At 64.5% G+C, this 57,057-nt stretch carries 47 protein-coding genes, 1 other RNA gene and 7 pseudogenes (1 of these 55 only partly in view); 26 read left to right on the top strand and 29 right to left on the bottom strand.

The genetic code is table 11. The features are described from left to right. Positions 1–199, bottom strand: the start of a protein-coding gene (locus tag AC066S_RS07600) for an SDR family NAD(P)-dependent oxidoreductase (protein WP_126259775.1). 581 nt of this gene lie to the left of the window's left edge; 199 of the gene's 780 nt are visible here — the first part of the coding sequence; the start codon lies at positions 197–199; its stop codon lies beyond the left edge, outside the window. Between the two features lie 98 nt (positions 200–297). Between AC066S_RS07600 and AC066S_RS07595 the strand changes: the two genes are divergently transcribed. Together AC066S_RS07595 and AC066S_RS07590 are read left to right on the top strand one after the other, a co-directional pair. After that, a complete protein-coding gene (locus AC066S_RS07595; protein WP_135171507.1) occupies positions 298–1,035 on the top strand; it encodes an SDR family NAD(P)-dependent oxidoreductase in 738 nt (245 codons plus the stop codon). Positions 1,036–1,118: 83 nt separating this feature from the next. After that, positions 1,119–1,490, top strand: a complete 372-nt coding sequence (locus AC066S_RS07590) for a CsbD family protein (RefSeq protein WP_126259777.1) — start codon at positions 1,119–1,121, stop codon at positions 1,488–1,490. A gap of 162 nt (positions 1,491–1,652) precedes the next feature. On the opposite strand, the gene AC066S_RS07585 is transcribed toward AC066S_RS07590, so the two are convergent. Together AC066S_RS07585 and AC066S_RS07580 are read right to left on the bottom strand one after the other, a co-directional pair. After that, on the bottom strand, positions 1,653–3,359 hold the full coding sequence (locus tag AC066S_RS07585) for an SGNH/GDSL hydrolase family protein (protein WP_478269346.1): 1,707 nt from the start codon (positions 3,357–3,359) through the stop codon (positions 1,653–1,655). A 170-nt stretch (positions 3,360–3,529) separates the two neighbouring features. Next, positions 3,530–4,912: a lytic murein transglycosylase gene (locus tag AC066S_RS07580; protein ID WP_478269593.1), complete on the bottom strand. Its 1,383-nt coding sequence runs from the start codon at positions 4,910–4,912 to the stop codon at positions 3,530–3,532. Between the two features lie 210 nt (positions 4,913–5,122). Here AC066S_RS07580 and AC066S_RS07575 point away from each other — a divergent pair, with 210 nt between their 5' ends. Next, positions 5,123–5,998, top strand: coding sequence for a UTP--glucose-1-phosphate uridylyltransferase (locus tag AC066S_RS07575; protein WP_126259780.1), 876 nt, complete (start codon positions 5,123–5,125; stop codon positions 5,996–5,998). 107 nt (positions 5,999–6,105) lie between these two features. Here AC066S_RS07575 and AC066S_RS07570 read toward each other — a convergent pair whose 3' ends face one another. Next, a complete protein-coding gene (locus tag AC066S_RS07570) occupies positions 6,106–7,602 on the bottom strand; it encodes a sensor domain-containing diguanylate cyclase (RefSeq protein ID WP_126259782.1) in 1,497 nt (498 codons plus the stop codon). A gap of 154 nt (positions 7,603–7,756) precedes the next feature. Here AC066S_RS07570 and AC066S_RS07565 point away from each other — a divergent pair, with 154 nt between their 5' ends. Next, positions 7,757–8,020 carry a DUF7662 domain-containing protein gene (locus tag AC066S_RS07565; protein WP_478269345.1) on the top strand — a complete coding sequence of 88 codons (264 nt, stop codon included), beginning with the start codon at positions 7,757–7,759 and terminating at the stop codon, positions 8,018–8,020. Positions 8,021–8,204: 184 nt separating this feature from the next. Here AC066S_RS07565 and AC066S_RS07560 read toward each other — a convergent pair whose 3' ends face one another. Then, a complete protein-coding gene (locus AC066S_RS07560) occupies positions 8,205–11,081 on the bottom strand; it encodes an EAL domain-containing protein (protein ID WP_478269344.1) in 2,877 nt (958 codons plus the stop codon). A 139-nt stretch (positions 11,082–11,220) separates the two neighbouring features. Beyond that, entirely contained in the window at positions 11,221–12,219 is a 999-nt protein-coding gene (locus AC066S_RS07555) for an NAD(P)H-quinone oxidoreductase (protein WP_135171509.1), read from the bottom strand. A gap of 115 nt (positions 12,220–12,334) precedes the next feature. Between AC066S_RS07555 and AC066S_RS07550 the strand changes: the two genes are divergently transcribed. Then, positions 12,335–12,526 (top strand): DUF1192 domain-containing protein, encoded by a 192-nt coding sequence (locus AC066S_RS07550; RefSeq protein ID WP_028138474.1) that lies wholly within the window; start codon positions 12,335–12,337, stop codon positions 12,524–12,526. A gap of 545 nt (positions 12,527–13,071) precedes the next feature. Then, positions 13,072–13,581 (top strand): protease adaptor protein RcdA, encoded by a 510-nt coding sequence (gene rcdA, locus AC066S_RS07545; protein WP_126259787.1) that lies wholly within the window; start codon positions 13,072–13,074, stop codon positions 13,579–13,581. A gap of 537 nt (positions 13,582–14,118) precedes the next feature. On the opposite strand, the gene rpmE is transcribed toward rcdA, so the two are convergent. After that, positions 14,119–14,346: a 50S ribosomal protein L31 gene (rpmE, locus tag AC066S_RS07540; RefSeq protein ID WP_011084323.1), complete on the bottom strand. Its 228-nt coding sequence runs from the start codon at positions 14,344–14,346 to the stop codon at positions 14,119–14,121. Positions 14,347–14,543: 197 nt separating this feature from the next. On the opposite strand from rpmE, the gene AC066S_RS07535 reads away from it, so the two are divergent. Then, positions 14,544–16,394: an ABC transporter ATP-binding protein/permease gene (locus tag AC066S_RS07535; protein ID WP_126259789.1), complete on the top strand. Its 1,851-nt coding sequence runs from the start codon at positions 14,544–14,546 to the stop codon at positions 16,392–16,394. 309 nt (positions 16,395–16,703) lie between these two features. On the opposite strand, the gene AC066S_RS07530 is transcribed toward AC066S_RS07535, so the two are convergent. From AC066S_RS07530 to AC066S_RS07515, 4 genes are all read right to left on the bottom strand, one after another. Then, positions 16,704–16,907 carry a hypothetical protein gene (locus AC066S_RS07530; protein WP_126261916.1) on the bottom strand — a complete coding sequence of 68 codons (204 nt, stop codon included), beginning with the start codon at positions 16,905–16,907 and terminating at the stop codon, positions 16,704–16,706. Between the two features lie 79 nt (positions 16,908–16,986). Continuing rightward, positions 16,987–17,427, bottom strand: a complete 441-nt coding sequence (locus AC066S_RS07525; RefSeq protein ID WP_126261915.1) for a GNAT family N-acetyltransferase — start codon at positions 17,425–17,427, stop codon at positions 16,987–16,989. A 160-nt stretch (positions 17,428–17,587) separates the two neighbouring features. Beyond that, positions 17,588–18,616, bottom strand: a complete 1,029-nt coding sequence (locus AC066S_RS07520) for a peptidoglycan -binding protein (protein WP_126261914.1) — start codon at positions 18,614–18,616, stop codon at positions 17,588–17,590. 160 nt (positions 18,617–18,776) lie between these two features. Continuing rightward, positions 18,777–19,793, bottom strand: a complete 1,017-nt coding sequence (locus AC066S_RS07515; protein ID WP_164719119.1) for a flagellar motor protein MotA — start codon at positions 19,791–19,793, stop codon at positions 18,777–18,779. A gap of 166 nt (positions 19,794–19,959) precedes the next feature. Here AC066S_RS07515 and AC066S_RS07510 point away from each other — a divergent pair, with 166 nt between their 5' ends. The 3 genes from AC066S_RS07510 to AC066S_RS07500 all read left to right on the top strand — a co-directional run bounded on the left by AC066S_RS07510 (position 19,960) and on the right by AC066S_RS07500 (position 25,571). After that, positions 19,960–20,979, top strand: a complete 1,020-nt coding sequence (locus tag AC066S_RS07510; protein ID WP_135171510.1) for an SAM-dependent methyltransferase — start codon at positions 19,960–19,962, stop codon at positions 20,977–20,979. A 233-nt stretch (positions 20,980–21,212) separates the two neighbouring features. Further along, positions 21,213–22,406, top strand: a complete 1,194-nt coding sequence (locus AC066S_RS07505) for an efflux RND transporter periplasmic adaptor subunit (protein WP_126261911.1) — start codon at positions 21,213–21,215, stop codon at positions 22,404–22,406. 6 nt (positions 22,407–22,412) lie between these two features. Then, positions 22,413–25,571 (top strand): multidrug efflux RND transporter permease subunit, encoded by a 3,159-nt coding sequence (locus tag AC066S_RS07500; RefSeq protein WP_126261910.1) that lies wholly within the window; start codon positions 22,413–22,415, stop codon positions 25,569–25,571. Positions 25,572–25,735: 164 nt separating this feature from the next. Here the strand turns inward: AC066S_RS07500 and AC066S_RS07495 are convergent, their stop codons facing one another. The 8 genes from AC066S_RS07495 to tkt all read right to left on the bottom strand — a co-directional run bounded on the left by AC066S_RS07495 (position 25,736) and on the right by tkt (position 35,282). Then, complete coding sequence (locus AC066S_RS07495; RefSeq protein ID WP_126261909.1) at positions 25,736–26,527, bottom strand: inositol monophosphatase family protein; 792 nt, start codon at positions 26,525–26,527, stop codon at positions 25,736–25,738. 100 nt (positions 26,528–26,627) lie between these two features. Next, on the bottom strand, positions 26,628–27,704 hold the full coding sequence (locus AC066S_RS07490; protein ID WP_126261908.1) for a tetratricopeptide repeat protein: 1,077 nt from the start codon (positions 27,702–27,704) through the stop codon (positions 26,628–26,630). Between the two features lie 8 nt (positions 27,705–27,712). Further along, positions 27,713–28,396 (bottom strand): thiamine phosphate synthase, encoded by a 684-nt coding sequence (locus AC066S_RS07485; protein WP_478269343.1) that lies wholly within the window; start codon positions 28,394–28,396, stop codon positions 27,713–27,715. A gap of 3 nt (positions 28,397–28,399) precedes the next feature. Continuing rightward, positions 28,400–29,425: a class I fructose-bisphosphate aldolase gene (locus AC066S_RS07480; RefSeq protein ID WP_478269342.1), complete on the bottom strand. Its 1,026-nt coding sequence runs from the start codon at positions 29,423–29,425 to the stop codon at positions 28,400–28,402. A gap of 260 nt (positions 29,426–29,685) precedes the next feature. Next, entirely contained in the window at positions 29,686–30,753 is a 1,068-nt protein-coding gene (gene fba / locus AC066S_RS07475; protein ID WP_126261906.1) for a class II fructose-bisphosphate aldolase, read from the bottom strand. Between the two features lie 54 nt (positions 30,754–30,807). Further along, positions 30,808–32,004 carry a phosphoglycerate kinase gene (locus tag AC066S_RS07470; protein ID WP_478269341.1) on the bottom strand — a complete coding sequence of 399 codons (1,197 nt, stop codon included), beginning with the start codon at positions 32,002–32,004 and terminating at the stop codon, positions 30,808–30,810. 135 nt (positions 32,005–32,139) lie between these two features. Continuing rightward, positions 32,140–33,147, bottom strand: a complete 1,008-nt coding sequence (gene gap, locus AC066S_RS07465; protein WP_126261904.1) for a type I glyceraldehyde-3-phosphate dehydrogenase — start codon at positions 33,145–33,147, stop codon at positions 32,140–32,142. A gap of 149 nt (positions 33,148–33,296) precedes the next feature. Further along, positions 33,297–35,282, bottom strand: a complete 1,986-nt coding sequence (gene tkt / locus AC066S_RS07460; protein ID WP_478269340.1) for a transketolase — start codon at positions 35,280–35,282, stop codon at positions 33,297–33,299. A 373-nt stretch (positions 35,283–35,655) separates the two neighbouring features. On the opposite strand from tkt, the gene AC066S_RS07455 reads away from it, so the two are divergent. The 5 genes from AC066S_RS07455 (at position 35,656) to AC066S_RS07435 (ending at position 38,374) form a co-directional block, all read left to right on the top strand. After that, the gene (locus AC066S_RS07455) at positions 35,656–35,976 is read left to right on the top strand and encodes a DUF4164 domain-containing protein (RefSeq protein WP_018318703.1); all 321 of its coding nucleotides are present in this window, start codon (positions 35,656–35,658) and stop codon (positions 35,974–35,976) included. Next, entirely contained in the window at positions 35,973–36,356 is a 384-nt protein-coding gene (locus AC066S_RS07450; protein WP_028138455.1) for a cell division protein ZapA, read from the top strand. Before AC066S_RS07455 ends, AC066S_RS07450 begins: the two co-directional genes overlap by 4 nt. A 253-nt stretch (positions 36,357–36,609) precedes the next feature. After that, a non-coding RNA gene (ssrS, locus tag AC066S_RS07445) (6S RNA) lies at positions 36,610–36,770 on the top strand. Between the two features lie 205 nt (positions 36,771–36,975). Continuing rightward, positions 36,976–37,572 (top strand): 5-formyltetrahydrofolate cyclo-ligase, encoded by a 597-nt coding sequence (locus tag AC066S_RS07440; RefSeq protein WP_478269339.1) that lies wholly within the window; start codon positions 36,976–36,978, stop codon positions 37,570–37,572. Further along, positions 37,550–38,374, top strand: a complete 825-nt coding sequence (locus AC066S_RS07435; RefSeq protein ID WP_167767784.1) for a TIGR00282 family metallophosphoesterase — start codon at positions 37,550–37,552, stop codon at positions 38,372–38,374. Before AC066S_RS07440 ends, AC066S_RS07435 begins: the two co-directional genes overlap by 23 nt. A 268-nt stretch (positions 38,375–38,642) precedes the next feature. On the opposite strand, the gene AC066S_RS07430 is transcribed toward AC066S_RS07435, so the two are convergent. Together AC066S_RS07430 and AC066S_RS07425 are read right to left on the bottom strand one after the other, a co-directional pair. Beyond that, entirely contained in the window at positions 38,643–40,067 is a 1,425-nt protein-coding gene (locus AC066S_RS07430; RefSeq protein ID WP_135171515.1) for a methyl-accepting chemotaxis protein, read from the bottom strand. 108 nt (positions 40,068–40,175) lie between these two features. After that, positions 40,176–41,924 (bottom strand): methyl-accepting chemotaxis protein, encoded by a 1,749-nt coding sequence (locus tag AC066S_RS07425; RefSeq protein WP_478269338.1) that lies wholly within the window; start codon positions 41,922–41,924, stop codon positions 40,176–40,178. A 218-nt stretch (positions 41,925–42,142) separates the two neighbouring features. On the opposite strand from AC066S_RS07425, the gene AC066S_RS07420 reads away from it, so the two are divergent. The 6 genes and pseudogenes from AC066S_RS07420 to AC066S_RS07395 all read left to right on the top strand — a co-directional run. After that, positions 42,143–42,889: a YebC/PmpR family DNA-binding transcriptional regulator gene (locus AC066S_RS07420; protein ID WP_126261898.1), complete on the top strand. Its 747-nt coding sequence runs from the start codon at positions 42,143–42,145 to the stop codon at positions 42,887–42,889. A 209-nt stretch (positions 42,890–43,098) separates the two neighbouring features. Next, positions 43,099–43,626, top strand: a complete 528-nt coding sequence (gene ruvC, locus AC066S_RS07415) for a crossover junction endodeoxyribonuclease RuvC (protein ID WP_126261897.1) — start codon at positions 43,099–43,101, stop codon at positions 43,624–43,626. A gap of 142 nt (positions 43,627–43,768) precedes the next feature. Beyond that, complete coding sequence (gene ruvA / locus AC066S_RS07410; protein ID WP_126261896.1) at positions 43,769–44,386, top strand: Holliday junction branch migration protein RuvA; 618 nt, start codon at positions 43,769–43,771, stop codon at positions 44,384–44,386. Beyond that, positions 44,383–45,441 carry a Holliday junction branch migration DNA helicase RuvB gene (gene ruvB / locus AC066S_RS07405; RefSeq protein WP_478269337.1) on the top strand — a complete coding sequence of 353 codons (1,059 nt, stop codon included), beginning with the start codon at positions 44,383–44,385 and terminating at the stop codon, positions 45,439–45,441. Before ruvA ends, ruvB begins: the two co-directional genes overlap by 4 nt. Before the next feature lie 125 nt (positions 45,442–45,566). After that, entirely contained in the window at positions 45,567–46,487 is a 921-nt protein-coding gene (locus AC066S_RS07400; RefSeq protein ID WP_126261894.1) for a metallophosphoesterase, read from the top strand. 70 nt (positions 46,488–46,557) lie between these two features. Continuing rightward, positions 46,558–46,638 (top strand): annotated as a pseudogene (locus AC066S_RS07395) (acyl-CoA thioester hydrolase); the annotation flags it as partial. Here the strand turns inward: AC066S_RS07395 and AC066S_RS07390 are convergent. The 3 genes and pseudogenes from AC066S_RS07390 to AC066S_RS07380 form a co-directional block, all read right to left on the bottom strand. Further along, the gene (locus tag AC066S_RS07390; RefSeq protein ID WP_126261893.1) at positions 46,620–48,323 is read right to left on the bottom strand and encodes a recombinase family protein; all 1,704 of its coding nucleotides are present in this window, start codon (positions 48,321–48,323) and stop codon (positions 46,620–46,622) included. The pseudogene AC066S_RS07395 and the gene AC066S_RS07390 sit on opposite strands and share 19 nt — an antisense overlap. An 810-nt stretch (positions 48,324–49,133) precedes the next feature. After that, positions 49,134–50,110 (bottom strand): annotated as a pseudogene (locus AC066S_RS07385) (nucleotidyl transferase AbiEii/AbiGii toxin family protein). After that, positions 50,091–51,017 (bottom strand): DUF6088 family protein, encoded by a 927-nt coding sequence (locus AC066S_RS07380; RefSeq protein WP_235885232.1) that lies wholly within the window; start codon positions 51,015–51,017, stop codon positions 50,091–50,093. Before AC066S_RS07380 ends, AC066S_RS07385 begins: the two are co-directional and overlap by 20 nt. A gap of 154 nt (positions 51,018–51,171) precedes the next feature. On the opposite strand from AC066S_RS07380, the pseudogene AC066S_RS07375 reads away from it, so the two are divergent. The 4 genes and pseudogenes from AC066S_RS07375 to AC066S_RS07360 all read left to right on the top strand — a co-directional run bounded on the left by AC066S_RS07375 (position 51,172) and on the right by AC066S_RS07360 (position 54,268). Beyond that, positions 51,172–52,352 (top strand): annotated as a pseudogene (locus AC066S_RS07375) (DUF932 domain-containing protein). Positions 52,353–52,525: 173 nt separating this feature from the next. Further along, positions 52,526–53,107 (top strand): annotated as a pseudogene (locus tag AC066S_RS07370) (ParB/RepB/Spo0J family partition protein); the annotation flags it as partial. Then, on the top strand, positions 53,100–53,255 hold the full coding sequence (locus tag AC066S_RS07365; RefSeq protein ID WP_126261892.1) for an adenylate/guanylate cyclase domain-containing protein: 156 nt from the start codon (positions 53,100–53,102) through the stop codon (positions 53,253–53,255). The pseudogene AC066S_RS07370 and the gene AC066S_RS07365, both read left to right, overlap by 8 nt. 431 nt (positions 53,256–53,686) lie before the next feature. Continuing rightward, positions 53,687–54,268, top strand: coding sequence for a helix-turn-helix domain-containing protein (locus tag AC066S_RS07360; protein ID WP_430642534.1), 582 nt, complete (start codon positions 53,687–53,689; stop codon positions 54,266–54,268). Here AC066S_RS07360 and AC066S_RS07355 read toward each other — a convergent pair. The 4 genes and pseudogenes from AC066S_RS07355 to AC066S_RS07340 all read right to left on the bottom strand — a co-directional run. Then, a pseudogene (locus AC066S_RS07355) lies at positions 54,262–54,804 on the bottom strand (transposase); the annotation flags it as partial. The gene AC066S_RS07360 and the pseudogene AC066S_RS07355 overlap by 7 nt on opposite strands. Before the next feature lie 16 nt (positions 54,805–54,820). Then, positions 54,821–55,006, bottom strand: a pseudogene (locus AC066S_RS07350) (IS256 family transposase); the annotation flags it as partial. 75 nt (positions 55,007–55,081) lie between these two features. Continuing rightward, on the bottom strand, positions 55,082–55,729 hold the full coding sequence (locus AC066S_RS07345) for a hypothetical protein (RefSeq protein ID WP_126261891.1): 648 nt from the start codon (positions 55,727–55,729) through the stop codon (positions 55,082–55,084). 30 nt (positions 55,730–55,759) lie between these two features. Beyond that, positions 55,760–56,128: an antibiotic biosynthesis monooxygenase family protein gene (locus AC066S_RS07340; protein WP_235884807.1), complete on the bottom strand. Its 369-nt coding sequence runs from the start codon at positions 56,126–56,128 to the stop codon at positions 55,760–55,762. Between the two features lie 96 nt (positions 56,129–56,224). On the opposite strand from AC066S_RS07340, the pseudogene AC066S_RS07335 reads away from it, so the two are divergent. After that, a pseudogene (locus AC066S_RS07335) lies at positions 56,225–56,697 on the top strand (MarR family winged helix-turn-helix transcriptional regulator). A gap of 149 nt (positions 56,698–56,846) precedes the next feature. On the opposite strand, the gene AC066S_RS07330 reads toward AC066S_RS07335, so the two are convergent. After that, positions 56,847–57,057: IS3 family transposase (locus AC066S_RS07330; protein ID WP_478269336.1), on the bottom strand; the 211-nt coding region annotated here is incomplete at its 5' end.

Genomic DNA, 57,057 nt, shown 5'->3' with positions numbered 1-57,057 from the left:
ACGCTTTTCCTGCGCCACCGCTCGCGGCAATCTCCTCGGCCACCGCCTGCGCGCCCTGCGCGTCGTAATCGGTTACGGCGACGTTGGCGCCTTCGCTTGCGAACACGTGCGCGGTCGCGCGCCCCATGCCGCTGGCCGCGCCGGTGACGAGAACGGTCAGGCCCTTGACGGACCGGCTGAGCTCTTTGAACCCGGACATGTTTGTTTCCTCGGAACGCTGCTTGTTCTTGTTATGATTGACAAGGCTGGCATCGATCCGCAGACAGGTCAAACAAGCAAGACAAAAGGGAGGCCGCGATGGCGAACGAGCTCGATTTCTCAGGCAAGCAGGTGCTGGTCGTCGGCGGCTCGAGCGGGATCGGCAACGGCATCGCGCAGGCTTTTCGCACGCGGGGCGCGCAGGTCGCGGTGTGCGGCACGCGGGCTCGCGCAACGGAATATTCAGCCGAAGAAGGCTCCGATCTCACGGGTCTTTCCTACGCGCAGCTCGACGTCAGCAACCCCGGTGCGATCGAGGCGTTCAAGCCATCCTTCGACCGGCTCGACGTGCTCGTGCTGGCGCAAGGCGCGGTGCTCTATCGCCGCGGCGAATTCGAGATGAGCGGCTTCCGCAAGGTGGTCGAAGTCAACCTGATGAGCCTGATGGCCTGTGCGACGCGGTTTCATTCCATGTTGCGGGATGCCAAGGGCGCGCTGATCATGGTGTCATCGACTGCGGCCTATCATTCCACCATGGGAAATCCCGCCTATAACGCGTCGAAGACCGGCGCGGTCGGATTGACGCGAACGCTGGGCGAGGCCTGGGCCGAAGACGGCATCCGCGTCAACGGCATCGCACCCGGGCTCGTCGACACCAAGATGACGAAGGTGACGACCGACAATCCGAAGCGGCTCGAAGGCGCGCTCGCGCGCATCCCGCTGCGGCGATTGGGCACGCCGGCCGATATGGCAGGCGCGGCGCTGTTCCTGGCCTCGCCGTTGTCGTCCTACATCATCGGCCAGACTTTGGTCGTCGATGGCGGGTTGATTTTATAGCCATCCGGGCAACACTTTCGTCATCGCTTGGAACTGCGCTGCTCCTGATCGGTTACTTGGGCTGACCCCCGAGGAGGAGCATCATGGACACGGATCGGATTGTTGGATCGGCCAAGGAATATGCCGGACGCGCGGAAGGCGCGATCGGAGACATGGCAGGCGATGCCAAGACGCAGGCATCGGGCAAGGCGCGCGAGGCTGCGGGCACGGTGCAGAATCTCTACGGCCAGGCCAAGGATGCCGTGCGCGATGCCGCGGACACCGCGACCAGCTACGCCAAGGACGCCTATGAGAACAGCGGCGACACCTTCCGCGACGGCACGCAGGCGCTGTCGAAGAAGGTGCAGGACAATCCGCTCGGCGCCCTGATGGTGGCCGGCGGCATCGGCTTTGCGCTCGCGCTGCTGATGTCGCGCCCCGCCCGCCGTCCGCCGCCGCCGCGCTGGCGCTATTAACGGCTGAGCACAAACACGCACTCGCGCCCCGGACGCAGCGCAGCACGTAGTGTTGCGCTGCTGAGCCGGGGCCCATTCTTTGTGAATGTCGCCGGGCTGGGTCCCGGCTCTGCGTCGCATCACCCCAGGGGGTGCTGCGCCGCGTCCGGGACACGACAGTAATTACCGGAACATCTCGGCGGAGCGACCGACGTTGCCCGGCGGACGCGGGATCCCCGGATTGGGATTCGGATTGCGCGGCCCGGGCGCCGGCGCCAGTTGACGCGGCGGCGCTGGCTGCGGCGAGCCGAAGCCGAAGAAATCGCGGAACGTGGGCGTCGCCTGTGCCGGCTGCTGCGATGGCAGCGGCGGCTTCTTCGGCGCTAGTTTCGGCGGCGCGATCGCGGCGGCGGCTCCCGGCGCGTTGGGATTGGCGGCGTTGCCCTCAGGCGTCGTCGCGGCCATCGGCGTATCGCCCTTGGCCTGCTCGCGGCCGACTTCGCGGCGCGGCCAAGCATAATCGTCGGCGCGGCCGGCCGGCGCCGCCAACGGCTCGCCCTTCACCATCGTCCTGGCAGCCAGCGCATCGACGGCGGCGGGACGCGAGCCCGGCCCGCCCAGCAATTGATCGGTCGAGATCGAGGCCGCGACCAGCGGCACGATCGGCCCGGCCAGCGGCCGCGGCGCGGGCTTGCCGGGCTCGGCGCTGGTGTCGGGAGTCGCCGGCTCGCTCGGCAGCGCGATCGGGCCGGAGCGTCCTGCCAACAGGCGCGTGATCTCGCGCTCGACATAATGCGCGAGCTTGCGCGCGCCGGCCTTGGTGAAATAGACGCCGTCAGAGCTGCGCAGCTGGCGGATCTGGCCTTCGAAGTCCGGGCCCTTCTGCAGGAAGCGGCCGGCTTCGTCGACGAAACCGTCCCAGACGTCGACATAGGTGATGCCGGCCTTGGCCGCGCCCTCGCGATAGAGCGAATCCAGGAACAGCGTATCCGCGGTGCCCTTGGGTCCGCGAACCGCGGGCAGGCCGACCCACAGCACCGGCACGCCCTTGGATTTGAGGACGCCCGCGAGCTCCTCGATCTTCTTGCTGTAGAGCTCGATCCAGCGCTCGTCGCGGAATTCGTAGAGGCCGTTCGGATTGCGCGCCGTCTTTTCCGGCGCGGCCGCAGGCGTGTCGGCGTTGTCGGCGTCGTCCTGCGGCAGGTCGGCATCGGCAGGCTTGTCGTCGGGTTTGGCAGCCGTGTCGCTGCCGGGCTTGGTCTCGCCGGGCTTTGCCGGCGGCTTGCCGCGCGCGCCCTTGTCGTTCTTCTTGTCCTTATCCTTGTCCTTATCGGTAGCCTTCTCCGCCGCAGGTTCGCGGATCGCGGCGCGGTCGTTGAGGCCGAGCATGACGACGATCACATCGGGCTTTTCGGTCTCGAGGATGCTTCTTGCCGCCGCCGCCCAGTCCGAGGGCTCACCCTTCGGCTGGTACTTGATCAGTCCGGAAACGGTCTTGTGCTTGCGGATCACGCCCATGTCGGGCTGCTCGGTATAGGCGTCTTCCAGGCCGTAAGCGAGCCAGTCGGCCATGGCATCGCCGAGCACCAGCACGTTCTTCTCGGGAATGGTGTCGCGCTTGGCCGGCGCCGGGGCGCGCGAAAAATCCTGCCGTGGCGCCTGCTGCTGTTGCTGCTGGAACGGTGTAAAGAAGTCGCCGCCAAACCAGCCGCCGCCTCCACCCCGTTGTGGTGGCGGCGCCGAACGCTGCGGGGGGCCGCCGAAGCCGGGGAAGTTGAAGAACTGCGCCGAGGCAGGCCCCGCGACCGTCGCCAGGATCGCAAGCGCCGTCCCCAGCGCGATCAACGGGCCGGTCTCGGTCAGTGCCTTGAACAGGGACTTCTTGGACATGCGATCTCGGGCACGCGCAACGGGTATCGGGAGTGACTTAATATAGTAACGGAATCGGGCGCCAAACGGGCAAATTCCGTTGCAGATTCTTGCCCCATACATCGGGGAACAGCCGCCTGCGTCAAGCGCGGCGGGCGAAATCCCTGTTCAGGGTTACTTTCGGGGCGATTTTACCGTCCGCGCAGCCGATCCAGCACGTCGGAGGAGGCAAATCCGTCGGCGGGCACCCCGATCGAAGCCTGGAAGTTGCGCAGCGCCTCCCTTGTCTGGCCGCCGAACTGGCCGTCCGGGGCGCCCTTGTACAGGCCGCGCTGGGCCAGCAGCTGCTGCAGCTCCAGCCGCTCGGTGCGCGACAGTTCGCGCTCCTGCCGCGGCCAGGGCTGCACGAAGGGCTGCCCGCCACGCAGGCGGTCGGCGAAATGGCCGATCGCCAGCGCATAGGCCTCGGCCGGGTTGTACTTCATGATGACGCGGAAATTCTGCAGCATCAGGAAGCCGGGCCCCTGCGCGCCCGCCGGCGCCAGCAGATAGGCCTTCTCGCCCGGATTCGGGAACGGCTGGCCCGTCGCCCGCTTCAGCCCGAGCTTCTCCCATTGCGCGATCGGCATCGCCTTGGCGCGGTCGGCCAGCATGTAGTTGAAGCCTTGGGGCACCACGACCTCGAAGCCCCAGGTCTGGCCGGCCTGCCAGCCGTCCTTCTTCAGATTGTTGGCCGTCGAGGCGATCAGATCGGTGGGATTGTCGACGACGTCGCGCCGTCCGTCACCGTCGCCATCGATGGCAAAGCGCTTGAACGCGGTCGGCATGAACTGGGTCGGACCGAAGGCGCCGGCCCAGGAGCCGCGCATCTGCTCCGGCCTGAGATCGCCGCGGTTGAGGATCTCCAGCGCCGACAGGAATTCGTCCTTGAAATAGGCCTGACGGCGGCCGATGCAGGCGAGCGTCGCGGTCGATTGCAGCACGCTGCGGTCGCCCATCTGCGTCGAGTAGTTGGACTCGATGCCCCAGATCGAGGCGATGGTGTAGCGATCGACGCCGGTCGCCTTCTCGGTGGCGTCGAACTGTGCCTTGTATTTGGCGAGGATCTCGCGGCCTTTGGCGAGGCGGTTGTCGTTCACGAGGATGTCGAGATAGTCCCAGATCGATTTGGTGAACTCGGGCTGCGAATCCATGAGGTCCATGATGCGCAGATCGGGGCTGAGGCCAGCCGTGAAGCGCTGGAAGTTTTCCTGCGTCACGCCGCGCCGTGCGGCATCGGGCCACATGCCGGCGACGCAATTGGTGAAGTTGCCGGCGGCCTCGCGGATCGCCGCGGCCGTCATCAAGGGATGGCCGGAGGCGCCGTCCTCGCCGCTCCAGGGCAGGGGGCCGCCGGATCCCGGCGGGGCTTGCGATGGCGCCGCGTTGGGGCCCGAGAAGATGCCGCCGAACAGGTTGGAGAGGCCGTTCTGCGCCTGCGCCTGCGCGCCGGCAGGCAGCAGCAAAGCAGCCGCAACCATCGTCGCGCCGGTCGCGGATACCGTCCGTCTTGCCTGCCCTGCCACCGATCGCATCATGTCCCACCCGTCGGGCTTTCAAAAATCCGCCATCAGGAGGCCTGGTTACGGTTGCCAATAGCTTAACAAAGGTGAAATTTTGGTGGCGGCCTTTTTCTTAACTCTGACCGGGCGAGGCCCCACATCCGCCTTTGTTGGCGGCTGCAAACAGGCTAGCAAGAAGCCATTGCTCCCGTCACATGTGCCCCCAGGTATTCGATCAATCACATGAGAATTCGCAAAGCTGTATTCCCCGTTGCCGGCCTCGGCACCCGCGTCCTGCCTGCCACCAAGGCGATGCCGAAGGAAATGCTGACCATCGTCGACAAGCCGCTGATCCAGTACGTGTATGACGAGGCGAGGGAGGCCGGCATCGAGCACTTCGTCTTCGTCACCGGCCGCAACAAGAACGTCATCGAAGATCATTTCGACCGGATGTACGAGCTCGACGCGACGCTTGCGGCGCGCGGCAAGAAGACCGAGCAGGACATCCTGGCGCAGAACCAGCCCGAAGCGGGCGCCGTCAGCTTCACCCGCCAGCAGGCGCCGCTCGGCCTCGGTCACGCGGTCTGGTGCGCGCGCGACATCGTCGGCAACGAGCCGTTCGCCGTCGTGCTGCCCGACGAACTCGTGCTCAACACGCCCGGCTGCCTGAAGCAGATGATCGAGATGGCATCATCGCTCGGCGAGAAATCCAATCTGGTCGCGGTCGAGGCGGTGCCGGACCATCTCACGCATCAATACGGCATCTGCGGCGTCGGAAAACGCAATGGCAAGATGTTCGAGGTCGATGGCATGGTCGAGAAGCCGGCCAAGGGCACCGCGCCCTCCAACCTCTCCATCACCGGCCGCTACATCCTGCAGCCGGAGATCTTCAAGATCCTGGAGACGCAGGAGCGCGGCGCCGGCGGCGAGATCCAGCTCACCGACGCCATGATCGGCCTTGCCAGATCGCAGAAGTTCTACGGCGTCGAGTTCGAGGGCGAGCGCCACGATTGCGGCTCCAAGCCCGGCTTCCTGCGCGCCAACATCGCCTACGGCCTGAAGCGCCCGGAGCTGCGTGACGGCTTGATCGCGGAGATGAAGAAGTATCTGGGGCAGTAGCGCGCCTCGTCATTGCGAGCGAAGCGAAGCAATCCAGAATTTTTCCACGGAGACAGCCTGGATTGCTTCGTCGCAAGAGCTCCTCGCAATGACGAGGAGAGAGCTCGTCACGCCACCAGCGACAGCTGCGGCAGGCTCGCAATGACCGACTGGTTGCGGCCGCCAGCTTTCGCGGCGTAGAGCGCCTTGTCGGCGGCGGCGACCAGGACCGACCAGTCCATGCCGGCGGTGGGAACCAGGCTGGCGACGCCGCAGGACGCTGTCAAAATCACCTGCTCATCGGACCAGCCCTGCACCTTGGTCCGGATCGCCTCGGCGACCTTGAAGGCGTCGGTGGCCGATGTGTTCGGCAGCAGCACGGCGAATTCCTCGCCGCCGTAGCGCGCGGCACAGTCGCCGGCCCGGCTCACCGAATCGGAAATGCAAATGGCGATGCCGACCAGCACCTGGTCCCCTGCCTGATGACCGAACGTGTCGTTGTAGGCCTTGAAGTGATCGGCATCGATCATCACCAGCGCGATCGGCGTCTTCTGGCGCATGGCGCGCCGCCATTCGACGTCGATGACGGAATCGAACTTGCGGCGGTTCTTCAGGCCGGTGAGCGCGTCGGTCGTCGCCATCTCCTCCAGCTTGCTCTCGGCCTCGGCGCGCCGGACGATCTCGCGCGCCAGCACGAGCGTCGATCCCAGCACGAACAGCGCGAGCGCCAGCACCACGGCGCCGATGCGGAACGCCTCCTTCTGCCAGAGCGCGAATACGGCGGCCAAGGGTTTGCCCGCCACCACGAACAGCGGTCCGCTGTCGCCGCTGCGGACATAGAGCCGCGGCGTCGGGTCGACCGGGCCCTGTCCCGAATAGGCGGCGCCGATTCGGAGATTGTCGGCCTTCCAGCTCCGGCGATCGTTCAGGTTGGTGCCGATGATGTCGAGATCGAACGGCCGCCGCATCATGATGGTGCGATCGCGCTTGAGGATGGTGATGGTGTCTTCGGGATCGAGTTTCAGCTGATCGAAGAATTCGTGGAAATAGCTGAAGCGGATCGAGCCGGCGACGACGCCGAGGAATCCGCCGTCGGTGTCGCTGATGCGCCGGCTCAGCACGATCGCGTAAGCGCCGCGAAACAGCATGGGGCGGCTGATGAACAGCCCGATGTCGGGCTTGTCGCGATGAACCCTGAAGTAATCCTCCTCGCTCCGGTTCTCGGGAAGGGGATCGAGCGTGGAGGCGTCGATGGTCAGCCGGCCCTCGGCATCGAACACCTGGATGGCGCCGAAATGCCTGGCCGTCGTCGCGTGGTCGAACAGGATCAGGTGACGGATCGACTTCGACACCGTCGCGAGCTCGGGCAGCAGCATGTTGCTGGCGACCGCCTTCAGCGACAAATCGTAGATCTCGACGTTGCGGCTGACGTCGGACTGGATGGTGGTCGCGAGGTTCTCCAGCGTCTGGCGGGCGAGCGCCTCCTCGCCCCGGCGCATGTCGAGCATCACGTTGACGCAAATGGCGGAAAAGCCGATCACCGTCACTACGGACGAGATGATCAGCAGTTTCGCCGAAATCCGCCACGGCCGGCGGCCCATGGCGTCGCGCCATCCAGATAGCATCGCTTGCTCCCGACATTATTGGATGCGCCCGAAAGCTTGCGCGATGTTTAAGGCGGGACGGCGCTGCCGTAGTGAGTTAAGAATCGGTTTACGCAGCTCACGGTTTTGTGCAGACCCCATGTGAGCGGACCCGCTTTGCGACGAGAGGACAATTGTGAACGACTACGACGCGTTGCGCGACTATCTGATGCGGCAGAAGCAGGACGAGCTGGTGCTGAGCTTCGAGCAGATCGAGGAGATCATCGGCGCGGCCCTGCCGCGCGCGGCCAATCGTGCCTCGTGGTGGGACAGCCTGCGCAGCCCCGACATCCAGATGCCGCAGCGCGAAGCCTGCCTCGCCGCGGGCTTCGTCGCGACACGGATGCCTGATGGTGCGAGCGTGCGGTTCAGGAAGCAGAGAAGCGATCGACGGCGGTGACGTCGACGAGGCGCGCTCTTCCCCTCTCCCCTTGTGGGAGAGGGTGGCTCGCCGCGAAGCGGCGAGACGGGTGAGGGGTTCTCTCCGCGCTCTAGTCTCGCGCATTTGAATTCGCGGAACGAACCCCTCATCCGGCGCTTCGCGCCACCTTCTCCCACAAGGGGAGAAGGAAAGACGAGAGCCGTCAGCTCGCCGCTTCGAGCCGCACTTCCGTCAGCAGCCGCATCGCAGCGTCGGCGTCCATCGGCTCGCCGAAGGCGAAGCCCTGGGCGTATTCGCAGCCCATCTGGTAGAGCTCGACCGCGTCCGAATCGGTCTCGGCGCCCTCGGCCACCACGTCCATGCCGAGGTCGTGCGCGAGCGCGATGATCGACTTCAGGATCACCGGTCGGGTGCCGCGGTTGGTGGTGCGCACGAAGGACTGGTCGATCTTGATGGTGTCGAACGGGAAGCGCTGCAGATAGGCCAGCGAGGAATGGCCGGTGCCGAAATCGTCGAGCGAGAGCCCGGTGCCGAGCTCGCGGATCCGCGTCAGCATCTGCGCGGCGTGCTCCGGGTTCTCCATCACCAGCGATTCCGTCAACTCGAGCTTGAGCGTGCCGCGCGCCACCGAGGAGCGCGACAGCACGGTGCGGATGTCGTGGATCAGATCATGGCGCAGCAATTGCCGTGACGAGACGTTGACGGAGGCGAAGATCGGCTCGCGCGAGCGCATCGCGCGCTGCCACACCGAAAGCTGCTTGGCGGTCTGGTCGAGCACGAACATGCCGAGGTCGACGATCAGGCCGGTCTCTTCCGCGATGGAGATGAATTCCGACGGCGCCATGCGTCCGAGCTTCGGGTGATCCCAGCGCACCAGCGCTTCGAAGCCGGCGACGGAGCGATCCTCCAGCCGCACGATCGGCTGGTACAGGATCGTCAGCTCCTGCCGCTCGATGGCGCGGCGCAGCTCGCTCTCCAGCGTCAGGCGATCGGTCTTCCGCGCCCGCATCGCCGGCTTGTAGACGTCGATGCGGTCGCCGCCGATGCGCTTGGAATGATACATCGCAAGCTCGGCGTCCTTGATGATCTCGTCGGTGAGCTGGGTTTGCGGATCGGAGAGCGCAAGGCCGATCGACGCCGTGAGGAAGATCTCGCGGTCGTTGAAGGCGATCGGCGCGCGGATGGTCTTGCGGATGGTCTCGGCGAAGGCGGTGATGCGGGCCGGGTCCTGCTCCGACAGCAGGATCAGGCCGAACTGATCGCCGGCCATGCGGGCCAGCGTGTCCTGCGGCTTCAGGATGCGGGTGAGGCGGCGGGCGAGGGTGAGCAGGATGGAATCGCCGACCGCGATGCCGACGGAATCGTTGACCTGCTTGAAGCGGTCGAGGTCGATCACCATCAGCGTCGGCCGCAGCGTCGGCATGGTCTTGGCGAAATTCGCGACGGCGCCCAGCCGGTCCATGAACAGTTTGCGGTTGGGCAGGCCGGTGAGGTTGTCATGCACGGAATCGTGCAGCAGGCGCTCCTCGGCGTTGCGCAGTTCGGTGACGTCGGTGAGCGTGCCGACGACGCGCGAGACCTCGCCGTCCGAGCCGACCACCGGGCGCGCTTTCAGCGCGAACCACATGAAATGGCCGTCCGGGGTACGCAGGCGGAAATCCTGCACCAGGCGGCCGCGGCGCTGGTCGAGCACGCTGTCGAGCGCGGCGCGGAAACGGTCCTGATCGAGCGGATGCAGCACTTCGAGCCACGAGGCCGCGGGCCCTTCCAGCGTGCCGCGCTTGAGGCCGAGCAGGGCCTCGGTCTCGGGGCTGGTGAAAACCTTGTCGGCGGAGACGTCCCAGTCCCAGATCAGGTCGCCCGAGCCGGCCAGCGCCAGCGCGCGCCGCTCGATGTCGGAGACGACGCCGGTGGTGGCGCCGCCGCCGGCGAAGGCGTGCTGCATCACCGTGAAGCCGATCAGCATCACGATCAGCACGAGGCCGCCGAGCAGGGCCGGGCCGACGATGTCGTTGGTCACGGAGCCCGCAACCGTCATGCCGGCCGCGACCACCCAGACGACAAGGAGGAACCAGGTCGGGATCAGGAGCACGGCGCGGTCGAAGCCGTGGGTGGAGAGATAGACGATCAGCGCGAAGCCGGCGAAGGCGATCAGCACCAGCGAGATGCGCGCGATGCCGGAGGCCACCGCCGGATCGAACAAGGCAAGCGCGACCAGCGATCCCAGGAAGGCGAGCCAGCCCACCGTGATGTGCGAATAGCGCACATGCCATCGGCTGAGGTTGAGATAGGCGAACAGGAACACCAGGAGCGTTGCCGCCAGGATCGCCTCACCCGCCGCGCGCCAGATGCGCTCGGCGTTGTTCGACATGTCGAGCACCTTGCCCCAGAAGCCGAAATCGACGCCGATATAGACCAGCACCGCCCAGGCCAGCGCCGCGGCGGCCGGGAACATGATGCTGCCTTTGACCACGAACAGAATGGTCAGCACCAGCGCGAGCAAGCCGGAGATGCCGATCACGATGCCCTGGTACAGCGTGAACGAGTTGACCTTGTCCTTGTAGGCTTCCGGCTCCCACAGATAGAGCTGCGGCAGCTTGTCGGTGCGCAGCTCCGCGACGAAGGTGATGACGGCGCCGGGGTCGAGCGTGACGCGGAACACGTCGGCGGTCGGGCTTTCCTGCCGCTCCGGCCGGTCGCCGGTCGAGGGCGTGATGGTGGCGATGCGCGACAGGCCGAGGTCCGGCCACAAGAGCCCTGAGGAGACGATGCGGTAATGCGGGGCGACGATCAGGCGGTCGAGCTGGTCGTCGGTGTTGTTGGCGAGCGCGAACACCACCCAGTTCTGGCCGCCTTCACGGGCGCGCACCTCGATGCGGCGGACGATGCCGTCGGTGCCGGGCGCGGTGGAGACTTGGATGCGATCGGCATCGCTGCGCTGATGCTCGAGCACGCCGGTGAGGTCGATCGCAGGCGCGTCACTACGCACGCTGACAGCGTCGAGCGCGCGTGCAGGGGACGCGGCAACGAGCATCATGAGGCCCAGCGCGATGGGCGCGAGGCGCCTGATCAGACGCAAGGTCAGTTCTCCGCGTTCGACGCAAACTCTGAGTAGAAGATGATTTCAGACCGGACCGAAGGGGCTCGGTGCGTCGCGATAGATGCCACGAAAGCGAGGAAAATCAAAGGGTTTCCGGCTCGCCCTGTAGGTCAGCGGCCTAGACCTCCAACACAATTTTGCCAATATGTGCGCTCGTCTCCATGCGCCGATGCGCGTCGGCGGCCTTTTCCAGCGGGAAAGTGCTGTCCATCAGCGGTTTGACGCGGCCTTCGCGCAAAAGCGGCATCACTTTCTGCTCGATTGCGGCCACCATCGCCGCCTTATCCGCATTCGTACGGGGGCGCAGGGTCGAGCCGGTATGGGTGAGGCGCTTGACCATCACCTTGGCGATGTTGACGGTGACCTTGGGCCCGTTGAGGGTTGCGATCTGCACGATCCGGCCGTCGACCGCGGCGGCATCATAGTTGCGGTCGACATAGTCGCCGGCGACCATGTCGAGGATCAGGTTGACGCCTTGCTTGTTGGTCTCTTCCTTGACCACGGCGACGAAGTCCTCGTTCCGGTAGTTGATGGCGCGGTCGGCGCCTAACTTGAGGCAGGCGTCGATCTTGTCCTGCGATCCCACGGTGACGAACACCTTGGCGCCGAACGCCTTCGCCAGCTGAATCGCCATGGTGCCGATGCCGGAGGAGCCGCCATGGATCAGCAGCGTCTCGCCGGCCTTGAGCCCACCACGCTCGAACACGTTGTGCCAGACCGTCATCAGGGTTTCCGGCAGCGCGCCGGCTTCCTTGATCGACAGTGCCGGCGGCACGCTCATGGCCTGGGCGTCCTGGGCGATGCAGTACTGCGCATAGCCGCCACCGGCGACCAGCGACATCACCTTGTCGCCGATCTTGTGCCGCTTGGCGTTGCTGCCGACCGCCACGACTTCACCGGCGATCTCGAGGCCGGGCAGGTCGCTGGCGCCGGGCGGCGGCGGATAGGCGCCGGAGCGCTGCGCAACGTCGGGCCGGTTGACGCCGGCGGCCATCACCTTGACCAGGATCTCGTCCGGGCCGGGCTGCGGCACGGCGCGCTGTTCCGGGATCAGCACCTCCGGTCCGCCAGGCTTGGAGATGGCGACCACGGTCATTTGCGCGGGCAGCTTGTCCATGATGTGTCCTTGAGCAAAGGTGCGGGGATGAATCAGGCTCTTGCTTAGCCAGCGCGATCCGGGCTGGCAACCGCCTCAGCGTTGTGAGCCGGCGTGAACTTTGGGAGGAACGAGGATGGCGACGGAAGACGACGACCGCCCGCGCAGGAAGATCACACATGAGATCGGACAGGATCTCTCACTGTTGTCGGTCGAGGAACTGACCGAGCGCGTCCTCCTGCTCAAGACCGAGATCGCAAGATTGGAAGAAGCCGCCACCAAGAAGCGCGCCTCGCGCGATGCGGCGGATCATTTTTTCAAGAAGTAGCCGGCCACATCAACGGCGGTCGTCCCGGACAAGCGCGCCTCGTCTCGTCATTCCGGGGCGGCGCGACGCGCCGAGCCCGGAATTCATAACCACAAGCCGCTGAAACTGGCAGGCGGGCCACTCCGTCTTCCTGGGGGTATGGATTCCGGGCTCGCGACTTCGTCGCGCCCCGGAATGACAAAGAACTTCGTTCCGCACCCCGCTCGGCCACTGGCCGATATGGCTAACGAACCTTCAAAAAAATCGCTCGTTTACTCCAGATTAAGCTTTCGCGTTTATGACTGGAACTGTCCTCGTTTGGACACCGAGTGGCTCCTGTCCACTCTGTTTGACGCCTCCCTGTTATCAACTTTCAAAGCCGCCGGTCTCCGGCGGCTCTTTTTTTGTTGTTTTGCATCGCGTTGCGGTTGAATTCCTGAGAATGACCCGCGGAAACCATATCCGCGCTTGTCGCTGGACTCCGCGTCTCGCCCGCGCAATGATTTGTTCATCATAAGCCGGCGCCAAAGCCGGACAGTCAAACAGTTGCGTAAGAGGCGTTAACCATGGAACGTTTGCAGGCCGACGGCGCTCTCGTTCAACTCAGCGAGCGGTTCACCAATTCTGCGGCGTTCGGCGTCCTGTTCCGCGAGGGCATGGATCTGGTCGAAGAGACCGCCGCCTATCTCGACGGTGCCGGCCGCACCGAGGCCAAGGCGCTCGACCGTGCCGTCAGCCTCACCTACGCGACCGAGAGCATGCGCCTCACTACCCGCCTGATGCAGCTCGCCTCGTGGCTGCTGCTGCACCGCGCGGTGAAGGAAGGCGAGATGACACTGAGCCAGGCCAATCGCGAGAAGACCAAGGTCAAGCTCAGCGCCGCCGATCCCGGCCCCGCCGACACCATCGAGAAGCTGCCCGCGCAGCTCCAGGACCTGATCCATCGCTCGATGAGCCTGCAGACCCGGGTGCGCCGCCTCGACACCACCATCCACACGCCGCCGGCCGAGCACGTCGCAATCGGCAATCCGCTGGTGCCGCACCTCAACGCGCTGAAGGCCGCGTTCGAACGGTAGGTTTGATCCGCGCACTCTTTGTTGAACCGTCATCCCGAGGTGGCCGCTTCTTCAGCGGCCCTCGAAGGATGAACGGCCCGGCTGCATCTCGGCCGTTCATCCTTCGAGGCTCCCGGCGCGCTGCTTCGCACCGCGCCACTCGCGCCTCAGGATGAAGGGCCTGCCAGCTGCCGTAGGGGCAAAGGCGCACAGCGCCGTGCCCACCATGTCTCGCGTGGACAAACATCACTTGGGACCAAACAAGGGTTTCGTGGGCACGCTTCCGCCGTCGCTCTGCGTGCTATGGCGGACAAGTCGCTTTGCCCACCCTACGAAACCGTCCATCTATTGGACGTTGAACCGTCACCCTGAGGTGCTCGCCTCTTCGGCGAGCCTCGAAGGGCGACGGCCCGGCTGCATCTCGGCCGTTCATCCTTCGAGGCCTCCGCTTCGCTCCGGCGCCTCAGGATGACGGGTCAGCGCGCGACGGTGCCCCAAAAACAAAAACGCCCCCGGTTTCCCGGGAGCGTTTTTTCGTCTCCAGCCTTGCGGGCTGGATCAATCCTTTTTCAGGAAGCCCGAAAACTTCTTCTGGAAGCGCGAGACGCGGCCGCCGCGGTCCATGATCTGAGCGTTGCCACCGGTCCAGGCCGGGTGCGACTTCGGGTCGATGTCGAGGTTCAGCGTGTCGCCTTCCTTGCCCCAGGTCGAGCGGGTCAGGTACTCGGTCCCGTCGGTCATCACGACCTTAATCGTATGATAATCCGGATGAATTTCGGCTTTCATGGCAAATTCCTCGGCGCCCGGCGCCTGTTCTGGTGGCTCGCGAATGACGGATTTCGCCGGCTCTATACCTCACGATATCAGGCAAAACAAGCCATGCTGCAGGGGTGAACCGGGTTTGCCCCTAAGGGACATCCCGGATTTGCCACTACTCTTGCACCGGCCTATTGGGAGCAAACGAATGCAATGGGCCAGATCTCATGAGCGCAGTGGAACGGCTTGATGACCAATATGTCGATCAGCCCGGAATGAACGCCGCGGACACCCCCTCGATCGAAGCCGAGCTGCTCGAAGAGCCGGCCAAGGGTCGCGCCAAGCTGCGGCCGCTGCTCGCGCTGGCGCCCTATGTCAGCCGCTATCGCGGCCGGGCGGCGCTGGCCTTCGTCGCACTCACGGTCGCGGCCCTGACCACGCTGCTGGTGCCCATCGCGGTGCGCCGGATGATCGATTTCGGCCTGACGCCCGAGGGCATCGAGCTGATCAACAGCTACTTCTCGGTGATGCTCGCGGTGGTCGGCGTGCTCGCGCTCGCCAGCGCCGCGCGCTATTACCTCGTGATGACGATCGGCGAGCGCATCGTCGCCGACCTCAGGCGCGACGTCTTCGCTCATCTGCTCTCGCTCTCTCCCGCCTTCTTCGATTCCGCGCGCAGCGGCGAGTTGATCTCGCGGCTCACCGCCGACACCACCCAGCTGAAATCCGCAGTCGGCGCCTCGGTGTCGATCGCGCTGCGCAATCTGATGATGTTCCTGGGCGCCACGGCGATGATGGTGATCACCAGCCCGAAGCTGTCGGGCTTCGTGCTGCTGGCCATCCCCTTGATCGTGCTGCCGCTGGTCGCGTTCGGGCGCTGGGTGCGGCGGCTGTCGCGCAATGCGCAGGATACGCTCGCCGAGGCCTCGGCCTATGCGGGCGAGCTGGTCGGCTCGATCCGCACCGTGCAGGCCTATACCAGCGAAGGGTTTGCCGAGAAGCGTTTCGGCGGCGAGGTCGAGCAGGCCTATGAGGCCGCGCGCACCTCGACCCAGGCGCGCGCCGTGCTCACGGCCATCATCATCTTCATCGTGTTCGCCAGCGTGGTCGCGATCCTCTGGATCGGGTCGCATGACGTGCTCACCGGCGCGATTTCGCCGGGCCGGCTCGGTCAGTTCGTGCTTTATGCGGTGTTCGCCGCGGCAGGCCTCGGCCAGCTCAGCGAGGTCTGGGGCGAGGTCTCGGCGGCATCCGGCGCGGCCGAGCGCCTGTTCGAGATCCTGCATGTGCAGCCCGACATCACCGCGCCCGCCTCAGTGCGCGCGCTGCCGGTGCCGGCACGCGGCGAGGTCGGCTTCGATCAGGTCAGCTTTGCCTATCCGGCGCGGCGCGACACCAACGTGCTCGATGCCGTGTCATTCACCGTGCGCCCGGGCGAGAAGGTCGCGATCGTCGGTCCATCCGGAGCCGGCAAGAGCACGATCTTTCACCTCTTGCTGCGCTTCTACGACCCGCGCAGCGGCACGATCTCGCTCGACGGCGTGCCGGTCAAATCCGCCGATCCCCGGGATTTCCGCGCGCGCATCGCACTGGTGCCGCAGGAATCCGTGGTGTTCGCCGCCAGCGCCCGCGAGAACATCCGCTTCGGCCGGCCCGATGCGACCGATGCCGAGGTCGAACGCGCCGCCGAGCTCGCCCATGCCGCCGAATTCATCCGCCGCCTGCCCGAAGGTTTCGACACCCCGCTCGGCGAGCGCGGCGTGACGCTGTCCGGCGGCCAGCGCCAGCGCATCGCGATCGCACGCGCCATCCTGCGCGATGCGCCGCTGCTGCTGCTCGATGAGGCCACCTCCGCCCTCGATGCCGAAAGCGAGACGCTGGTGCAGACCGCGCTGGAAGAGCTGATGCGCCACCGCACCACGCTGGTGATCGCGCACCGCCTCGCCACCGTGCTGTCCTGCGACCGCATCCTGGTGATGGATCAGGGCAGGATCGTCGAGCAGGGCACGCATGCCGAGCTCGTCGCCGCGAACGGACTTTATGCGCGGCTGGCCCGGCTGCAGTTCGAGGGCGCGTGAGGGGCTTCGCTCGCTGTCACACGCACAACGTCATCGCCCGCGCAGGCGGGCGATCCAGTACTCCGAGACGGGAGTGATCAATCGAGAAGTCGCGGCGTACTGGATTCCCCGCCTTCGCGGGGAATGACAGCGGGATTCTGAGGACCAGCTTCGCGCCTCACCGCAATGCCCGATCCTGGCAAAAATGCTCCTGCTTTGCCCGACGTGTCAAACGCGCTTCGCTGCGACCTGCGCAAGCCGTTGATTTCGCTGTTGCCGTCTACTGTGCATGGGGTTGTTTTCGATATTTTGGGCGGAGCCTGCCGCCGGTCAGGGGCACTTCGGCGAGAGCGCCGGCACATTCGGCCACGGCCAGTTCTTCCAGCTGCCGTCCTCGCCGACGCAAGCCGGTGGGGCAGGGCCGCTCGTATCGAGCGAGGCGAAGCGCCGGTCGACATAGCTCGTCGACAGATAGCCGGCGACGATGACGCCCAGGAAGACCGAGGAGCCTTTTGCGAGATCGCGCAGATTCATCGACCATCTCCGTCACACTTGTCTTCGCTGCTTCGCTGCAACGATTAACGGACGTCGCGGGATCCCACCGTGACAGGCCTCACGCCCGCCACACCATCTTCAACACCGGTCGTCCGGAGGTCGGGTTCACATCGTCGCCGGCATGAGCAAAGCCGTTGCGCTCGTAGAAGCGGATGGCGCGGGCATTGTCCTTGTTGACGAGCAGCGTCACGCCCGAGGGCGACAAGCGCTTGGCTTCATCGACGAGCAACTGCGCCGCATCCGAGCCCCAATGCGCGGGATCGACCACGAGCTGGTCGAGATAGCCCTCGCCGTCGATGGTGACGAAGCCGGTCAGCACGCCATCCTGTTCCGCCACCACGATGGAGGCCTTGGGCACCAGATCCTTGCGCCAGCGCTCGCGCCACCATTCCAGACGGGCCGCGAAGTCGATCTGCGGATAGGCCTCTTGCCAGGTGCGATGCCAGAGCTCGATCGCGGCGGCTTCGTCCTCGGGGCGATAGGGGCGGAGGTGGATCATGAGGTCGTCATGCCCGGGCATAGCCGTCCGAAGGACGGCGTCGCTTCCGCTCGCCTATGCCCGGGCATCCACGAGCAGCGGCGCACGCGGAAGCAAATACGTGGATGGCCGGGACAAGCCCGGCCATGACGGTGTGGTAAGTATCGCGCGGCCCTCACCGCTACCGCTCCGTCAGCTTCAGCTCGATGCGGCGGTTACGCTTGTAGGCTTCCTCCGTGTTGCCGGGATCGAGCGGCTGGAACTCGCCGAAGCCGGCCGCGACGAGCCGCTGCGCGGGCACGCCGAGCGAGACCAGATATTGCACCACCGAGATCGAGCGTGCCGCCGACAGGTCCCAATTCGATTTGAAATTCGGGCCGTTGACCGGGCGCACGTCGGTATGGCCGTCGACACGCAGCACCCAGGGGATCTCGCCCGGGATCTTCTTGTCGAGCTCGATCAGCGCGGTCGCGAGCGTGTCGAGCTCGGCGCGGCCCTCGGGCAGCAGCGTCGCCTGTCCGGTGTCGAAGAACACTTCGGACTGGAACACGAAGCGGTCGCCGACGATGCGGATGTCCGGCCGGTTGCCGAGGATGGCGCGCAGGCGGCCGAAGAATTCGGAGCGGTAGCGCGACAATTCCTGCACCCGCTGCGCCAGGGCGACATTCAAGCGAGACCCCAGATCCGCAATGCGGTTCTGCGATTCCTTGTCGCGCTTCTCGCTCGCGTCGAGCGCCTCTTCCAGAGCCGCCAATTGCCGCCTGAGCGCGCTGATCTGCTGGTTCAGCACCTCGATCTGCGCCAGCGCCCGCGCCGAGACCGCCTTCTCCGAATCCAGCGCCTTGCCGAGCTCGGAGGTCTTGCCTTGCGCGTCATTGCCGGCGGCCGCCAGGCCGTCATAGAGGCCCTTGATGCGGTCCCGCTCGCTCTCGGCCGAGGCGAGCCCGGCCTTGAGTTGCGAGACCTGGTCGTCGAGCGTGAGCTTGCCGAGCTTCTCCAGCGACAACAGCTCGTTGAGCTGGGCGATCTTGGCGTTGAGCTGCTCAAGCGCCTTGTCCTTGCCGGTGACCTCCTGCGACAGGAAGAACTGCACCACCAGGAACACCGACAGCAGGAACACGATCGACAGCACCAGCGTCGACAGCGCGTCGACAAAGCCGGGCCAGTAGTTGAAGGCGCCGTCGCTGCGGCGGCCGCGCGCTAGAGCCATATCCGTCGATCTCCACTCTCGTGTCCCGGACGCGCGGCAGCGTGCAACGCTGCTGCGCAGAGCCGGGACCCACTATCGTTCAGAGGATTCTGGGCTCCGGCTCAGCGGCGCATACTGCGTGCTGCGCCGCGTCCGGGGCACGAGACCCTCCACTTTATTCTCAACTCTTCTCCGGCTGCCGCGCGAGGCGCTCCAGCAGGCGCCGGATCTCGCGGTTCTGCTCGCCCTGGCCGTCGGCCCATTCCCGGATCATCTGCTGCTCGGTGCGCATGTGCGAGACCAGCGCCTGGATCGCTTCGGCCAGGCTCGCCATCGCCGCCGTGGTGCCGCGGCTGGTGCCGCCTTCCTCGAGCACGGAGCGCAGCCGTTCGACCGCGGCCTGAAGCTCGCCGCTGGCGACCCCGCCGCCTGCCGCAACGGGCGCTTCGCCGCTGCCATATTCGCGCACCGTGGTGGCCAGCCAGTCTTCGAGGTCGGTGTAGAAGCGGTTCTGCGCCTGGCTCGATTGCAGGTCGAGGAAGCCGAGGATCAGCGACCCGGCGAGGCCGAACAGCGAGCTGGAGAACGAGATGCCCATGCCGCCGAGCGGGGCGGCGAGGCCCTCCTTCAGCGTGTCGAACAGCGCCCCGGAATCGCCGCCGACCTTGAGCCCGTCGATCACCTTGCCGACCGAGCCGACCGTCTCGATCAGGCCCCAGAAGGTGCCGAGCAGGCCGAGGAAGACCAAAAGGCCGGTCATGTAGCGCGAGATGTCGCGGGCTTCGTCCAGGCGGGTCGCGATCGAATCGAGCAAATGCCGCATGGTGGTCTGGGTGATGGTCATCCGCCCGGAGCGCTCGCCGCCGAGGATCGCCGCCATCGGCGCCAGCAGCTTCGGGTGCCGGGCCGGCGCCAGGCCGGGATCGGCGATGCGGAAATTGTTGACCCAGGACACTTCGGGATAGAGCCGGATGACCTGGCGGAAGGCGAGGATGATGCCGATGAACAGCACCCCTCCGATCAGGGCATTGAGCCCCGGATTGGCGAAGAAGGCCTGGATGATCTGCTTGTAGAGCACCACGCTCACCAGCGTGCACAACACCAGGAAGACCAGCATCCGGACCAGGAAAACGCTGGGCGAGGACAGTTTGGTATACTCGATATCCATGGTGGAGCGGGGCGAAGTGCCTGACGGCATGGCCGGTATCATCCATTACGAAGCTTGGTTGCGGTGCGCACTATGGCACAGCGCCAGCCCAAAAAAAGCGCCGGATACGCCGATTTCGGGGACGGCTCGGGAACCCGGACCGGAAGCGGCGCTTTGATAAGCGGGTATCTGCAGAAGTTCGCTATTCGGGGGGCGCATGAGCGTCGTTTCCGCGATTATCGGGACTGCCGAACGCGTGCCGCTGCCGGACGTCGTGATCCGCGCCGCGATCCAGCACCTGTGCTCCCGCACCGCAACGCGCCTCGCCGGCCATGACGCGGCCGCCGATGCCGCTTTCGCCGGCCGGATGATGTTGCGGCCGATCGCCGAGGGCGCCGCGGCCGGGCGTGACGAGGTGCCCGCGGCGTTCTTCGCCGCTGTGCTCGGCCCCAGCCGCAAATATTCCTGCTGTTTCTACAAGACCGACGCGACCACCTTGCAGGAGGCGGAGGAGGAGGCGCTGCGTCAGACCGTCGAGCATGCCGGACTTGCCGATGGCCAGACCATCCTCGAGCTTGGCTGCGGCTGGGGCTCGCTGTCGCTGTGGATGGCGCGGCAATTTCCGCACGCCAAGGTGACGGCGGTGTCGACCTCGCAGGCGCAGCGCGCTTATGTCGAGGAACAGGCGCAGCGGCGCGGCCTGCTGAACCTGCGTGTGGTCACCGCGGACATGAACGTGTTCGCCCCCGACGGCCAGTTCGACCGCATCATCTCGGTCGAGATGTTCGAACAGATGATGAACTGGCGCAAGCTGATGACGCGTCTGCGGTCATGGCTCGCCCCCGATGGGCGGTTCTTCATGCAAATCGTCACCCATCGCTCCGGCTCGCAGCTGTTCGACCGGCTCGACCGTGACGACTGGATTGCGCAGCACGTCTTCACGGGCGGGCTGATGCCAAGCCATCACCTCGTCAGGCAATTCGACGACATCTTCACGGTCGAGAAGGAATGGTGCTGGAGCGGCACGCATTATCAGCGCACCGCGAACGACTGGCTCGCCAATTTCGATAGGCATCGCGACGCGATCGAGGCGTCGCTGCGCAAGGTCTATGGCGAGGAGACCGCGCTTTGGCTGCGGCGCTGGCGTTGGTTCCTGCTCGCGACATCGGGCCTGTTCGGCTACGCCCGTGGAACCGAATGGGGCGTCAGCCACTACCGGATGAAGGCCGCCGCGTGATTGCGCCGTTCCGTCGCAGCACGCGCTGATGGAATGCGACTCACAATCAAGTGACACGGAAAAAGTCTTCTGAATTCAGTATCATAGGCTGTGTGACAATGAGCCGCCTGTGCCGTGCGTTGCATCGCAGCAGCGGCCTTCTATTTTGTCGACATCAGCCGCGTGCAAAACGGTCCAGAACGGACCGCGCGCGGAGTGTGATCAGTTTCAACAATATCGGGGCACCCCACTTCATGTCAGGACTTCGTGCGCGATCGGCATGCGTTGCAATGATGCTCGCGGCCTTAGCGCCGCTGTTGGGCGCTTGCGAGGAATCCAGCTCGGCCGTGTCTGCCGCTCCGCCGGCCCACCCTGACGTCAGCATCGTCATCGTCAAGCCGCAGCCGCGTGCCGTGGTGCGCGAGCTACCCGGTCGCATCGCACCGACGCGTGTCTCCGACGTGCGGCCGCGCGTGTCCGGCATCGTGGTCGAGCGCCTGTTCCGCCAGGGCAGCGAGGTCAAGGCGGGCGATGCGCTTTACCGCATCGATCCGCGCCCGTTCGAGGTCGAGGTGATGGCCAACGAAGCCGCGCTCGCCAAGGCCGAGGCCGCCTTGATGCAGGCGAGGCAGCAGGCGCACCGTATCGCCACCCTCACCAAGGATCGCGCCGCCCCGGAAGCCGAGAACGAGAAGGCGATTGCGGCCGAACGCCAGGCCCATGCCGAGGTCGAAGGCCGCAAGGCCGACCTTGCGCGGGCCAAACTCAATCTCGACTACGCCACTGTGCGCGCGCCGATCGACGGCGTGGTCGGCGCGGCCCTTGTCAGCGAGGGTGCCCTCGCGGTGCAGAATGAGACCAATCTCGCCACCATCCAGCAGCTCGACCCGATCTATGCCGACTTCACCCAGTCGGTGACCGAGCTCAACCAGCTCCGCCGTGCCTTCGAAACCGGCGACCTCGAGCGCATCGCCTCCGATGCCGCCAAGGTGCATCTGATGCTCGACGACAACACGCTTTATTCGCTCGACGGCAAGCTGCTGTTCTCCGACGCCAAGGTCGATGCCCAGACCGGGCAGGTGACGTTGCGCGGCGAGTTCCCCAATCCCAAGCGCGAGCTGCTGCCGGGCATGTATGTCCGCGTTCGTATCGACCAGGGTCTCGATTCCGATGCGATCGCGGTGCCGCAGCAGGCGATCCAGCGCAATGGCGGCGGCGGCAGCGAGGTGTTCGTCGTCAAGGACGACAACCACATCGCGGTGCAGGCGGTGCGCACCGGATCGGTGCAGGACGGGCTCTGGTTCGTCACCGAGGGCCTGAAGGCCGGCGACAAGGTCGTGGTCGAAGGGTTCCAGAAGTTCGCGGCCGGCGACAAGGTCAAGCCGCAATCCTGGTCGGAAGCGGACGCGACCGCGGACAATCGGCACGCCCAGCATCTCACGCGGTAACGCGCCATGGCGAGTTTCTTCATCGACAGGCCAATCTTTGCCTGGGTGGTCGCGCTGTTCATCTGCTTGATCGGTGCGATCGCCGTGCCGCTGCTGCCGATCGCGCAATATCCGATCATCGCGCCGCCCTCGATCTCGATCTCGACCAGCTATCCCGGCGCCTCGCCGGAGAACCTCTACAACAGCGTCACGCGGCTGATCGAGGAGGAGCTCAACGGCGCCGCCAACATCCTCAATTTCGAATCGACCAGCGATTCGCTCGGCCAGGTCGAGATCATCGCCAACTTCCAGCCGGGCACCGATACCAGCGCCGCCTCGGTCGAGGTGCAGAACCGCATCAAGCGCGTCGAGGCGCGCCTGCCGCGCGCGGTGATGCAACAGGGCATCCTGATCGAGGAAGCCTCCAGCGCGGTGCTGCAGATCATCACGCTGAACTCGACCGATGGCAGCCTGGATGAGGTCGGGCTTGGCGACTTCATGATCCGCAACGTGCTGGGCGAGATCCGGCGCATTCCCGGCGTCGGCCGCGCCACGCTGTACTCGACCGAGCGCAGTCTGCGCGTCTGGGTCGATCCGGCCAAGCTGGTCGGCTATGGGCTCACCGCCGACGACGTCAACAAGGCCATTGCCGCGCAGAACGCGCAGGTCGCCTCGGGCAGCATCGGCGCCGAGCCCTCGGCGTCGAACCAGCGCACCTCCGCGCTGGTGCTGGTCAAGGGCCAGCTCTCCTCGCCGGACGAGTTCGGCGCCATCATCCTGCGCGCCAATGCCGACGGCTCGACCGTGCGCCTGCGCGACGTCGCGCGCATCGAGATCGGCGGTCTCAGCTACCAGTTCAATACGCGGCTGGACGGCAAGCCGACCGCCGGTCTCTCCGTCCTGATGTCGCCGACCGGCAACGCGCTGGCGACCGCGAGCGCGGTCGAAGAGAAGATGAAGGAGCTGTCGCGCTTCTTCCCGGCCAACATCACCTACGAGATTCCCTACAACATCACGCCCGTGGTCGAGGCTTCGATCAAGAAGGTGCTGACGACACTCGTCGAAGCCGTGGTGCTGGTGTTCGTGGTGATGTTCTTGTTTCTCCAGAACATCCGCTACACCATCATTCCGACCATCGTGGTGCCCGTGGCGCTTCTGGGCGCCTGCACCACGCTGCTGCTCGCCGGCTATTCCATCAACATGCTCTCGATGTTCGGCATGGTGCTCGCGGTCGGCATCCTCGTCGACGACGCCATCGTCGTGGTCGAGAACGTCGAGCGCATCATGGCCGAGGAAGGCCTGTCGCCGAAGGAGGCGACGCGAAAGGCCATGTCGCAGATCACCGGCGCCATCATCGGCATCACGCTGGTGCTGATGGCGGTGTTCGTGCCGATGGCATTCTTCCCGGGCTCGGTCGGCATCATCTACCGCCAGTTCTCGGTCACCATGGTCGCGGCGATCGGCTTCTCCGCCTTCCTGGCGCTGTCGCTGACGCCGGCGCTTTGCGCGACGCTGCTCAAGCCGATCGCCAAGGGGCAGGGCCATTCGACCAATTTTGTGTTCAGCCGGTTCAATCATCTGCTCGAGGCCTGCCGGTTTCGCTACGCGAGCACCGTCGGCTTCTCGCTGAAGCGCACCGGCCGCCTGATGCTGGTCTATGTCGCGCTGCTGGTCGGCCTGTCCTGGGCCTTCGTCAATCTGCCCGGCGGCTTCCTGCCCGTCGACGACCAGGGCTTCGTCACCACCGACGTGCAGACGCCGTCGGATTCGTCCTACGGCCGCACCGAGGCCGTGATCGAGAAGGTCGAGAAATATCTTGCCGCGCGGCCCGGCGTCGACAACGTCACCTTCCTCACCGGCTTCAGCTTCTCCGGCCAGGGCATGAACACCGCGCAGGCCTTCATCACCCTGAAGGACTGGTCGGAGCGCGGGCCGAAGGATTCCGCCGCAGCGATCGTCAACGACATCAACCGCGATCTCTCGTCGATCCGCGACGCGAAGATCTCGGCGCTGCAGCCGCCGCCGATCGACAATCTCGGCAATTCCTCGGGCTTCTCGTTCCGTCTCCAGGACCGCGGCCAGAAGGGCTATCAGCAATTGATCCGGGCCGCCGACCAGTTGATCGCGGAGGCCAATGCCAGCCCGGTGCTGCAGAAGGTCTATATCGAAGGCCTGCCCGAGGCGGGGGTGGTCAATCTCGTGATCGACCGCGAGAAGGCCGGCGCGTTCGGCGTCACCTTCGAGGACATCAACAACACGATCTCGACCAACCTCGGATCGAACTACATCAACGATTTCCCAAACCGCGGCCGCATGCAGCGCGTCGTGGTGCAGGCCGGCGCCCGCGACCGCATGCGGACCGAGGATATCCTCAACTACAACGTCAAGAACAGCCGCGGCCAGCTGGTGCCGTTCTCGTCCTTCGCCACGGTCGAATGGGCGCGCGGCCCGACGCAGATCGCCGGCTTCAACTATTATCCGGCGGTGCGCATCTCCGGTGAAGCCAGGCCCGGCTTCACCTCGGGCGACGCCATCGCCGAGATGGAGCGGCTCGCGGGAAGATTGCCGCGCGGCTTCGGCTATGAATGGACCGGGCAGTCGCTGCAGGAGAAACTGTCCGGCTCGCAGGCGCCGTTCCTGCTGGCGCTGTCGGTGTTCGTGGTGTTCCTGTGTCTGGCCGCGCTCTACGAGAGCTGGACCATTCCGCTCGCGGTGCTGCTCACCGTGCCGCTCGGCATCGTCGGCGCCGTCGCCGCCGCCATGCTGCGCGGCCTGCCCAACGACGTCTACTTCACCGTCGGCCTGATCACCATCATCGGCCTCGCCGCCAAGGACGCGATCCTGATCATCGAGTTCGCGAAGGATCTACGGAAGGAAGGCAAGCCCCTGGTGGAAGCCACCATCGAGGCCTGCCGCCTGCGCTTCCGCCCGATCCTGATGACCGGCCTCGCCTTCATCTGCGGCGTGCTGCCGATGGCGATCGCGCATGGCGCCGGCGGCGCCAGCCAGCAGGCGCTGGGCAGCATCGTGATGGGCGGCATGATCGCGGTGGTGATTCTGGCGCTGCTGATGGTGCCGGTGTTCTTCGTCTCGGTGCAGCGCGTGCTGGGCGGGGACCGGGAGCCGGTCGCGGCGAAGGAACGCGAGCCCCACGGCCCGCCGGCGCGGGCGCATACCGGGCACTGACAGTTCCTTCCGTCATTCCGGGGCGCGCGTAGCGCGAACCATGATGCGCAATTGCGCATCTGGGAATCCATCGGGCCGCAATCACAGTCGATGAATGGATTCCGGGCCCGCGCCAAGTGGCGCGTCCCGGAATGACAGCGGAATGTGGAGCGCGAGCTCCCGCCTTACGCTGCCTTCCGCAAAATCTTCACCAGCTCCCCGTGCACATACTCATTCCCGCACACGACGTCCCCGGTCACCAGCGCATCGCCGGGCGTTTTGATGTCACTGATGGTACCGCCGGCTTCGCGCACCATCAGCATGCCGGCGGCGATATCCCAGGATTGCAGATTGCGCTCCCAATAGCCGTCGAGGCGGCCGGCGGCGACGAAGGCGAGGTCGAGCGAGGCGGCGCCGAAGCGGCGAAGCCCTGCGACGCGGTCCTGGATCGCCGTCATCTCGCGGCGGAATTCCTCGTGGTCGCCGCGGCCGATATGGGGCAGGCCGCAGGCCACCACGCATTCGCTCAGCTGGCGGCGGCCGGCGACGCGCAGGCGCTGGTCGTTGAGGAAGGCGCCCTTGCCGCGCTCGGCGATGTAGAGCTCGTCATTGGCGGGGTTGTAGATCACGCCCGCGATGATCGTGCCCTCGCGCGACAGCCCGATCGAGATCGCAAATTGCGGAATGCCGTGCAGGAAGTTGGTGGTGCCGTCGAGCGGGTCGACGATCCAGGTATGGCTCTTGTCGCTGCCTTCCCGCGTGCCGCCTTCCTCGCCGATGAAGCCGTAGCCGGGGCGGGCCTTGGCGAGGTCCTGATAGAGCATCTCCTCGGCGCGCTTGTCGGCAAGCGAGACGAAGTTCGCCGGCCCCTTCAGCGAGACCTGGAGATGCTCGATCTCGCCGAGATCGCGCTTGAGACTGCGGCCGGCACGGCGCGCAGCCTTGACCATGACGTTGATAGTGGCGGAATACAGCATGAGCTTTCGGTCTTGATCGGGGGAAAAAGGGCGGGACATCGCGCCTGTTTGACGCCTTGGGTGCCCTGCAGGGGCGCTGGCGTCAAGTCATTGGGTCAAGTCATTTGTTTCCGAGCCATTTCTTGGCGGCGGCCTCCGCCTTGGCGCGGTCCTCGGCCGGCAGGTCGGACAATTGCTTGTCGAGCTCCGGGTCGCCCTTGCCGGCGGTCTTGGCCACCAGGTGCCATTTGAAGCCCTCGACCTTGTCCATGGTCGTGCCAACGCCGTTGATCAGCACCCACGCCAGCCGGTTCTGTGCGATCGCGCTGCCCTGGCGGGAAGCCTTGCGGAGCAGGGCGACGGCGGCCGGCTGGTTCTTCGGCGTGCCGGTGCCGTTGAACATGGCGATGGCATATTCGACCTCGGCGTCGACATTGTCGGCGAGCGAGGCGGCCTGGAGCAGCCGCACCGCGCGTTCCGGGTCCTTCGGCACGCCGGTGCCTTCCTTGTAGAAGGTCGCGAGCGCGTATTGCGCCTCGGCCAGGCCGGCATCGGCGGCCTGGCGCAGCAGCTCGGCCGAGCGCTTGACGTCCTGCGGCAGGGTCTGGCCATCCAGATAGAGCAGAGCGAGGTTATAGGCCGCCTTGGGCTCGCCGAGCTTGGCGGCGGACGCCATAAGCTTGACCGCCTCGCCCTTGTCGACCGGGCCGCCGCGGCCCGAAATGCGCAGCATCGCGAGCGCGAACATCGCTTCGCGGTCGCCGGCGTCCGCAGCGCGCTTGTACCATTCGGCCGCCTTGGCATAGTCGCGGCGAATGCCCATGGCGTTGGAATAGAGCTCGCCCAGCATGGTCATCGCCTTGGGATCGCCGGCTTGCGCGCGGGCGGTGGCAAGCTCGAACGCCGTCTTGTACTGGCCGCGCTGATAGGCGCCGTACACCAGATCAGCGTTGGAATTGTCGGTCGGCGGCGCCGGGATCACCGTCGGGGTCGGCGTCGGCTTGGAGGACGGGGCCGGCTTGGGCGAGGCCGAAGGCTTCGGCGCAGCCTCCTTCTTCTTGGCGGGCGCGGGCGGCTTGGGCTTCTGCTTCTCAGGCGCCGCGCTCGGTACGGTGGCCGGCGGCGTGATCTGGAGCTGCGCGGCCGCCGGTACCGTGAGCAGCAGCGTAGCCAGCATGGTGATGCAGGGAAGCTTCATGTCGGGCGCTAGCCGTGCTCGCCGCCGGCAGGATTCTGGCTCGCCGTCGCGTGCGCCTTCTTGATCGCGGCGTCCGCCTCGATCAGCGCGGCCTTGGGCCCGCGCGGATCGGACCAGATGAAGTGGCCGACCAGCACGAAATCGGCGCCGCTGAGGGCGAAGTCGTGGGCTTCTTCGAGCGACATGGCAAAGCCGACGCAGGGCGGCTCGAACAGCTCGGCCCACCAGTCCAGCCGCTCGGCGATCGCTTGGGCCGAGGGTCGCTGGCCTTTCGCATCGGGCTCGCCGAACAGCACGTAATCCGCGCCCATCTCGCCCGCATCCATGGAATGGTGGCGCGTCGTCAGCCCGCCGACGCCGGCGATGCGATCGGGCTTGAGCGACGGCAGCGCCTCCTTCAGCGCGGCGATGCCGGGCAGGTGCGCGCCGTCCGCGCCGCCGCGCGCGACCAGCTCGGCATGGCCCTCGACCAGCAGAGCGGCACCCGCCTTCTGCACCGGCGGCGCCAGCGCCTTGATGCGCGAGATCATGGTGCGGTGGTCGGTCTCCTTCAGCCGCAGCAGCACGGCCGCGATGTCGGCAGAGCCGAGCAGGCCCGGCAACTCGGCGAGAAGCGCAGCGGGATCATCGACGACCGGCGTCGCAAGGTAAAGGCGCGGCGCCGGGCGCGGCGGAGGCGGTTTGTTCGACAAGATCTAGGCTGCCTTCTGTTCCAGGCTGCTTTGCCACTCACCCTTGGCGGCGAGGCCGTTCATTCGCGCGCGATGGCTGAAGGCGTGCTGGCCGGCCGCGACGTTCTCGGCCTTGCCGGACCAGGCCTTCTGCGGCGCCGCCTGCAGCGCGCGGCCGTAGGAGAAGGTCAGGCCCCAGGGCAGCGGGCCGAGCTTGTGCATGGCGTTGAGATGCGCGGTTGCCTCTTCATCCGACTGGCCGCCGGAGAGGAAGGCGATACCGGGCACCGCCGCGGGCACGCAGGCCTTCAGCAGCCGGATCGTCTTCTCGGCGACTTCCTCGACGGAAGCCTGCTTTGCGCACTTCTTGCCTGAGATCGCCATGTTGGGCTTGAGCACCATGCCTTCGAGCGCGACGCGCTGCACGCGCAATTCCTGGAACGTCTTGTTGAGCACGCGCCCCGTGACCTCATAGCAGCGATCGATGTCGTGGTCGCCGTCCATCAGCACCTCAGGCTCGACGATCGGCACGATCTGCGCGGCCTGGCACAGCGCGGCATAGCGCGCCAGCGCGTGGGCGTTGACGCTGATCGCGGTCATCGAGGGAATGCCGCTGCCGATGTCGATCACCGCGCGCCATTTGGCGAAGCGCGCGCCGCGCTCATAATATTTCTTCAGCCGCTCGGCGAGCTTGTCGAGCCCGATTGTGACGAGCTCTCCCGGACACATCGGCAGGGCCTGCGTGCCCTCGTCGACCTTGATGCCGGGAATGGCACCGCTCTGTTCGATCAGCTTGATCAGCGGCGTGCCGTCCTTGGCGTCCTGCCAGATCGTCTCGTCATAGAGGATCACGCCGGAGATGTACTGGCTCATGGCGTCCTTGGCGCGGAACAGCATCTCGCGATAGTCGCGGCGGTTCTCTTCGGTCGAGTCCACGCCGATTGCGTCAAAGCGTTTCTTGATGGTGCCGGAGGATTCGTCGGCGGCGAGGATACCCTTGCCGGGTGCCACCATGGCGGTCGCGATCCTGTTGAGCTCAGTCAGATTCATCGAGAGGTCCTCCCAAAACGATTCTGCCCTTGCCCGTGAAAATAGACCGTTCTCGGGCAATTGCCGAGCTAACGTTCGTCGCAGGGTAAGGGGGGAGGAAGTACCGTGCCACAACAAAACTGTCATTCCGGGATGCGCCGAAAGGCGCAGGCCCGGAATCCATAACCCCAGGCCGTGGTTATGGATTCCGGGCTCACCGCTTTGCGGCGCCCCGGAATGACGGAGAGAATATCTCGGCTTTACGCCACCTTCGCGATCGCTTACGCCACCTTGGGATCCAGCTCGCCCTTGGCGTAGCGCTTGGCCATCTCGGCGGTGGTCAGCACCTTCTTGATCTTGGCGGCTTGCCCCGCGGTGTTGAACTCCTGCAGGCGCTGCTTGCACAGCTTGGTCATGGCCTCCATCGCAGGCTTCAGGTACTTGCGCGGATCGAACTCTTCCGGGCTGTCCTTGAGCACCTTGCGGATCTGGCCGGTCATCGCCATGCGGTTGTCGGTGTCGATGTTGATCTTGCGCACGCCGTTCTTGATGCCGCGCTGGATCTCGCTCACGGGCACGCCCCAGGTCGGCTTCATCTTGCCGCCATAGGCGTTGATGATGTCCTGCAGCTCCTGCGGCACCGAGGACGAACCGTGCATCACGAGATGCGTGTTCGGCAGCTTGCGGTGGATCTCCTCGATCACGTTCATGGCGAGGATGTCGCCGTCCGGCTTGCGGGTGAACTTGTAGGCGCCGTGGGACGTCCCCATCGCGATCGCGAGCGCGTCGACCCTGGTTTCCTTGACGAACTTCACGGCCTCGTCCGGATTGGTCAGGAGCTGGTCGTGGCTGAGCTTGCCTTCGGCGCCGTGGCCGTCTTCCTTGTCGCCCATGCCGGTCTCGAGCGAGCCGAGCACGCCGAGCTCGCCCTCAACCGAGATGCCGCCGAGATGGGCCATGTCGGTCACGGTCTTGGTGACGCCGACATTGTAGGCCCAGTCGCCGGGCGTCTTGCCGTCGGCCTTGAGCGAGCCGTCCATCATGACCGAGGTGAAACCGGCCTGGATCGCGGTCATGCAGGTCGCCGGCTCGTTGCCGTGGTCGAGATGCACGCAGACCGGAATGTGCGGATAGATCTCGGTCACCGCGTCCATCATGTGCTTGAGCATGACGTCGTTGGCGTAGGAGCGCGCGCCGCGCGAGGCCTGGATGATGACGGGCGCGTCGACCTGGTTGGCCGCGTCCATGATCGCCAGCGCCTGTTCCATATTGTTGATGTTGAAGGCCGGTACGCCGTAATCGTTCTCCGCCGCGTGGTCGAGCAGTTGACGTAACGTGATCCGAGCCATCTGTCTTTTTCTCCCGTTGGGGCCTTGCAAGGCCGCGATGTTTGCCGACTTGAGTTACTTGACGCGCAGCACCTCGACGCCGGGCAGGGGCTTGCCTTCCATCCACTCGAGGAACGCGCCACCGGCGGTCGAGACATAGGTGAAGTCACCGGCCACATGGGCCTGGTTGAGCGCCGCGACGGTGTCGCCGCCGCCCGCGATCGAGATCAGCTTCTTGGCCTTGGTGCGCTCGGCAGCGTGCTTGGCGGCCGCGACCGTGCCGCGGTCGAACGGCTGCATCTCGAACGCACCCAGGGGGCCGTTCCAGACCAGCGTCGCCGCGTCGTCGATCGCGGCGTGGACGCGGGCGATCGATTGCGGGCCGACGTCGAGGATCATGCCGTCGGCCGGGATCGCGTCGAGCCCATAGGCGTGCGAGGGCGCGTTGGCGGCGAAGTGATAGGCAACGGTGGCGTCCACGGGGAGGATGATGGCGCAATTGGCGGCGTCCGCCTTCTCCATGATGCGCAGCGCGGTGGCGCTAAGATCCTTCTCGGCCAGCGACTTGCCGACCGCAACGCCTTGCGCGTGCAGGAAGGTGTTGGCCATGCCGCCGCCGATCACCAGCGCGTCGACCTTGGTCACGAGGTTTTCGAGCAGGTCGATCTTGGTCGAGACCTTGGCGCCGCCGATGATGGCGATAACAGGCTTGGTCGGCGAGCCCAGCGCCTTCTCCAGCGCGTCGAGCTCGGCCTGCATGGTGCGGCCGGCATAGGCCGGCAGCTTGTGGCCGAGACCTTCGGTCGAGGCGTGGGCGCGGTGCGCGGCCGAGAACGCGTCATTGACCCAGATGTCGCCGAGCTTTGCCAATTCGGCGACGAAGGCCGGATCGTTCTTTTCCTCTTCCTTGTGGAAGCGGGTGTTTTCGAGGCAGAGAATGTCGCCATCCTTCAGACCGGCGACGGCCTTGGCCGCGGGCTCGCCGATGCAATCGTCGGCGAAGGCAACCGGCTTCTTCACCACCTTCGACAGCGCCTCGGCGACGGGCTTGAGCGAGTCCTTGGCATCGCGCCCCTTCGGCCGGCCGAAATGCGCGAGCAGGATGACCTTGCCGCCCTTGTCCGAGATTTCGGTGATGGTCGGCGCGACGCGCTCGAGCCGGGTCGCGTCGCTGACGCGGCCATTGTCCATGGGCACGTTGAGATCGACGCGCAGCAGCACGCGCTTGCCCTTCACGTCGACGTCGTCGAGGGTGCGGAATTTGTTGGTCATCTCAGGGCTCTCTTGTCCCGGGCCTTCAGAAGGTCATTCCGGGGCGCGCGGAGCGCGAACCCGGAATCTCGAGATTCCGGGTCTGGTCCTTCGGACCATCCCGGAATGACGGTGCAAGTAGAACGCACCAGATCCTTAGATCACCTTCGCCATCGCGGCGGCGGTGTCCGCCATGCGGTTCGAGAAGCCCCACTCGTTGTCGTACCAGGACATCACGCGCACCAGCGTGCCGTTCTGCACCTTGGTCTGGTCCTCGTGGAAGGTCGAGGAGTGCGGGTCGTGGTTGAAGTCGATCGAGACGTTCGGCGCATTGGTGTAGCCGAGGATGCCCTTGAGCTGCTGCTCGCTGGCGCGCTTCATCGCCGCGTTGATCTCCTTGGCGTCGGTGGCGCGCTTGGCGACGATCTTGAGGTCGACCACCGAGACGTTCGGGGTCGGCACGCGGATCGCGACGCCGTCGAGCTTGCCCTTCAGCTCGGGCAGCACGAGGCCGATCGCCTTCGCCGCACCGGTCGAGGTCGGGATCATCGACATCGCGGCCGCGCGGCCGCGGTAGAGATCCTTGTGCATCGTATCGAGCGTCGGCTGGTCGCCGGTATAGGCGTGGATCGTGGTCATGAAGCCGGTCTCGATGCCGACGAGGTCGTTCAGCACCTTGGCAATCGGCGCCAGGCAGTTGGTGGTGCAGCTTCCGTTGGAGACGACCAGATGATCCCTGGTCAGCGTCTCGTGGTTGACGCCGTAGACGATGGTGGCGTCGGCGCCGTCGGCGGGCGCGGAGACCAGCACGCGCTTGGCGCCGGCGGTCAGATGCGCGGATGCCTTGTCCTTCGAGGTGAAGATGCCGGTGCATTCCATCGCGATGTCGACGCCGAGATCCTTCCAGGGCAGCTTCGAGGGATCGCGCTCGGCGGTCACCTTGATCTTGCCGCCTCCGAGGTTGATCGAGTCGCCGTCGACGGTGACGGTGCCGGGGAAGCGGCCATGGACGCTGTCGAAACGAAGCAGATGGGCGTTGGTCTCGACCGGACCGAGGTCGTTGATGCCGACGACCTCAATGTCCTTGCGGCCGGACTCGGCGATAGCCCGCAGGATGTTGCGACCGATGCGGCCAAAACCGTTAATTCCGACGCGGACTGCCATGTTTCGTCTCCTTCAATGACCGTTGTCATCCCGCACAACGCGCTATGCGCGCCTGCGAGGGTTTTTTTAGGGGCGGGCGCCCGGTTCGGCCGGGCGGTGCTTGATCATATGAGGGATTACGTAGTCCTTTTTTGCGGCAAGCTCAACTCTCAGGAAACGCGCTTCAGCACAGCGTTAACCGCAGCCTCGGCGGTAATACCGAAGTGCTTGTAAAGCTCCTTTGCAGGGCCGCTTTCGCCGAAGGAATGCATGCCGATAAATTCGCCATCCTGGCCGATCACCGCATCCCAGCCCCAGCGCACGGCAGCCTCGATCGCCACCTTCACCGGCGCATTTCCGATGATGGCCGCGCGCTTGGCCTCTGGTTGCGCTAACAACAGCTCGAGCGAGGGAACAGAGACCACCCGTGACGGGATGCCGCGTTCGGCAAGCTGCTTCTGGGCGGCGACCGCGATCTCGACCTCGGAGCCGGAGGCGAACAGCGTCGCCTTGGCTTCGCCCTGGGCGGCGACCAGCTCGTAGGCGCCGGCCGCGCAGGGATTGTCGTTCGGTGCGGTGGTCCGCAGCTGCGGCAGATTCTGGCGCGTCAGCGCCAGCACGGTCGGTCCGTCCACGCGATTGAGTGCGAGCTCCCAGCACTCGGCGACCTCGATGGAATCGCACGGACGGAACACGCGCATGTTCGGAATGGCGCGCAGCGCGGCGAGATGCTCGACCGGCTGATGGGTCGGGCCGTCTTCGCCCAGCCCGATCGAGTCATGGGTCATAACGTAAACGACGCCGGAGCCCATCAAAGCGGCAAGGCGCATCGCAGGCCGTGCATAGTCGGTGAACACCAGGAAGGTCGCGCCGTTCGGCGCGAAGCCGCCGTGCAGGAAAATGCCGTTCATCGCGGCGGCCATGCCGTGCTCGCGGATGCCGTAATGGATGAAGCGGCCCTTCGGCGTCTTGGCGGAGAACGCGGTCGCCGACTTCGCCTTGTTGTTGTTGGAGCCGGTGAGGTCGGCCGAGCCGGCCAGGAATTCCATCGGCATGGCGGCCGCGATCGCCTCGATCGCCGCCTCCGACGATTTGCGCGTGGCCGCCGTCAGCGGCTTCTCGAGCAGCTCCTTCTTGTGCGCGCGCAGGGCCTTGGCCAGCGAAGCCGGACGCTCATGGCGCAGACGACGCTCGAACTCGGCGCGCTTGCGGCTGCCGAGCTCACCGAGCCGTGCTTCCCATTCCTGCCGTGCCGCGGCGCCGCGGCTGCCGGCCGCGCGCCACGCCTTCAGTACGTCCTCGGCGACCGCGAACGGCTCGAGCGAGAGTCCGAGTTTCTCTTTGGCGGCCTTGAGCTCGTCGGCGCCCAGCGCCTCGCCATGCACCTTCGAGGTGCCGGCCTTGTTCGGCGCGCCGAAGCCGATGGTGGTGCGGCAGGCGATCAGCGTCGGCTTGTTGGATTTTTTCGCGCGCGTGATGGCGTCGGCGATCGCGGCCTGATCCTGGCCGTCGATCTTCTCGGCGGCCCAGCCGGCGGACTTGAAGCGCTTCACCTGGTCGACGGAATCGGCGAGCGAGGTGGGGCCGTCGATCGAGATGCCGTTGTCGTCGTAGAGCACGATCAGCTTGTTGAGCTTCCAGTGCCCCGCCATCGCGATCGCTTCCTGCGACACGCCTTCCATCAGGTCGCCGTCGGAGGCGAGCACGTAGGTGTGGTGATCGACGATCTTCTTGCCGAACTCGGCAGCGAGCATCTTCTCGGCGAGCGCCATGCCGACCGCGGTCGAGATGCCCTGGCCGAGCGGACCGGTCGTGGTCTCGATGCCCCTGGTGCGGAAATTCTCGGGATGCCCGGGGGTGAGCGAGTCGACCTGGCGGAATTGCTTGATCTGGTCCAGCGTCATCTCGGCATTGCCGGTCAAATACAGCAGCGAATAGAGCAGCATCGAGCCGTGGCCGGCCGAGAGCACGAAGCGGTCGCGGTCCGGCCAGGCGGGCGCGGTGGCATCGAATTTCAGGAATTGCGTGAACAGCACCGTGGCGATGTCGGCGGCACCCATCGGCAGGCCGGGATGACCCGATTTGGCCTTCTCGACAGCGTCCATCGAAAGGCCGCGGATCGCGTTGGCCATACGGGTGTGATCGACCTGCGTCATGTCTGAAATCCGTCTGAAATGAGGCGCTTGGAGGCGATGTACGCCCGCGCGGGAGGAGCCTGGCGGCCACTGAAGGTCGGGGCTGGGATAGCACCTCGGTTCCGGGAGTCCAAGGCAGTCAAACGCTGATTTGGCCGCAAAAGTTGCCTCTGTGGAGATCGGTTTTCCGCAAGGCGCGTGCGCGGCGGAACTGGCGGATCGGGATGACGCCTGTCCGATTGATCGGTGCATAGTTTCGCGGCGGCGTTGCGCTTGGCTAGCTTGCCACGTAAATTTCTGCTTCTAACCGCTTGCCGAACCGAGTCTTTTGCCGGGCGGCAAGCCCCAGGAAAAGGCCACTGGGCAAAGGCCGCCAGGTTCCGCCGCTGACTACATGAACGATCGCGTGTCCAACAGTGCCGCCATGACGGAGTCCTCCGCGGTCGAGATCGAGATCGCGACCCGCAGGCTGATGGCGGCGCTCGACGCGCTCGAAAGCGCGGTGGAGCGGCGGCGCGATGCCGATCGCGACGAGAACGAGCTCGCGGCGCGCATTCAGGCGCTGGGTGCGGACCGTTCGCGGCTTGCCGACGAACTCGATGGCGCGCTGGTGAAGGCGCGCAAGCTCGAGCGCACCAACCGCGAGATCTCCGACCGGCTGGATTCCGCGATCGTCACGATACGCTCGGTGCTCGATACCGGAGAGGATGGATGAGCCACATCAACGTCACCATCAATGGCCGGCAATACCGCATGGCCTGCGAGGAGGGCCAGGAGGTGCGGCTGCTCAAGCTCGCCGAGAGCCTGGAGACGCGGATCCAGTCGCTGCGCGGAAAATTCGGCGAGATCGGCGATGCGCGCCTCACCGTGATGGCCGCGCTCACCGTTTGCGACGAGCTGGTCGACGCCGGCAACCGTGTTCGCACCATGGAGCAGGAACTGACCGAGCTCAGGGATTTCCGCAACGCCGCCGTCGAGCGGGCGCGGCTGACGCAGACCGCCGTGGTCAACGCGCTGAACGCGGCGGCCGAGCGCATCGAGAAATCGACCCAGGTCCTGAACCGGACGGTGGGCAATGGGATTGCGATCGGGTAGGCGCTGCAGAAGAGGTTGCCTATTGTTGTAGTCGGTTTGGCCGCGGGCGACGCGCCTCTCCCGCTTGCGGGAGAGGTCGGCGCGTAGCGCCGGGTGAGGGTTCTCTCCTCTAAGGGATTGTCCCGTCGCGGAGACACCCACTCCCCAACCCTCCCCCGCAAGCGGGGGAGGGAGCACACTTCCGCCGTGGCTCGGCCGAGGCTCGCTTTTCACCGCACTGGCACTTCGTCAGTATCGTTGTTACATTGCCCAAGCGAGGCTGCGACGCGCGTCAGGAGCCATATATCCCCGGGGCCTTATCGATCCTTTAGGGAACTGTCCCTGGCCGGGCCCGTGGGCCCGGACATATGGTGCCCACCTACTTTCGTAGGGAACTCCGGGATCGAGTGCTTCAACGGCGTACGCGGCTTCGCACTGTTTGCTTTTCGTCCGTGTCTGTCGGAAAGACTGCGGCAAGTTCAGTAGGTGTCATGCCCCCCGAGTGCGCAGTTGCGCACGGGGCGGGGCATCCAGTACGCCGCGGCCTTTGTGTGATTCACCACCGCCTCTGGGATACTGGATCGTCCGCATGCGCGGACGATGATAGCGGAGCAAGGCTCCGCGTTCGGAGCAAGCGCAGATGTCGAACACCAAAGCCGAACTCCGCGCCAAAGCCCTGGCGGCGCGCGACGCGCTGAGCGAGAAGAAGCGCGCTGCCGCCGCCGCAAAGCTCGCCAAGCGCGGGCTGCCGTTCGAGCTGCTGCCCGGCAGCATTGTGTCAGGCTATTCGCCGATCCGCAGCGAGATCGATCCGATGCCGCTGATGAAGGCGCTTGCGGAGCAGGGCGCGAAGCTGGCGCTGCCTTGCGTCACCGCGCGCGGCCAGTCGCTGATCTTCCGTCTCTTCCATCCGAACGACCGCCTGATGCTCGGCCCGCTCGGCATTCCCGAGCCGTCGCCGGCGGCCGCTGAAGTCATTCCGGACGTCATGCTGACGCCGCTCGCCGCATTCGATCGTCTCGGCCATCGCATCGGCTACGGTGCCGGGCATTACGATTTCACCTTCGCGCATTTGCGCAAAACCAAGCAGATCGTCGGCATCGGGCTGGCTTTTGCAGCGCAGGAGATCAAGGCGGTTCCGGCACTATCGCACGACGTGGCGCTGTATTATGTGCTAACGGAATCGGACGTGTTCGATTTCCGGAGTCCTGAAGTTGCGCATTCTCTTCGTGGGTGATGTCGTTGGCCGTAGCGGGCGCAATGCCATCGCCGAATATCTGCCCGGCATGGTCAGGGACTGGTCGCTCGATTTCGTCGTCGTCAACGGTGAGAATTCCGCCGGCGGCTTCGGCATCACGGAGGCGATCTATCAGGAGTTTCTCGATGCCGGCGCCGACGCGGTGACGCTCGGCAACCATTCCTGGGACCAGCGCGAAGCCTTGGTGTTCATCGAGCGCGCCGAGCGCCTGGTGCGTCCGGCCAACTATCCGCGCGGCACGCCCGGCCGCGGTGCCGCTTTGGTCGAGACCAAGAACGGCAAGCACGCGCTCGTCGTCAACGCGCTCGGCCGCGTCTTCATGACCCCGTTCGACGATCCCTTCGCCGCACTGGAGCGCGAGTTAGGGGCCTGTCCGCTCGGCGTTGCTGCCGACGCCATCGTCGTCGATTTCCATTGCGAGGCGTCGAGCGAGAAACAGGGCATCGGCTTCTTCTGCGACGGCCGCGCCAGCCTCGTCGTCGGCACGCACACCCACGTGCCGACCGCCGACCACCAGATCCTCACGGGCGGCACCGCCTACATGACCGATGCCGGCATGACCGGCGACTACGATTCCATCATCGGCATGCAGAAGGAAGAGCCGCTGCGGAGGTTCACGTCGGGGATTCCGTCGGGGCGGTTCGAACCGGCGGCAGGCGTGGCAACGCTGAGCGGTGTGGCGGTGGAAACGGATGATGCGACGGGACTCGCATTGAAGATCGCGCCCGTGCGCGTCGGTGGACGACTGGAGCCGGCGACGCCGAAATTCTGGCTGAGCTAGACGGAGCACCGACAGTACCCACAGCGTCATGGCCGGGCTTGTCCCGGCCATCCACGGCTGGCCACATGGCACGAAGAACGTGGATGCCCGGGACAAGCCCGGGCATGACGACCTTTGGTGAAAGCTTTCCCTCAAGGGAGGGGCGATCGCGCGTAGCGCGAAAGCGCGTCGTGGCTTGTCGGTGTAAGCTATTGATTCCATTTACCCCGCCTACTGTGCATGGGGTTGTTTTCGCAGTTTTCATGCCGGAGCGCCGTCGCGAGAGCCCTCAGCCCTGCCGAAAACCCATCCGGAAGGCGCCCCAGTGCTCGCCGCGGATCATGATCGGCGAGGACAGGTCCTTCATCAGCACGAACTGTCCGCCGCCCATGTCGCGGCGGTAGGTCTGGAGCAGGAACGGCTTGGTGTTGCCTGCGACCTTCTTCACGGTGCGGTCATTGAACAGGCGGCGGTTGCGGCAATTGGCGTTATTCCAGACGGGGTCCTTGCCCTGCGGCAGGCGGTAGTTCGGATTGTGGGTCGGCAGATAGCCGCTCCGCGCCCAGGCGACGCAATAGACGATGCGCGGATCCGATTTCTGAATCGGGTCCTGGATCGCGGGCAGCACGCGGTCGGTGAATTCGACGTAGTTGGTGAGGTACTGCTTCGGATCGGTGCCGGGAATTTCGCGATAGGTCTCGTCGAGCAGCTGGTCGAGCGTGATGTCGCCGCGATCGATGGCGGCTTCGAACTCGGCCGAGATCCGCTTCGCGGTGTCGACCACGATTCGGATCAGCGGCGTGTCCGAGGTCTCGACGCCGCTGTCGGCGATCAGCGCGATCAGGCCTTCGGACGTGTCGAGCAGCTTGGCCACCCGCTCGTCGGCGTTCTTGAGATCGCGCGAGGACAGATCGACGCCCCTGGCGAGCTCGTTGAGCTCGCTGATGACGGTGTCGCAATGTCCGAGATTGGAGGTCGCCGCGCGCGTGACGCTGCCGATCTCCGCTTCCACGGATGCGAATCCCTGCTGAACGCGCGAGATGATGCCGGAGATCGCTTGCGCGCCTTCGCCGGCGGTCTTGGCGCGCTGGGAGGCGTCGCTGCTCTCGCCGATCAGGCCTTCGATCTGGCCGTCGAGATCGCGCACGGTGTCGGAGATCTGATGCGTGGCCTGGCGGGTGGCTTCCGCGAGGTTCTTCACTTCGCTTGCGACCACCGCGAAGCCACGGCCGGCAGTGCCGGCGCGGGCGGCTTCGATGGTCGCGTTCAGCGCGAGCAGATTGGTCTGCTTGGCAATCGCCTCGATCGAGCCGGACACTTTGGCGACCTGCGCCAGCGCCGAGCCGACCGCGCTGAGGCGTGCCTCGATCCGCTCCACTGCGGCAACGAGCTCGGAAATGTGGCTGACCGCGGTGTCGACGGCGCCGCGCGACTGCGTGATCTCGCCCACCGCCGCTGACGTGGTGGTTTGCACGGCCTGCGATGCATTGGCGATGTCGTGGTTGGCCGAGACCATCGTCTCGGCCGTCTTCTGAAGATGATGGAACCGTTCCGACTGGTTGGCGACGCGGTTTGCGACTTCCTGGACGTTGCCGGCAATATCGGCGAGCTCCACGCCGAGGCCGCCGATGCGGTCGGCGAGCTGATCAATCAGCCGTTCGGCGAGCGTGCGGTTGGATGCGGTGTCCAATACTGCAAGTTGTGCGGCGGACATGTCCTGGGCTTCCTCCAATCAGGGCCGTTCGCCGGCCTTCCCGCGGCATTCCGATTCCAGCGGCGACTTAGAGGATGATTCGGGGGCGGCGTCTTGCCTGAGCGTGCACTAGAGTTTGTAGGCGGTGCGGAATCCGCCCCAGTGCCGGCCCTGCACGCGGATCGGGACGTCGATCTCGCGCATCATCACGGTGGTGCCATTGCCCATGTCGCGCGCATAGGTTTGGACCAGGTACGATCGCAGGTTGCGCGCGGCGGCGAGCCCCGCCGGATCGTTGAATATCCGCCGGTTGCGGCTGTTGGCCGTATTCCAGGCGACGTCGCCCGGCCGCTGCGGATGCGAATAGATCTTGTTGTGCACCGGTAGGAAGCCGTTGCGGTCGACCATGGCGCAGAACGCCATGCGCTGGTCCTTTGCCAGAAAAGCTTCCTGGAACGGCGGCAGGGCGCGGTCGGCCCAGTCGAGATATTTCGTGCGGTATTGCTGCGGATTGGTTCCGGCGATCTCGGCATAGTCGGTGTCGAAGAGATCGTCGATCTTGACTTCGCCGCGCGCAACCGCCTGCTCGAAGATCCTGGTCAGCGCGTTGCCCGCCTCCATCGCGCGGGTGACGAACTCGGTGTTCTCCTCGTGGATCGACCAGAGCTTGTCCTCGATCTTTTCGCGGAGCTCGGCATCGGGGCCGGCGAACTGCGCGTGGGCGCCGGCCTTGGACTGCTCGATCACGCGCAGGCGACAGGCGCCGACGTCTTCGAGGGTGCCCTCGATCATCGCTTGCGGTGCGAGACGGCTGGCGTCCGCGCCGCCGATCAGCGCGCCGTCCATCGAGATTTCATAGACCGGCATCACGCCGCGCGTGGTCTCGAACTTGAGATGGCAGGGCAGCCGCTCGGTCTTGCGGCGATCGTCATGCTCGCTCTGGCGGAGCAGCACGGCGCAACGCGACTTCAGCTTTTGTGCGAAGGTGGTGACGGCCTTGCCGGCACTGGCCACGTTCTCGCCGTGGCTCTCGGCCGCCTTGGTCGCGGCATCGATCTCGGCCGCGCTCTCGCCGACCGAGACGATGAACTCCGAGGCGCTCGCGGCATTGCCGGAGACTTCGCTGGTGGTGGCGTTCTGTTCGGCAACCGCCCCGTTGACGGTCTCGAAGACCGGGCGGATCGCCTCGATCGCCTGTGAGATGCGGTGCACGGCATCCGCAGAGCCGGCGGCGTCGCGCTGGAGCGCGTCGATCTTCTTTGTGATCTCTTCGGTCGCGCTTTGCGTCTGCACCGCGAGCGCCTTGACCTCGGTCGCGACGACCGCAAAGCCTCTTCCCGCAGCGCCCGCGCGTGCGGCCTCGATCGTCGAATTGAGGGCGAGCAGCGTCGTCTGCCGCGCGATCTGCGCGATCAGATTGACGACGTTGCCGATGGCGGCAGAGGATTCGCGCAAGCGGTCGACATTGGCGCGGGCTTCCTGCGCCGCGGCGCTGGCCTCGTCGGCGAGCTTACCCGCCTCGCGAACCTGAGCCCCGATTCCCAGCGCGGATTGGGTGAACTTGTCGGCGGCATGGGCGAAAGTGGAGGCGGTCGATTGCGCGGCATTGGTCCGGCCGGTCAGGGCATCGGTGCGGTCGCGGATGGCGGCAAGCGTCGCCGCGGTCGCCTCGGCGCCGCCGGCCACCGAATTGGCGGCGCGTTCGAGCTGGCGGATCATGGCGCCGAGCTCGAGTTCCAGCAGCTCCAGGATTTCCCGCGCCGAATCAGTCTCGGCCGCGGGAGCCGGCTCGGAATGGGCCGACGGCTGCGGAGCCGCCGGGGCGGTCGCGGGCGCAGCCTGGTCCGGCAGACGCTTCCGAAATAGTCCGAACGCCATCAGTTCTCTCTTGTCGGGGAACGGTCGGGCGCTATTTTCGCAGGCTGGAATGAAATCAGGGTTAACAATGCCCGATCTCTAGGCGCCGGCCGTTACGGCGGCTATCTTTACAGTGCTACCTTGGAGCAGCAGATCCCTTTGATTCCGGTGGGGTGGCGGCCTATAAGGCCGCGCTTCCCACGCTCACCTTTGGCTGACGATTTTCCAAGAGACCACGCATGGCCGGACATTCCCAATTCAAGAACATCATGCACCGCAAGGGGCGGCAGGATGCCCAGAAGTCGAAGCTGTTCGGCAAGCTGGCGCGGGAAATCACGGTCGCCGCCAAGCTCGGCACCCCCGACCCCGCCATGAACCCCCGTCTGCGCGCGGCCGTGATCGCGGCGCGGCAGGAGAACATGCCGAAGGACAATATCGAGCGCGCCATCAAGAAGGCGCTCGGCAGCGACGGCGAGAACTATGACGAGATCCGCTACGAGGGCTATGGCCCCGGCGGCGTCGCCGTCATCGTCGAAGCGCTGACCGACAACCGCAACCGCGCCGCCTCCGACATCCGCTCCTTCTTCACCAAGTCCGGCGGCAATCTCGGCGAAACCGGCTCGGTCTCCTTCATGTTCGACCGCACCGGCATCATCGAATACGACCGCAGCGTCGCTTCCGACGACGCCGTGCTCGATGCCGCGATCGAGGCCGGCGCCGACGACGTCGTCTCCGGCGAAGGCGGCCACGAGATCTACGCCTCGACCGAAGGCTATCGCGACGTCGCCAAGGCGCTGGAAGCAAAGTTCGGCGAGCCGCGTAAGGCCGCGCTGATCTGGAAGCCGCAGAACACTGTCGCGGTCGACGACGAGACCGGCGAGAAGCTGCTCAAGCTGATGGACTTGCTCAACGAGCACGACGACGTCCAGAACGTCTACGCCAATTTCGAGGTGTCGGACGCGCTGATGGCGAAGATGGGCGGGTAGGGCTCGCGTGTCCCGGACGCGCTGCAGCGTGAAACGCTGCTGCGCAGAGCCGGGACCCCTCTTTCTCCGGGTCCAGACGCCTGCTGGACCCCGGCTCAGCAGCGCAGCACTGCGTGCCGCGCTGCGCCCGAGGCACGAGACCCCCTTTCCCCTGTTACTTCTGTTCTGTTTCTGTTTCGCTTCCGGCGGCCAGCCGCTATCACTGGCCCATGACTGCGCTCCCGATTCGTGGCCCCGTTCGCATCATCGGCATCGACCCCGGCCTGCGCCGCACCGGCTGGGGCGTGATCGAGGCTGACGGCAACCGCCTGATCTATGTGGCCTGCGGCTCGGTGGAACCGGCGAACGACCTGCCGCTGGCGAGCCGGCTGCTCGCGATTCATGACGGGCTCGCGGCCGTGCTCTCGAACCATCAGCCGATCGAAGCCGCGGTCGAGCAGACCTTCGTCAACAAGGACGGCGTCGCGACGCTGAAGCTCGGCCAGGCCCGCGGCGTCGCCATGCTGGCGCCCGCAATGTTCGGCATCCCGGTCGCCGAATACGCGCCCAATCAGGTCAAGAAAACCGTCGTCGGCGCCGGTCACGCCGAGAAGGCCCAGATCGCGATGATGCTGAAGATCCTGCTGCCGAAGGCCGAGCCGCCGTCAGCCGACGCCGCCGACGCGCTCGCCATCGCCATCACCCACGCCCATCACCGCCAGAGCACCGCGCTCAGGCTGAAGGTGGCGGGACTATGAGCGGGTACGACGACTTCCCGGCGTCATGCCCGGGCTTGTCCCGGGCATCCACGATCTTTTTCGCTGAAGCCAAGGCCGTGGATGGCCGGGACGAGCCCGGCCATGACGAGAGAGAAGTGCCCGCCGCATTCGAGGAATCCATATGATCGGCAAGCTCAAAGGCCTGATCGATTCCTACGGCGAGGATTTCGTCATCCTCGACGTCGGCGGCGTCGGCTATCAGGTGCACTGCTCCTCGCGCACGCTGCAGCATCTGCCCTCACCGGGCGAGGCCGCCGTGCTGTCGATCGAGACCTATGTCCGCGAGGATCAAATAAAACTGTTCGGCTTCCGCACCGACCAGGAGCGCGAATGGTTTCGCCTGCTCCAGACCGTGCAGGGCGTCGGCGCCAAGGTCGCGCTCGCCGTGCTCGGCACGCTGGCGCCGGCCGATCTCGCCAATGCGATTGCGCTGCGCGACAAGGCGGCGGTGGCGCGCACGCCCGGCGTCGGCCCCAAGGTCGCCGAGCGCATCGTCACCGAGCTGAAGGACAAGGCGCCGGCCTTCGCCAATGTCGATCCCGCCGTGGTGCATCTTGCCGGTGCCGTCGACGATCAGCGCGCACCACGTCCGGTTGCCGATGCGATCTCCGCGCTGGTCAATCTCGGCTACGGCCAGCCACAGGCTGCTGCTGCGATTGCATCGGCCTCGCGCAGCGCGGGTGAAGCCGCCGAGACGGCGCAGCTCATCCGGCTCGGCCTGAAGGAGCTCTCGAAGTGAGCGATCCCAAGGCCAACCGCATGGTCTCTCCCGAGCGCCGCAGCGACGATGTCGGCGATACCGCGTTGCGTCCGCAATCGCTGTCCGACTTCGTCGGACAGCAGCAGGCGCGCAAGAATCTCTCGATCTTCATCGAGGCGGCGCGCAAGCGCGGCGAGGCGCTGGATCACGTGCTGTTCGTCGGTCCCCCCGGTCTCGGCAAGACCACGCTGGCGCAGATCGTCGCCAAGGAGCTCGGCGTCGGCTTCCGCGCCACCTCGGGCCCTGTCATCGCCAAGGCGGGCGATCTCGCAGCGCTCCTCACCAATCTCGAGGAGCGCGACGTGCTCTTCATCGACGAGATCCATCGCCTGAGCCCGGCGGTGGAAGAGGTGCTCTATCCCGCGATGGAGGATTTTCAGCTCGACCTCATCATCGGCGAGGGTCCGGCGGCGCGCTCGGTGAAGATCGAGCTGTCGAAGTTCACGCTCGTCGGCGCCACCACGCGCGCCGGCCTGCTCACCAATCCCTTGCGCGACCGCTTTGGCATTCCGGTGCGGCTGAATTTCTACACGATCGAGGAATTGGAGAGCATCGTCAGCCGTGGCGCGCGCGTGCTCAATGTCGGCATGAGCGCGGACGGCGCCAACGAGATCGCGCGCCGCGCCCGCGGCACGCCGCGCATCGCCGGGCGGCTGCTCAGGCGCGTGCGCGATTTTGCCTCCGCAGCCGATGCCGACAAGATCGACCGCAAGATCGCCGACCACGCGCTGAGCGCGCTCGAGGTCGACGCCGCTGGGCTAGATGCCATGGACCGCCGCTATCTCTCGACCATCGCGACGAACTATGGCGGCGGCCCGGTCGGCGTCGAGACCATGGCCGCCGCCTTGTCCGAGCCGCGCGATGCGATCGAGGACATTATCGAGCCTTATCTCATCCAGTGCGGCTATCTCCAGCGCACCCCGCGCGGCCGCCTGCTCACCTCGCATGCCTTCCGTCATCTCGGCATCGCCGAGCCCTCGCGCGATGCTGCGGCACAGTTCGGCCTGTTCGGGACGGACGAGAGCGACGACTGATCTGCGCTAACCCAGGACCTTCTGTCATCAATTTCCGGTCATCTCGTGCAGACGATCTGCACGAGCGCACCCCAATTCCGCTCCAATCGGACCGCATCAAGAAGGCGCATCTCGATCGGATTTCCATGATCACGCGTCGTCATTTCATTCGTTCCATCGGTGGCCTGTCCGTCCTCGGTGTCTCGACAGCCGCCTATGGCGTCGGCGTCGAGCCGGTGCTGCGGCTCCGCGTCACCCGCTATCATCCGAAGCCGCGGCAATGGCCGGCGGATTTCCCGCTGAAGATCGCCGCCATCGCCGATATCCATGCCTGCGATCCCTGGATGTCGCTGGAGCGGATCGAGGGCATCGTCGAGCGCACCAATGCGCTGAACGCCGACCTCGTCGTGCTGCTCGGCGATTATGTCGCCGGTCTTCACCACGTCACGCGCTTCATTCCGTCGAGGGAATGGGCGAGGGTGCTCGCCGGTCTCAAGGCGCCGCTCGGCGTCCATGCCGTCATGGGCAATCACGATTATTGGGACGACAAGACCGTGCAGCGCACGGGGCGCGGGCCGACGATGGCGCATCGTGCGCTCGAAGCAGCCGGCATTCCTGTCTACGAGAACGACGCGGTTCGCCTCACCAAGGACGGCCGCCCATTCTGGCTCGCCGGCTTGGGTGATCAGCTGGCCTTCCTGCCGGCGCGGCGCTTACGCAGCATGGCGCACTTCGGCGCCGACGATCTCGACGCCACGCTCGCCAAGGTCACCGACGATGCGCCTGTGATCCTGCTGGCGCATGAGCCCAATATCGCGCCGCGCGTGCCCGCGCGCGTCGCGCTGCAACTGTCCGGCCATACCCATGGCGGCCAGGTCCGCCTGCTCGGCTGGTCCCCCGCCGTCGCAAAGCAGCAGGGCATCCGGCTCGCCTATGGCCATATCAGGCTGAAATGCGATCTCATCGTCTCCGGCGGCCTCGGTTGCAGCATCATGCCGGTCCGCGTCGGCGTGCCGCCTGAGATCGTCGAGGTGACGCTGGGAAGGACAGGGCCGGCTGTGTCCTAGCTCCGCTTGCGCCGCCGGCTGTTTTTGCGCAAAAACGGGCTGGTTAGCGACAAGCGAAGAGGCTCGCGACGTGACAGCTCATCTCGACGGCGAGATCCGCGACGGCCGCCATCACATGCAGGTCCGCGTCTATTACGAGGACACGGACTTCCCTGATTTGCCGTTATCGTAGTAGGCCAACATGTCGATTTTTTCTCCCTTGCGTCGGTTTTCCGGGAAAAGCTTCATGCCGCAAAGGGCGGCACTTTTCAGGTAGGGCGTATATTCGTAGGGCATCCGCTTGCGAACTGGATGCACCAAAATGCAGTCAATCAAGTTACGGAAGGCGACGCGGGTTTCGATCGCTTTCGAATTTATCTTGAGCGCGGTGAGCAATTTTTTAACTTCCGAACGGTAAAGCTCGCCGAACTTCGGGTGGTCAAACGGGCTCACGTTCTCGCTGCCGTTGCCCAGCAGCCGCAAGCGCGCATCAACGTTTTCGCGCTCCATATCGCACTCATCGATCCGCTTGAGCAGCTCATCGGGTTTACGACGGCTGTTTGCGATGGCATATGATAGGCGCTCTATCTCGGCAGTTAGCGTACGGCGTCGACGCTCGAGATTGGTGCGTTCGCTAACTTTTTTTCGATCTTTCTTGCGTTCCTCCTGCCAAGCACTCATCGCCTCTTCAATGGCTTTTGGCGAAAGCAATTTCACGTCAATCTTGACGGAAACATCCTCAAGTAGAACGTCCATGTCAAAGCTACGGGTGTGCTCGCAGGTGCCTCGCTGATGCGCGTTGGCGCATGCGGCGCGCGGCGCGCCATTCCGGGACGATTGCGCAATTCGCATAGGGCCGTTGCAAACGCCGCACCGGAGGACACCGGCAAGCGGGTGCTCATTGTTGCGCGGAATCATTGAGCGGCGCTGCGGCTTGCCGGTCGGCCCGAACATATGGACAGCGCGCGCGCTGCGAACCTTCTGCACCGTATCCCAGAGTGCTTGCGGAATGATCCGTAGCTCGGGATTCTTGACGATGATGTGCCGTTCTTCCGGATTGCGGCGCTTCTGTTTCTTCTGCGTTTCCGGGTTGAGAATTGTCGAGCGAACGTTCCAATGTATCTCGCCGATATACAACTCGTTGCCGATAATGCCGCGACCATGACGACCGCCAGTGATGCACTGATGATTCCAAGTGGTGCGACCGGCCTTGTCCTTGTGACGGGTGGCGCCAGGCGAGGGCACACCTTCGTGGGAGAGGTCAGCTGCAATATTTCGGGTTGAACGGCCCGAAGCATATTCCTTGAAGATGCGGAGTACGATCTTTGCTTCGTTCTTATCGATCAGGCGCTCGCCGGGCGCACCAGGCCTCGGCCGATAGCCATACGCGTATGAGCCCGGAATTTTTCCGTTAGCGACAGCGTTGTCATGGCCGCGCCGAACCTTGTCGGCAAGCTGCGGTTTGTAAATCGTGTTATAGAGACTTGCGATGCTGATATCGGTAGCGGTGGCGTAAATGCCTTTCTGATCCATCAGCTCAACGCCGTTGAACTCGAAAACCTGCTTTAGGCGCTGGATCGTTGCGGGATCGCGCGACAAGCGGTCGAAATGCTCAACGATGACCACGTCAAAGTCATGGTTTCGAACACCGTTTAGCAATCGTTGATAGCCGTCCCGCGCATCTTCGGTAAGACCAGACTTTGCGGCATCGACGAATTCATCGATGACATCTAGGTTATTGCGTTCGGCGACCTTTCGGCAGAGCAATAGCTGACCGTCAATCGAGGTCGCCTTTTGCATGTCGCTGGAATAGCGGGCGTATAGTACGGCTCTCATTTTGGGTGACCCTGCCGTCATGCCGTTCCCCTATCGGCTGCCCGTGACATCCTTTTCGTCCCGTGCAATCTGTCGCCCAATGGCGCGCGCCAGCTCAAGCCAAATTTCCTCATTATCGGGATTGTCCCAGCTCTGAGGGTGGGAAGGGTCAAGCGGTCGGATGATCGCCCTTTGCTCCCGAGGCGATCGGATTCGGGTGCGCATTACAAGCTGGCCAGCGGATGTTAACGTAAAGTGCCGGCCCGCGCGACAGCCGGGCGGCAATCATTTGCAGCGCTTGATTCCAGGCTCGATCCCTCCCGTCCCTTTTCCGTGGTTTCATGACCTTCGCCGGCGCGACAATCCGATCTAGATCGTCCTTTGGCCACAGCTTCCGTTGGCTGTGGCCACAACCCGACCGGGATCATTGCAGGATCAGGATGGCGCATGAATTTTGCCCTTTTTGAAGCGCTCGCTTAAATCTCGATCTGCGGGCTGTGAGCCAATTCATGTTGGCCGCTGCAGCGGCAAATGAAAATGAGATTCTTCAGATACATCAATGCCGGGGATCGAGCGTTAGCGCACTCCCGCGATGGTGGTCGTGGGCGGGAGCAGATCTGCTAAGCAGAGCGGAGTAAAAATACTTGCGCGTGACGGCGACGAGTTGATGGGCAGGGAGGCTTCCGCTGCGCTCGGCGACCCGCTCGCATTAGCCTCGCGGGCAGTCAGACAAAGGGAGCATCGGTTCGGGCTAATTTCTTAGTACTTCCCTTGATACCGAGCGTCATTTATCGGCGCGGCGCGCGCCTCAGGAAAAGCGGGCGCAATTCGTCGGAGTGGACGCTTATGGCTTCATCGCGCCTCTCGTTGGCCCCCTCCGTTCTGATTCAGGCGAGCTTCGAGCGAACTGATGCTGGCGAGCACAGCTTCAAAGTTTGGCGGTTCGCCGAAGATCATGCCTTTCATGGCTCTGTAATCGACGCGCAACTGGTCGATCATCGCGTCATGTGGGGCCAGCGCGAACGAACCGGGCGCCGCACTCGCAAGATCAAAGTCCGGTCGATTGAAGAACATGCGGGCATGCGCCGACGCAGTCCGCGCCGAGCTCTGTGTCAGCCATAGCGGCTTCTCCGATCGGGTCCCGAACTAGCTGGTGCAGGTCGTAGTAGTGACGGGACACGCGTTGACCGCCGCCGCGCAGCTCGCCGCGCTGGTCGAACCAGCGGCGCAACCCATGGAGGATGACGACCTTGTCCCAGAAGGTGCGTTATCGGCACATCGCTATTTGGGTCGAGCGCGGATTTTGCGCCTGACTCGATCTTGATCGCCGCCCGCACATAATCCGACCGCGGTGTCGCCGCGGGATACCAGATCAACAGCGTCTGCCCGTCGGGATCGGCCTCGTCGGCTTCCACGCGTGCTGCACCGGCATCGAGGCCGGCAGCCTGAAGCCGATGCTGGAGGATCCGCGTCAACTCAGCGCGCAGCGAGCCATTAATGTAAGCTTTGCAGGCGTCCTTGATTGCATCAAGCCGCTCCCGACGTTTCTTGCCGCTGAGCGCGTCAAGCTCCTCGATGGTCGCCGGCTCGCCGATATCATCCCGAAACACCGTTACGTCTATATCTTCGGAGAAACGATTGATCAGACCGAACCCTTTAGACAAGGATGTTCCGCCTTTGAAAAGGAGGCGCGGTCCTCCCGTCTTCAGGCCATGGAATAAGGCATCCAGCGTCCAGCAGACCCAAAAGTCCTTCTCGATATTCTGGGATGCCGTACCGAGGCGCAGCCCCGACCCGGCCACGAGAACCTCATCGAAAGCCGGGTTCATGCCTACACCCTCCGAGTTGTGCCGCGCGATTGGCGGTTGGCTTCTTCCGCGTGGAGCGTGGTTTCGGCTTCGGACGTGCGACGGCAGGGTGACGCTGACCATCATCACCGTCGCCTCTTCCTTGTCGATGACGATCATGATCACCGCCAGCATGATTAGCATCATCACGATCATCATCGTTATGCCGGCGACCAAGGCCAGCATCGGTTTCGATGAGCGGTTTGAGAAACACCCGCATCCATGTCGGAAGAGCCGACATGCCGGCGGTGAGATCGGCTTTGAGCAGCGGCCCCGCTGTCGGACCCTCGAAAAGCCTGGCGAGCTTGCGCTCGACCTGATCGTTCTCGCCCTCTCGTGTTAAGAGATCCCGCAGCCAATGAAGCGCTTGGACAACGCGCATGGCCGGTCGCCCGGCCCAGAATAGCTTGCTGGCTGCGGTCGGACGAAAGGTGATCGTCACGTTACCAAGCTTTATCGCGCGACGACACGCCTCGGTGTGCACCACGATTTTGGCCGGGACGGCGTCAGTCAAACCCAAATCGTTCGCCGCGGTTATGCCGTCGACAAGCATCCGCGTTCGGTCGCGTCTTCCGACTGCGTCGATGACCGAGCGCGGATCGGGAGGGTTAGGTTTTTGGGTGAGCCTGTTGAAGCCAGGCTGATCGTAGAGCCCGCGATCGATCCGCCTCAGGGTTCCGGCATTCGCTAGCCGCTGCAGCGTCTTATCAACGGCGTCCCGCGAGGAGAGGTCGACGAAGTCACTGGGCGTCCAGACCTTCCGCGGCGCGTCCGCACGGATGCGGTCAAGCATGACGGTCTTGAGGTCGGGCGGGTGGCTGTTCATGTCCGAAAATTGCAGCTCTTTTTCGGACACAGGGCAAGTTTCTTGTCCGAAATAGGTATACAAATTTCGGACAATCTAGGTCACTTGAGGGGGAACGCCTTCCCCTGGCATCCGAGTTCCCGCAATGCTCCCGAAAGAGTGAGGGCGCTGACCGGGTTTTCCGGGACGGGTTGAGGGCTGGAGAAGAGGCCTCCGGCGCCCGTCATGGAGACGACCCATGACCCAAGTCGAAGTTCTTAGCACGGGCCGCGACCGCATCGGCGGCTACAAGGTGGACCTGACCCGCGGTGAGCGTTGGCCGCGTATCCTCGGAGTGGTTCTCGCGGCCGGCGGACGAGCGCTATCTGTCCCTGTCGGACCTTTATGCCGCCGTGCGCGGACGGACCCGCATAGCCGGACCCGGACGGTGGAGAGCGCAGCGATCCGCGTCGAGGCGGATCGTAACGACGCGGAACGGCTGGTGCTAACGTTGCCCGGCTCCGATACGCCTATCGCACCGACCCACTGGAGCTTCGGCCAACTCGCGAGCCTGGTCGGCGCGCCGGCCGCCTACCTCCGGCAGCTTCCGGCGCCGCTCGCTGGCATCAATCTCCAATTTGGCCTCAGCTCTCATCGAGGCGAGCAGGTCAAGACGCTCGAGATCGAAGACGGTCGCGTCGATCTTCGCGCGGTTACGGGGCCCGAATACGGGCGCATTTTTGACCACGAACTCGTGGCGGCCGTTCAGCGCATCGCCGGCAATGGCTCGGGCGACACGCGCTGGAAAGTCCCGGGCGTGCTCGACTGGTCGACCGGCGTCTATAATCCGCATGTCGACATCAGCGAGGATACGACGACTCTCTACGCGTCGAACCGCGACGTCTTCCTGTTCCTGGTCGACGACCTCAACCCGATCGAGGCCGGCCGGCTGCGTGATGGCTCGCCGTGGCTTCTACTGCTGGAATTCCGAGGTGGGTGCCAAGACACTCGGGATGGCGAGCTTCTATCTCCGCGCCGTCTGCCAGAACAGCAATCTCTGGGGTGTAGAGGATTTCGAGGAGATCACCATCCGCCACTCCAAATACGCCGCCTCACGCTTCGCGCACGAGGCGGTGCCGGCGCTGACGAGCTTTGCCAATTCCCAATCAATGCCCCTTCGTCAATGGCATCAGGGCCGCGCGAGAAATGATCGTCGCCCGCACCGACGACGACCGTAGCGAGTTCCTGCGCAAGCGCGGCTTCTCGAAGACTGAGACAGCGAAGTTCATCGAAACGGTGCTGTCCGAGGAAGGACGCAAGCCCGAGAGCGTCTTCGATTTCGTGCAAGGCATCACAGCGGTTGCGCGGGGCAAGACCCATCAGGACGCACGTCTCGATCTGGAGGCGCGCGCGAAAAAGCTGCTCGACCGCGCAGCCTGATACCCGGAAAGCCTGAGATGCGGAACGGCGTGTCTCCGGCTTCGTGCCTTTCCGTTTTTCCTGATCGTCGGTTGGCCGGTGCTGCCCTCAGAGGAAGAGGGCGGTGCTGCGCTTCGTGACGGGTTGGAGGCCCAGAGGAGAGTCTTTGGGCCGCCCGTCGCGGAGTATCACCCATGGCGAATACCGTTCAGAAGATCACCCTCTCGTCCTCGCTCGACATTCCCTTCAATAAGCTCGTGCTCAGCCAGTCAAACGACCGGCGCGTAAAGGCCGGCATTTCCATCGAGGAGTTGGCCGAGGACATCGCTCGGCGTACCTTGCTCCAAAGCATCAACGTGCGGCCGGTCCTCGACTCCGAAGGCACTGAGACTGGCATTTTTGAGATACCGGCCGGCGGGCGCCGGTACCGCGCGCTGGAGCTCTCGTAAAGCAGAAGCGCCTCGCCAAGACCCGCATTGGTGCCTTGCGTCGTGCGCGATCCCGCGACCGACATTCTCGCCGAGGACGACTCGCTCGCCGAGAACATCCAGCGCGCACCGCTTCACCCGCTCGACCAATTCCGTGCCTTCCAGGCTCTGCGCGAGAGGGGCCAGACCGAGGAGGACATCGCCGCCGCCTTCTTCACCTCGGTCAACGTGGTGAAGCAGCGCCTGCGCCTCGCCGCGGTCTCGCCCGCGTTGCTCGAGATCTATGCCGAGGACGGCATGTCGCTCGAGCAGCTCATGGCCTTCACGGTGACTTCCCATCATGCGCAAGGAGTCACGCGGCCTCCCCGGCGAGATCCAAGTATCCGCCCATGTCAGAAAATTGCTGAAAGACCAGTTCCTGTTCGTCGAACGCGGCGCAGTCGAACTGAAAGGAAAGGGTGAGATGCTCGCCTATTTGATGAAGGGACGATACTGATCGAACCCAGCGTCCTATTGTGGGCCTTCTGAGACGAGCGGTCTACTGCGGATTCTGGACAGCGCCAGCAACCGCAGCAGCAAAAACGACATTCAAGCCGTGATTCGAGATTGACCACACGGCTGTTCGCCGTCAGGTCTCTGTGAGACAAATTGAATGGTTTTGCGGAGGGAGGATTTCTGGTTCATGGTAGCCACCAGGAGCGAAGTTGAAGCCAAATCCGGACCGGGCAAAGCGCCAGCAGAACAAGTGCTAAAGGGTCGTCCGTGAAGAATGCGGATTGACCTGAGAGATAGGCAGAAGTTGTCACGATAAAGTATTCGATTTTGCAGGAAAGCTGGGTGTTGGGCCATGCTTTCTTGCGTTTTGGGATTTTGCTTTTGAGCGATTCGTGATTCCCTGACGGCGGGTCGTCGGCATTGGGGAAGGCGATGAGCAAACCGCGTGTGGATTCCGCTCGATGTCGCCCAGCATTCCGATTTGAAGTCGCCCACCCATTCCGAGATGATGTCGCCCGGGTGACGAGGCCTCTTCTGGCTCCCATAGGTCAACCCTTTCGGCTTTGCGAAGGGGGACCCTGGATGCCGACGGAGAGGCTTGCGATGCGCCGTGTGCGCGATGTGATCAGGATGAAGGCGGCCGGGCTGCCGAGCCGCGAGATTGCGCGACGGGTAGGAGCTGCGCCCTCGACGGTGCGGCTGGCGATCCGGCGGTTCGAGGCCGCGGGTCTGACCTGGCCGTTGCCCGACGAGCTCACGGACGCGGCCCTGGAACTTTGCCTGTTCGCCAAGACCGGCAATGGCAACCGGCAGGGTCACCGCCGCATCGCCGAACCTGATTGGACGACCGTGCACCGCGAGCTCAAGCGCAAGCACGGTACGCATACGATGAAGCTTACGATTACCCACATTTTTGAGTCAGAGTGTCGCTCCCGTTGCGATATCGATGAATCGCGACATCCGCGCCACATGATCAGATTCCCTGGTGGCGGATCGTTGGCACGGGCGAGATAGCCGCCGAGCCTGGCGATCTTGATGAGATAATGCGACAATGTCTTTCGTTGTGTGCTGACTGGATTCTTGTCTTTGACGAGCCGATCAAGCAATTGGATCTCACCTTTGGTCAGCACAAACTCCGGTGAGGCATTTGGTGCTGAACGGTTAAGCATCGTCATCCAAAAAATGCGCCAGCTCACAATGCAGAATACCGAGATCAGATTCGTCAATCGCTGAGCGGTCCGCAGTTGCGAGTCCTCTGCCCTACAGCCGGATTTGAGTATCTTGTGGAAGACCTCGATCTTCCATCGCAAGGAATACCATTCGAGTTTCTCGATCGCATCCCCGTGCGATTGCACTGGAAGATCGGTCAGGAGTTTCCATTCAATCTTCTTTCTGTTCTTTGGCGCTCCTCTTTCATCAGCGTGGATCACGGTCAAAGTCAAAGCTGGATACCGCGACTGCTTACCTATCGGTGGCAGAATACGGATTTTACGATACCGGATTTCAAGGACAGCCTGGTCTGGATTGCCCTTGCTATCCTGGACTTCGATCCGGTGGAGACCTTTGACCGTGGCGCACGACGCGCTGGTGGCCGTCCGCGGTCTTCAAATCGGCATGCTGGCCGAGAAAGTCTGCGACTTCGGCCTCGACCGCCTTGGCGAGAAGGGCACGTGCCCCGTTGCGCAAGACTTCTGTGAGTTGATCGTCGAAGATTCCTGGCTGAATCAGCTGGATGACGCTATCGTTGGACACGGCATATCGTTCCTTCGGTGGAGAAGTGGAGGCGTCAAGCACCCCCACGATATGCCGCCTTTCCGATTCCCGCCGTCACCAACTTTCAGCGATAGCTCTCGGCGCTCGAAGTCGAGCGATAATTTCGCCTGCTCGCTTACCGTCCTTAGCGATAGTACTAAGTGCTCGCCGGGCTTCTTCCAGATCTGGCGGTTGAGTGCCCAACCAGTTTAAGGCGGCCTCTGCATTGAGAATCGCGGCTGTGAGCGCGTCGACGACAGCACTATAGGTGCGCACAACCTCTGCTGACGTCTGCAATGGCGCTTCGCCCTTCGCCTTGCGCGGATTTCCTTTTGGTTCGCTGAACCGGCTGCGATGCACCTTGCGCGGCCTTAGGTGCAGAAGGGCGTTTGCAGCCTTGCGGATCAGATCGAGTACCAGGTCGGGCTGGGCCCGCTTGGGGGCGCGGCGGCCGTCGATCTTAAGGACAGTCGAGCGTTTTGTGACAAGACATTGAAGGGCCGGTTGCACGATGCTGGCCTTGCCGCCCAAGATGTACCAACTCGGCTTCCACTTCCAGGACATAGCGCGCTCCTCTATTGGATCATGAGAACGCCTCGGCGCTGTCGGCCGGGGGAACCGTTTCAACGTCGATGGGACGCGAACAGCTCGCTGAGTACCGTCGAAAGTGCCGATCGTTGCGATAGCCAAGGCGCCAGCGACAGGATGGATCAACTTGATCATGAGTATCTTCCCTTCCTAAAAACAGCAGGGCTAGGCAACGCAGATGCCGGGCACGGCAACTTTCTGGAACAGATGAGGGGAAGCTATCGCCGAGGCCGGATAGGTGGCGATTTTTGCTAGAAAGTCAGGATGGGTGAAGGCCGCGCGGAAGTGTGCGGTGGATTCCCAGACGGCGTAGTTCAGATAGGTCGAGCTGTCGCCGAGAGCTCTGTGCAGCTGAGTGGAAATGAAGCCCGGCTGTCGCTTCATGAACGCTGCGTCGTCCTGCCAGGTTTTGAGAAAAGCCGCCTCATCGGCTTTGTCGAGAGTGAATAAGTTCACCAGGACGACCGAATTTGCCTCGATAGCAATCTGGCGGTCGATCGGAAAGGAAGGGTCCAGTGGGCGTATTAACGACATGAGTGCCTCCATCGCTATTTAATATGTGATGCCTAATTGGTATTATGATTACATAACAGATCGCCATTATGATGTCAATTAAAGCAATGGTGACAAATGAAAAAAGCCGAGCGAACCCCCGAGAGTGACGCCCTGACCGACCTTGTTTTCGATCTATTCAGGCTCCACAGCCTACTTCTGACGGCCGGCGACCGTCTGGTCGCCCCGCTTGGCCTAACAAGCGCACGCTGGCAGGTGCTTGGCGCCATTGTGTCCGCCGAACGTCCCCAACCGGTCGCTTGGCTCGCACGTGACCTCGGCGGCAATCGTCAAAACGTTATCAATGATCTGCACAGAGAGGGCCTCGTATCTTTTGAGGTCAACCCGCATCACCGACGGGCGCAGCTCGTCGTGCTCACTGAGAATGGACAGCGCGCCTTCGAAGCCGCAATGGAATGCAGGCTCCCTGGATCAACGATCTTTCAGAAGGGCTGTCGGTCAAGGATATACGGATTGTCCATCGCGTGATCACGGCCTTGCGAGATAAGCTTGAGGGCGCGGGCGGCTGTGCCTCCAGTTTCTCGAAATAGAACGCTGCCGGGTATGGCGCGACAATCAGGATGAGAGCGCGTCACCTTGATCGCCGCCGCGCAGCCGGGCTCGAAATACATGCCCCGGCAGCGTTTCATTCTCAAACTGAGCCCTGAAATCCCAGTTACCGCTACCCTAGTACCCGGAATCAGAGCTGAGTGAGACGGCGGCCTTTGAAACGGCGTTGACGGACCTTTTTCTTGGTCCAGACGAAGGGCTCGGCTTTGTCGTTGTACGCGTTGACGTAGGCATCGATGTGTTCCTGAAGCTGCTTGAGGCTTGTGAAGGAGGTGCCGCTGAGCGATTGTCCCTGCAAGATTGAGAACCATACCTCGACCTGATTGAGCCACGACGCACTG

Source organism: Bradyrhizobium sp. CFUWI (assembly GCF_056429085.1).
Note: the sequence above shows the minus strand (reverse complement) of the source record. Positions and strands in the feature narration are given on the sequence as shown.

Bases quoted from the DNA above. Each gene is read 5' to 3' on its own strand.
- rcdA (WP_126259787.1), top strand. From the start codon at position 13,072: ATGGAACGTTTGCAGGCCGACGGCGCTCTCGTTCAACTCAGCGAGCGG.
- AC066S_RS07520 (WP_126261914.1), bottom strand. From the start codon at position 18,616: ATGGCTCTAGCGCGCGGCCGCCGCAGCGACGGCGCCTTCAACTACTGG.
- AC066S_RS07440 (WP_478269339.1), top strand. From the start codon at position 36,976: ATGTCGAACACCAAAGCCGAACTCCGCGCCAAAGCCCTGGCGGCGCGC.
- AC066S_RS07570 (WP_126259782.1), bottom strand. From the start codon at position 7,602: ATGCTATCTGGATGGCGCGACGCCATGGGCCGCCGGCCGTGGCGGATT.
- AC066S_RS07595 (WP_135171507.1), top strand. From the start codon at position 298: ATGGCGAACGAGCTCGATTTCTCAGGCAAGCAGGTGCTGGTCGTCGGC.
- AC066S_RS07500 (WP_126261910.1), top strand. From the start codon at position 22,413: ATGGCGAGTTTCTTCATCGACAGGCCAATCTTTGCCTGGGTGGTCGCG.
- AC066S_RS07490 (WP_126261908.1), bottom strand. From the start codon at position 27,704: ATGAAGCTTCCCTGCATCACCATGCTGGCTACGCTGCTGCTCACGGTA.
- AC066S_RS07430 (WP_135171515.1), bottom strand. From the start codon at position 40,067: ATGTCCGCCGCACAACTTGCAGTATTGGACACCGCATCCAACCGCACG.
- AC066S_RS07495 (WP_126261909.1), bottom strand. From the start codon at position 26,527: ATGCTGTATTCCGCCACTATCAACGTCATGGTCAAGGCTGCGCGCCGT.
- AC066S_RS07590 (WP_126259777.1), top strand. From the start codon at position 1,119: ATGGACACGGATCGGATTGTTGGATCGGCCAAGGAATATGCCGGACGC.
- AC066S_RS07425 (WP_478269338.1), bottom strand. From the start codon at position 41,924: ATGGCGTTCGGACTATTTCGGAAGCGTCTGCCGGACCAGGCTGCGCCC.
- AC066S_RS07420 (WP_126261898.1), top strand. From the start codon at position 42,143: ATGGCCGGACATTCCCAATTCAAGAACATCATGCACCGCAAGGGGCGG.
- AC066S_RS07510 (WP_135171510.1), top strand. From the start codon at position 19,960: ATGAGCGTCGTTTCCGCGATTATCGGGACTGCCGAACGCGTGCCGCTG.
- AC066S_RS07555 (WP_135171509.1), bottom strand. From the start codon at position 12,219: ATGGACAAGCTGCCCGCGCAAATGACCGTGGTCGCCATCTCCAAGCCT.
- AC066S_RS07455 (WP_018318703.1), top strand. From the start codon at position 35,656: ATGAACGATCGCGTGTCCAACAGTGCCGCCATGACGGAGTCCTCCGCG.
- gap (WP_126261904.1), bottom strand. From the start codon at position 33,147: ATGGCAGTCCGCGTCGGAATTAACGGTTTTGGCCGCATCGGTCGCAAC.
- tkt (WP_478269340.1), bottom strand. From the start codon at position 35,282: ATGACGCAGGTCGATCACACCCGTATGGCCAACGCGATCCGCGGCCTT.
- AC066S_RS07535 (WP_126259789.1), top strand. From the start codon at position 14,544: ATGAGCGCAGTGGAACGGCTTGATGACCAATATGTCGATCAGCCCGGA.
- ruvA (WP_126261896.1), top strand. From the start codon at position 43,769: ATGATCGGCAAGCTCAAAGGCCTGATCGATTCCTACGGCGAGGATTTC.
- AC066S_RS07515 (WP_164719119.1), bottom strand. From the start codon at position 19,793: ATGCCGTCAGGCACTTCGCCCCGCTCCACCATGGATATCGAGTATACC.
- AC066S_RS07505 (WP_126261911.1), top strand. From the start codon at position 21,213: ATGTCAGGACTTCGTGCGCGATCGGCATGCGTTGCAATGATGCTCGCG.
- rpmE (WP_011084323.1), bottom strand. From the start codon at position 14,346: ATGAAAGCCGAAATTCATCCGGATTATCATACGATTAAGGTCGTGATG.
- AC066S_RS07550 (WP_028138474.1), top strand. From the start codon at position 12,335: ATGGCGACGGAAGACGACGACCGCCCGCGCAGGAAGATCACACATGAG.
- AC066S_RS07390 (WP_126261893.1), bottom strand. From the start codon at position 48,323: ATGACGGCAGGGTCACCCAAAATGAGAGCCGTACTATACGCCCGCTAT.
- AC066S_RS07530 (WP_126261916.1), bottom strand. From the start codon at position 16,907: ATGAATCTGCGCGATCTCGCAAAAGGCTCCTCGGTCTTCCTGGGCGTC.
- fba (WP_126261906.1), bottom strand. From the start codon at position 30,753: ATGGCTCGGATCACGTTACGTCAACTGCTCGACCACGCGGCGGAGAAC.
- ruvC (WP_126261897.1), top strand. From the start codon at position 43,099: ATGACTGCGCTCCCGATTCGTGGCCCCGTTCGCATCATCGGCATCGAC.
- AC066S_RS07480 (WP_478269342.1), bottom strand. From the start codon at position 29,425: ATGAATCTGACTGAGCTCAACAGGATCGCGACCGCCATGGTGGCACCC.
- AC066S_RS07470 (WP_478269341.1), bottom strand. From the start codon at position 32,004: ATGACCAACAAATTCCGCACCCTCGACGACGTCGACGTGAAGGGCAAG.
- AC066S_RS07400 (WP_126261894.1), top strand. From the start codon at position 45,567: ATGATCACGCGTCGTCATTTCATTCGTTCCATCGGTGGCCTGTCCGTC.
- AC066S_RS07360 (WP_430642534.1), top strand. From the start codon at position 53,687: ATGAGCAAACCGCGTGTGGATTCCGCTCGATGTCGCCCAGCATTCCGA.
- AC066S_RS07340 (WP_235884807.1), bottom strand. From the start codon at position 56,128: ATGTCGTTAATACGCCCACTGGACCCTTCCTTTCCGATCGACCGCCAG.
- AC066S_RS07450 (WP_028138455.1), top strand. From the start codon at position 35,973: ATGAGCCACATCAACGTCACCATCAATGGCCGGCAATACCGCATGGCC.
- AC066S_RS07525 (WP_126261915.1), bottom strand. From the start codon at position 17,427: ATGATCCACCTCCGCCCCTATCGCCCCGAGGACGAAGCCGCCGCGATC.
- AC066S_RS07345 (WP_126261891.1), bottom strand. From the start codon at position 55,729: ATGATCAAGTTGATCCATCCTGTCGCTGGCGCCTTGGCTATCGCAACG.
- AC066S_RS07580 (WP_478269593.1), bottom strand. From the start codon at position 4,912: ATGCGATCGGTGGCAGGGCAGGCAAGACGGACGGTATCCGCGACCGGC.
- AC066S_RS07365 (WP_126261892.1), top strand. From the start codon at position 53,100: ATGCGCAAGGAGTCACGCGGCCTCCCCGGCGAGATCCAAGTATCCGCC.
- AC066S_RS07575 (WP_126259780.1), top strand. From the start codon at position 5,123: ATGAGAATTCGCAAAGCTGTATTCCCCGTTGCCGGCCTCGGCACCCGC.
- AC066S_RS07585 (WP_478269346.1), bottom strand. From the start codon at position 3,359: ATGTCCAAGAAGTCCCTGTTCAAGGCACTGACCGAGACCGGCCCGTTG.